This window comes from Streptomyces canus (assembly GCF_001514145.1).
Lineage (GTDB): Bacteria > Actinomycetota > Actinomycetes > Streptomycetales > Streptomycetaceae > Streptomyces > Streptomyces canus.
On the sequence record NZ_KQ948666.1, the window covers coordinates 123561 to 178971 of the forward strand.

Here is a 55411-nt window from a genome sequence, read left to right on the forward strand (position 1 = left end):
CGTCGGCCGACGCTGACGACATGAGGGGGTCGGCCCAGGCCGCTCGGTCAGGCGCGGCGGCGGGTCCACTGTGGTTCGGTGAGCGCCCAGTCCCGTTCCCACTCGGCGAGCCGGTGGCGGGTCGCCGCACCGCGGACGAGCGAGTGGCCGAGCAGGATCACGGCGATCGTGGCGCCCGCGCCACACGCTCCCATCGTCACCGTGTGCTGCCAGACGGCGGTCTCGTCCGGCGGCGGGGCCACGCTCCGGCCCCGGGAGTCGAACCACACGTCGACCTTGTCGCCCTGGTCGGTACCCGAGGGGACGCGGGCGGTGGCCGTCTTCGCGGCGCCCCCGGCCTCCGTCCAGCGCACGGTCACCCGGTAGGAGCGCTCCCGGCCGCCCTGGACCGAGGGCAGTGAGTCCGGGACCCTGCCGACGACCTCCGCGTGGACCCGGTGGCGTTCGGAGCGCTGAGCGGCCGCCACCGCACGGGCGTCGTCATGCGCCCACCAGCCCACGACCGCGCCCACCAGCGGGGCACCCAGCAACATCAGAGCTGCGACGGCCAGTGCCGTCCACGCCTCGACGACGTCCGACCGGCGCCTGAGCGGATTACGCCGCCAGCGCCAGCCGCGCACCCGGGTTCGCATGTCGACCTCCGCACCACGCCCGCCTGCGAGCGGTCACACAGATGTAGTACCCCTCCATCCGCGTCGTTCACTTGTGGCGGCGCGCACATGCGCACCACCGTCAGCCAAAACGCTCGATCCGGATACGGTCCACCGGCTGACCGGCCTGCACCAGCAGCCGCGAGGCGTGCTCGGCGAACGCGTTGGATCCACACACATAAGCCTCCCACCCACCTTCGGGCTGCGCAGCCAGGAGCGGTGCCACATGTGCGGCCGCCATACGTCCCACCGGTACCCCCTGAGGAGCGCTCCGTGTGAACACAGGCGTCGTCTCGGCGCCGAACTCCCGTGCGTAGATGAGCTCCTCGGGGCTGCGCGCCGACACCAGCAGCCGCAGTGGCACGGACAGCCCGCGCGCCCGGTGGTGCCGCACCATCGACATCAGCGGTACGACACCGGAACCGGCCCCGATCAGCAGCGCGGGCCGGTCACCGGGCCAGGCGAAGAACCCGCTGAGCGGCCCGCGCACCTCGACCTCGTCACCGGGCCTCGCGACCGAGTGGAACCACCCCGAGACCTCACCGCCCTCGACATGGTCCAAGGTCAGCTCGATGTGCCCGGAGTCCTCCGGCGGGGACGCGATCGAGTAGTGGCGCTGGGCGGTGTAGCCGTCCTCGGCGGTCAGCCTCAGCATCAGATGCTGGCCGGGCAGGTGCCCCTGCCAGGCGGGCACCGCGAAACGGAACGTGGCGGCGTACGGGGTCTCGCGGCGGACCTCGGTGAGCGTGGCGGTCTGCCACTCGGCGGCGGCGCGGCTGCTCACCGCGATACGTCCTGGCACGGCGAACCGCGTGACGGGGGCGAAGGTCTCAGTCACCGGAGTACCGCTGCTCCTCCCACGGGTTGCCCCGCGCGTGATAGCCGTTCTGTTCCCAGAAACCCGGCTCGTCGTGATCCAGCAGCGTCAGCCCCGCGACCCACTTGGCGCTCTTCCAGAAGTACAGGTGCGGCACCAGCAGCCGCGCCGGCCCGCCGTGTTCGGTGGGCAGCGGCTTCCCGTCGTACTCCCACGCGATCCACGCCCGTCCGCCGGTCAGGTCCGCGAGCGGCAGGTTCGTGGTGTATCCGGTGTGCGAGTACGCGACGGCATGGGTGGCGGACCCATGGGGCCGGACCACAGCCAGGAACGCGTCCAGCGACACACCCGCGAACCGCACCCCGAACTTCGACCAACTCGTCACACAGTGGATGTCGCCCTCGTAGGCCGAAGCGGGCAGCGTGTGCGCCTCGTCCCAGTCCCAGGTGCGCGGCTGTTCGACCAGTCCGTCCACCCGGAACGTCCAGTCGGCGGGCGAGAGGTCCGGCGTGACCTCGGCGGAGAGCACCGGCCAGTCGTCGCCTGCGTCGTACTGGCCCGGCGGGAGCCCGGTGTTCTGGACGCGGGGGCGTCCGTCGAAGCCTCGGGTGACGTTCATGCCTTAAACCGTACGCCGTCGCCGCGCGTGCTCCGTCCCAGGTCAGTGCCCCGATCATTGCGGCCGTATGAACACTGCGCCGGGCCGGGAATAGCCGTCGCGCGCCGCTCCTTGGCGCTGGAGTGCCGGGCCGGTGTCCCGGTGACAGTGCGAGGAGAGCGAGGAAGCAGATGCCCAAGGCGTACGTCTTCACGCGGTACGGCGGACCGGAGACCGAGGCGTTCGTGGACGTGGACCGGCCCAGTCCCGGACCCGGTCAGCTCCTGGTGGCCGTCCGTGCGGCGGGCGTGAACCCCGTGGACTGGAAGATCCGCTCGGGCTACCGGCGACCCGGTGACAGCGCCGGCCGCGCCTTCCCCGCGGTGCTCGGCAGCGAGGTCTCCGGAGTCGTGGCGGAGCTCGGCGAGGGGGTCGAGGGGTTCGCGGTCGGGGACGAGGTCTTCGGCAACACGCTCAGCGGGGGCTACGCCGAATACACCCTGGTGCCCGTCGACATCGCCGCGCACAAACCCGCCGGACTGTCCCATGCGGCCGCCGCCACTCTGCCCGTCGCCGCCGCGACCGCCTACGACGGCGTCCGCCAGCTCGATCTGCCCCAGGGCGCGACACTGCTGGTGACCGGCGCGGGCGGGGGAGTCGGCGCGGCCGCCGTACAGATCGCCCGTGCCTTCGGGCTCCGTGCGGTCGGCGTGGCGAGCGAGGGCAAGAAGGACTTCGTCGAGTCGCTCGGCGCCGACCACGTCTCCTCCGGGCCGGCCTGGGTCGAGCGGGCCCGGGCGGCCACACCGGACGGCATCGACGGGGTGTACGACCTCGTCGGCGGCGAAGTGCTCGCCGAGGCCGCCGAGTTGCTCACCGACCGGACGAGGCTGATCACCGCCGGCGCACCGGAGGAGGAGGTGCGGCGGCTGGGCGGTACCCGCGTGGCGCGGGCCCGCAACGCGGCCGTACTGGAGGAGCTGGCGCGGCTCGTACTCAAGGGCGACCTGGACCCGCACATCACCGGAACGTTTCCTCTTGAGCGCGCCGACGAGGCGCTGCGCGCGGTCGAGGAAGGCCACGCCCGCGGCAAGACGGTCATCGAGGTCGCCCGATGACCGCCGGCGCCCCGCACGTCCTCGACAACCCCGCCCTCGCCTCCTTGACCGGCCCGCACGCCCACTTCGCCGAGAAGCGCGGCCGGGTCCTCCGCTACCCCGTCGACGTCTCGCCGTGGCTGGCTCTGCCCGACGCGCCCGACGCCGGCGACTGGGCCGACCTCGCGGCGCTCGCGGGCCCCGGCGCAGAGGTACCGCTGACGGCTTACGCGGGACAACTCCCGGAGGGCTGGGAGATCACGTTCCACGTCGAGGGCGTGCAGCTGGTGGACGACGGTCTCACCACCGCACCCGACCCGGAGGTGGTCCGACTCGGCCCCGCCGACGTCCCCGAGATCCTCGACCTGATCGAACGGACCCGGCCGGGACCCTTCCTGCCCCGCACCATAGAGATGGGCACCTACCTGGGCATACGCCGGGACGGCGCCCTCGTGGCGATGGCGGGGGAGCGGCTGCACCCGCCGGGCTGGACCGAGATCAGCGCGGTCTGCACCGACGCCGCCGTCCGCGGCCAGGGCCTCGCGACCCGGCTGGTCCTCGCCGTCGCGCACGGCATACGCGAGCGCGGCGAGACCCCGTTCCTGCACACCGGCGCGAAGAACACCGGTGCCATCCGGCTCTACGAGTCCCTCGGATTCCGGCTCCGGCGCACCACTGCCTTCCTCGCCGCACGGGTGCCCGAGCGGTTGCCGGAGGCGGTGTCCTAGGCACCGTCAGCCGGACCGTGGCCAGGCGTTGTAACGCACCAGGTAGCCGGCGAACCGCTCCAGGTCCTCCTGCGACCAGTCCGCGAGCCGCTCGCCGACGGCCGCGCGCCGGCTCACGGTGACCTGGCCCAGGATGTGCCGGCCTGCCTCGGTCAGAAGCAGCACCTGGACACGGTGGTCCTCCGGGTCCTGGCGCCGTTCGACGAGGCCGGTCCGCTCCAGAGCGGCGACCTGGCGGCTCACCGTGGACTTGTCCAGGGCGTAATGGGCGGCCAGGTCGGTGGCGCGGCAGCCGTCGCGCTCCTCCAGATGCCCGAGGAGCGTGTACGACACCAGCGACAGTTCGGGATGCAGACGGCCCGCCGAGGCCCGGGCCCGTCGCGCGAAGACCGTCATCTCGCGCTGGATCGTCTCCACGGCCATCCCTGCTTCCACCGGACCTCCCTCGCAGTACTGGTTGCAGAGTACAACTCGCGCGGTTCTGGGGTAGGGTGGCGCTCCGGCTGAGGGCGGTCCCAGCCGTGCGGGACCAAGGAGGTGAGACCCATCGACGCTGTGTCAGATCGGGTGCTCTCTCCTGGAATCGGCGCGGATCACCGTCTGTAGGTGACCGCGGGAGCGCCCTTCGGCTCCCGAAAGGCTTTTGGCTTCCATGCCTTCACTCTCTCCCCGCTTCACCTCTCCCGACGCCGTCGTCGCCGCACTCCGCACCGCGGGCTGTGTCTTCGCCGAGGACGAGGCCCGCCTGATCCTCGCCGCCGCCCGTACCCCGGACGAACTGGCCGGCATGGTGGACCGCCGGGTCACCGGCCACCCCCTCGAACTCGTGGTCGGCTGGGCGGAGTTCCGCGGACTGCGCATCACCGTCGGCCCCGGCGTCTTCGTGCCCCGCCGTCGCACCGAGTTCCTCGTCGAAGAGGCCCTCGCCCAGGCGCCGGACGCCTCCGTCGTCGTGGACCTGTGCTGCGGCTCCGGTGCGGTCGGCGCCTCGCTCGCCGCCGCGCTGGGCCCGGTCGAGCTGCACGCCGCCGACATCGACCCGGCCGCGGTGGACTGCGCCCGCCGCAACATCGCCGACGCGGGCGGCCGGGCCCACACCGGCGACCTCTTCGAGGCCCTCCCCGCCGATCTGCGCGGCCGCGTGGACATCCTCGCGGCCAACGTCCCCTACGTCCCCACCGACGAGGTCGCCTTCCTCCCCACCGAGGCCCGCGACCACGAGCCCCTGGTCGCCCTCGACGGCGGTGCGGACGGACTGGACATCCTGCGCCGCGTCGCCACCGAGGCCCCTCATTGGCTCGCCCCCGGCGGCTGCCTCCTCGTCGAGACCAGCGAACGCCAGGCCTCCGCCGCCGTCGACGCCTTCACCCACAGCGGCCTGACACCCCGCCTCGCGGTCTCCGAGGAGCTCTACGCCCACGTCGTGATCGGCACCAACGACTAAGCCCAGCCAGGCGCCCACGTCCCCACGCCCGGCGGCTCGGGCCGGGTGGCGTGCAGGTGTGCCCGGAGGGCGGCGAGTGCCGGGTGGGGGTTGTCGGCGCGCCAGATCAGGGAGTGGGGGTAGACCGGCGTGGGCCCGTGCACCGGGATACGGCGCAGGTCCTGGTCGGCCGGCCAGACCAGCCGGGTCAGCTCGCCGACGAGGGTCGCCAGGGCCGGGGAGTCGGCGATGGTGTCGAGTCGGGGGTCGGTGCCGAAGTCGGGGCCGGTGACCTCGATGGTGAGGCCGAAGGCGGCGGCGAGGTCGTCGTAGTAGGTCCCCCACTCGGTTCCGGTGACCAGGCCGGGCATCCAGATGCGGTGCCCGGCCAGTCGGGCGGGTTCCACCGAGCGGGCTCCCGCGAGCGCGTGGTCGGGGCCGGTGAGGAGTTGGACCGGCTCGTCGTAGACCCGTACGGACTCGATACCGTCGGTCGACCGACCCGGGGAATGCGGGAGCGCGCGGAAGGTGGCGTCGATCGTGCCGGACCGGAGCGCGTCGACGGCCGCGTCGGCGTCGAAGAGGGTGACGACATCGAGCTCGATGTCGGGGTGCGTGCGGTGGAAGGCGCGCAGCAGTTCGGCCGGCGCGAGGCGGCGGCCGATCACGTCGACGCGCAGGGCCCGGCTGCCCGGCCGTACTGAAGCGGCCGCCCGTTCCGCGGCCCGGAGCAACTCGCGGGCGTGGGGCAGGAACGCCTGTCCGTCGATGCTGAGGCGGGCACCGCGCGGGGTGCGGGTGAACAGCCGCGCCCCGAGCTCCTTCTCCAGGGCGGCGACCCGCTTCGACACGGCCTGCTGGGTGACAGCCAGCCGGTCGGCGGCCTCCTGGAACCGCCCCGCGTCCGCCACGGCGACAAAGGTGCGTACGGCGTCGAGATCCATGCCAGTAGCCTAGGCCGTCATGGCACAACCTCGGGTTGTGGCCTGTCGGTGCGGTGGTTGTTTGATCGGCAGGCCCGGCACTCGGTTGGATGGCGTCGGTCAACGTGAGGTTGTCGACGAGGGGGTTTCGGGCGTGGACGGGAGGCGGTCGCTGGGGCGGCGGTTCGGGTGGTTGTGGGCGGCCTACGCGGTCAGTGCGTTCGGCACCTCGCTGTCGTTCGGCGCCTTCCCGCTGATCGCCGTTCTGGTGCTGCACGCCGGCCCTGCCGCGGTGTCCGCGCTGGCGGCCGCGGGGCTCGCGGTCGGGGCCGCGGTGGCGGTGCCGCTCGGGCCCTGGGTGGAGTTCCGCCGCAAGCGACCGGTGATGGTCGCGATGGACCTCGTCCGGTTCGCCGCCCTGCTGAGCGTGCCTGCCGCGTACGCGCTCGGTGTGCTCGGTTTCGTGCAGCTGCTGGCCGTGTCGGTGGTCGTGGCGGCGGCCGACATCACCTTCGGCGCCGCCTCGGGAGCCTTCCTCAAGTCCCTCGTCGGCGGGGACGACCTGTTGATCGCCAATGGGCGGTTCGAGGCCACGAACTGGACCAGCATCGTGATCGGGCCGCCCCTCGGCGGTGCCGCGATCGGACTCTTCGGTCCTGTGACGACGCTTCTGGCCGACGCCGTCAGCTATCTGCTCTCCGCACTGGGGATCCGGGCGATCGGTGGCGGGGAGCCACGGCCCGCACCCACCACGGAGGCGAAGGGGTCCCTCCTGGAGGGCTGGCGGTACATCCTGTCCAGTCCCGTCCTGCGCCCGCTGTTCTTCAACACGGTCCTGGTCAATGCCCTGATCATGGTGCCGGTGCCACTGCTGACCGTCCTCATGCTCGGCCCGCTGGGCTTCGCCCCCTGGCAGTACGCCCTCGCCTTCTCGGTGCCCTGTCTCGGGGGCCTGCTCGGCTCACGGATCGCGCGCCCCCTGGTCGCCCGGTTCGGACGGCACCGCGTCCTGCTCGCCTCGGGCGTCCTGCGCGCGTGCTGGCCGCTCGGCCTGGCCTTCGTCGGCCCCGGCACCGCCGGGCTGCTGCTCGTGATGGCCGTCGAGCTCGGGGTGATCACCTCCTGCGCCGTCTTCAACCCGGTGTTCTCCACCTTCCGGCTGGAGACGACGCCGACGGACCGGGTGGTCCGCACCCTCTCCGCCTGGTCGGTCACCGGCAAGCTGACCACCGCGGCCCTGACCGCCCTGTGGGGCCTGCTGGCCACCTTCACCGGAACCCGTGAGGCCATCGCGCTGGCCGGTCTGCTCCTGCTGGCCACCCCGCTCCTGCTGCCCCGACGACCCACCACCCTGCCCGAGGCGAGCCCGGACGCCCTGCCCTCTTCCGCCGGGTCCACCTGACGCCGGTCTCCCTTGCCGTGCCGGGTGGCCCGCCGAGGAGGGTCGTTCTCCCAGGTGCCGGTGAAGCCCTGGGCGGCGGCCCTGGTGTCATCGCGGTGAGCCTGCCGGTCCCACCGTGTAGCCCTTGTCGAGCGCGTCGGCCCCCGTGGTGTCGCTTTTCACGGTGACCCGGTCGCTGTCGATCTCCTCGACGGTGCCCCGCTGAACCGTGGTCCCCTGCCGTCCGGTGACTGCCGCGAGGACGCCGCCGCCGGAGTCGTCCCGTCGGGGGGCGGATGGGCCGTGCCGTCGGCGGCCAGGGCGCCTGTCGGTACCGGTGACGGAGACCCCATCAGGCCACAGGCGTCTGCACCCGTGCGATCAGCAGCGCCACGTCGTCGGAGTTGTCCGGCTGGTGCAGTGTGCGCAGCAGCAGGTCGCAGACCTCCTCCAGGGGGCCGTCGGGGCTGTCGAGCAGGTCGAGGAGTGCGTCCAGGCGCTCGTCGAGCGGGTGCTGCCGTGTCTCGACGAGACCGTCCGTGTACAGGACGAGCCGGTCCCCGGGTGCGAGGTCGACGGTGGTCGTGGAGAACGCGACACCGCCCACGCCCAGGGGCACCCCCGTGGGCAGTTCGAGCAGCTCGGGCGGGCGGCCGGGGCGCAGCCGTACCGGAGGCAGGTGCCCGGCGTTGGCGATCCGGCACTGTCCGAGCCGCGGATCGTACACGGCGTAGACACAGGTGGCGATGGAGTGGTCCAGGTCCTCGGTGATCCGGTCGAGGTGTTCGAGGAGCTTGGCCGGGTCGAGGTCGAGGGAGGCCAGGGTGTTCGTCGCGGTGCGCAGCCGGCCCATGGTCGCGGCGGCGGTGATGCCGCTGCCCATCACGTCACCCACGACGAGGGCGGTCTTGCCCTCACCCAGCGGGATCACGTCGAACCAGTCGCCGCCGACCTCGGCGGTGGCGCCCGCGGGCTGGTAGCGCGAGGCGACCTCCAGACCGCCGGTCACGGAGGGATGGCTGGGCAGCAGACTGCGCTGCAGGGTGAGAGCGGTGTTGCGGGCGTCCTGGTACCAGCGGGCGTTGTCGATCTGCACCGCCGCGCGGGCCGCCAGCTCCCGCGCGAGCAGCAGGTCGTCCTCGCCGAACGGCTCCGGATGGTGGACGCGCTTGAGGTCGAGGGCGCCCAGCACCTCGCCGCGCGCGATCAGCGGCACCGCCAGATAGGAGTGCACGCCGGACTCGGCCAGCAGCGCGGCCGCCTCCGGTGAGCGGGCGATACGGGCGAGGTCGTCGGGCCCGACCTGCGCCACCAGGACCGGACTTCCCGTGCGCACGCACTCGGTGACCAGGCGCTCGGGGGCGTAGCGGGCGACCTGCCCGGGCGGGTCGGCCGCGCTCAGGACCTCCGGGGCACCGGCCGCGTCGACGGCCAGGGGACGCATCACGGCGGGCTCGGTGGGGCCGAGGGTGCTGGGTCTGCCCTGCACCACCGCCTCCAGCAGGTCCACGGCCGCCACGTCCGCGAGCTCCGGCACGGCCACGTCGGCCAGTTCACGGGCGGTGCGGTCGAGGTCGAGGGTGGTGCCGATACGGGCGGAGGCGTCGGCGACGAGCGCGAGGCGGCGCCTGGCCGTCTCGACCTCCACGGTCGCCAGGTGCTGCTCGGTGACGTCCAGCACGGAGCCCGCCACTCCCAGGACGGTCCCCAGCGCGTCCTCGAGGCGGTACAACGAGACCGACCAGGCGTGCTCCCTGTCCGGGTCCGCGGGCGTGTAACCGACCGTGTGCTGGTCGACGAGCGGTGTGCCGGTGCGCAGCACCTCGAGGGCGGCGGCCTCGAAGGCGGCCACGTCGAGATGCGGCAGGACCTCGCCGATCTTCCGCCCGACGTGTTCCTCGGCCGGCACGCCGTTCAGCCGCTCCAGGGCCGGATTCACCGAGACGTACCGCAGCTCGGTGTCCAGCACGGCCAGCCCGATCGGGGACTGCGAGACCATGCGCGTCGAGAGCGCCACGTCCCGCTCCAGCCGGCGCACCGTCTGCTGGTCGGCGCACAGCCCCAGCGCGTAGACGTCCCCGTGGTCGTCCAGCAGCCGCATGTTGCGGAACTCGACCAGCTTGGTGCCGCCGTCCTTCTGCCGGACGGGGAAGGCGCCGGCCCAGCTCTGCCCGGTCGCCATGACGTCGGCGAACAGCTTGACGACCAGGTCGGCATGCTGTTCGTGGATCATCAGATGCGCCGCGTACTGCCCCAGCGCCTCCCGCGCGGTGTAGCCGAACAGCTCCTCGGCCTGCGGGCTCCACAGCACGATGCGCCCCTCGGCGTCCAGCACCACCGAGGCCATGCCCAACTCGTCGAGCAGCCCGCTCGGCCGTATCGCCCCGCGCGGGGGCTCTGCGCCCTCGGCCGCGGGTATTCCGGCTGCACCCATTGCACGAACCGCCTTAGACCGTCCTCGCGGCACGCCGTACCCCCGTGCCGACTCCCCTTGTTCTACCGCGCTCAACCGTCTCCGTGACCACGCGGTCGTGTTCTTCCACCATCCCTCAACACGGGGGCGCGCGTCCGGTGAAGTCCGACGGGGTGACGAAAGCCGCTCGTTCATTCGATTGGCCTGTACATGACTGCCGTGGGGGCGTCAGACTGTCCGCCGACCCACCTCACCCCCGCACCAGGAGCCTCAGGAGTCCTCCATGCCCCTGCGCGCCAGACAGCGTTGTCACGCGCTCCTCGCCGCCCTCGTCACCCTCACCGCGACGGCCCTCCTCGCCGCCGCTCCGCCGGCCTCCGCCGCCGACACCTGGACGGAGACCGGCTCCGACCGGGCCAACCCGCTCACCGAGAGCCAGGGCCTGGCCTCGGTCGAGGTCCCCGCCGGAGCCGCCAACCGGTACACCGGCATCGGCACCATCCCCATCGGCGTCTCCAGCCGCGGCTGGAACCACGTGGGCGACCCCGACGCCTCCTACGACGGCCACTACATCGAGCCCTACCAGGCCGACTCCGGCACCGCGAAGATGTTCCGGGTACAGGCGCCGGACGGCACCTGGTCCGAGTACGTCCACACCCTCAGCTCCGGGGAGGCGCTCAACAACTCCTGGGTCGCGATCTCGCCCGACGGACAGTGGATGCTCTCCGGTGAGTGGGGCACCATGACCCGCCTGCTGGTGTTCCCCACGCCCGGCGTCAACGCGAGCACCTCGCCCTCGGCGAACCTTCCGCAGGCGGCCGGCGTCACCCTCGACCACGCCGTACGCGACGTACAGGGCTGCGACTTCCTGAGCGCCACCCAGCTGCTGTGCTCCTCCGACGACCCGGCGGGCACGCTCTTCGGCTACACCAAGCCGCTCCTCCAGATCGACCTGTCCGCCGCCCCGACCGGCTCGGCGAACGTCACCGGGCATGTCACGGCGCTGCGTCAACTGCCCCTCAGGAGCTCCTGCTCGGGCGGGTTCGAGGCGGAGGGCATCGACTACGACCGCCGTACCGGAACCCTGCGTGTGATCGTCGTCTCACCGGGCTTCTGTGTGCTGACGGACAGCAAGACGTACCGCTTCACCAGGAGTTGAGCCCCTCACGGGCGGGTGCCGGCCCTTGCGGAAATGAGGGTCGGCACCGATGGCGGGGCCTCGCGGCCGGATGCGACGGTGGCACGAGCACCCCCCGGACCGACAAAGGGAGATCCCGCATCCACCCCCGTGAAGCACAGCCCGCACGTCCTTCTGCGCCCTCGCGGGAGGTGAACCATGGGACACGCTGACACCCTGCTCGCCATGGGCGGCGCCTTCCTGGCCGCCGCGTTCCTCGCCCGCCTCGGCGGCCGCATCGGCCTGCCGACCATCCCGCTGTTCATGCTCGCCGGCATTCTGCTCGGCCCGCACACCCCGGGCCTCGTCCTCGTGGAGGACGCACACGACTTCGAGATGCTCTCCGCGCTCGGTCTGGTGCTGCTGCTGTTCTACCTGGGCCTGGAGTTCCACGTCGACGACCTGCGCACCGGCGGCAGGCGCCTGCTCGCCGCGGGCGGCATCTACCTCCTGGCGAACGTCGGCGCCGGTCTCGGCTTCGGCTTCGCCCTGGGCTGGGGGACCCGGGAGGCACTGGTGCTCGCCGGCGTCCTCGGCATCTCCTCGTCCGCGATCGTCACCAAGATCCTCATCGACCTGGGGCGGATCGGCCGCCCCGAAACCCGGCTGATCCTCGGCGTGATCGTGGTGGAGGACATCTTCCTCGCGCTCTACCTGGCCGCGCTGCAGCCCGTCATCAGCGGCGCGCGCGGGCCGATGGAGGTGCTCCTGCAAGCGGGCAAGGCTTTCGGGTTCCTGCTGGTGCTGGCCGTCGCCGCCCGGTACGGGACGCGCTGGATCGGCCGGCTGATCCACGTCCGGGACAACGAACTCCTGGTCATCAGCTTCCTCGGCGCCGCGGTCCTCGTCGCCGGAGTCTCCGAGGTCCTCGGCGTCGCCGACGCCATCGGCGCCTTCATGGTGGGCCTGATCCTGGCCGGCACGCCCTCCGGACCCCGCATCCGCCGACTGGTGCACCCGCTGCGCGACGCCTTCGCCGCGATCTTCTTCTTCGCCTTCGGGCTGTCCATCGACCCCGGAGTCGTCACGTCCGTCGCCGGACCCGTCGCCGCCGCGGCGGCCGTGACCGTCGTGATGAACGTCGTCGCAGGCCTGCTCGTCGCCCGTCTCTACGGCTACGGCGCTCACCCCGCGGCCGACATCGCCACGACCCTGGTGGCCCGGGGGGAGTTCGCCCTGATCCTCGGCGCGATGGCGGCCAGTGCGGGACTCGACGCACGTCTGGCGCCGTTCATCGCCGGGTATGTCCTTGTCCTGGCCGTTCTCGGCCCGGTGGCCGCGGGGCGGGCCCATCTGCTGGCCCGGGTGCTGGGGTCACGTCGTGCCCGGAAGCAGGGGGAGGACGTCACACCGGAGCCGGTCCCGGTCGCGGTGGGAGCTGACGCCGAACGGTAGGGCCCGTCCGAAGGAGGAGTCATGCGCCAGCCCGACGACGAACACCTGGTCGAACTCGCGGCACGGCTGGAGCGTGACGACCCACGGTTCGCCCGCGCACTGGGATCGGGCCGCCCCGCCCGGCCCCGCGAGTACCGCCGCACCCGCGCGTGGGGGAGTCTGGGCGTCGCCGTGTCCCTCCTCGCCGCGGGGATGGCTCTGCCCGAGGGCATTCTCGTGGCCGCGGGCCTGGTGCTCGCAGGTATCGCCGTCCCCTTGTTCGACCCGCACCGGGATCGCCCGCCTCGCTGACCCCGCCGCCGGTAGTGCTCCGTGAAAGGTGGTGCTTTTCTGAGGGTGTGGCGCGGTTCGCGGGGAACCCGGCGGTCCGGTCATCGCCACGAGAGGAGCGATCACGATGGATCGTGAGCGAGCGCACGAGGAGTCCGTCTCCCTGGAGATCAGCGGTTGCAGCAAGGAGGACGCCCGGATCGTCTTCGACACGCTGGCCGCGTGCTTCGAGTCGGACCGGGGCACCGACGACGTGCCGCAGCAGCTTCATGAGTCACGGCCGATGGTGTGGCTGGGGACGTTCGAAGTGACGGAAGCGCGTTCATGTCCGCCGCCGGCACGGTTGTCGTCCTCGGTCGAGGCCGACGCGCAGGGAGGTTACTGGGCCATCGAGAGGCTGCGGACGACGTTGGACTCGATGTTCACGGTGCGGGACCTCGCGTCCGCGTCGGGGGATCAGGAGCGGGAGCTGCATGTGCGGCTCGAGAGTCGTTGACGGGTTGTTGAATTTCTACGGCGCCCGGTGGCCGGCCGCGCCCTCTCCGCACCCCGCGGGCGCGACCGGCCACCCTGTGATCAGCCCTGCCGCACCGGCACCACCACCATCTCGGCGACGTTGACGTTCGGCGGGGCCGCGACGGAGAACGCGATGGCCTCGGCGATGTCCGGCGCGGTCAGGGGCTCGAGGCCGGTGCGCATGCGGGACAAGGACGCGCGTGTCTCGTCGTCCCGCATGCCCGCGCCCAACTCGGTGGTGGTGACCCCGGGCTCGATGTTCTTCACGCGGACGCCGCGCGGCCCGAGTTCGGCGCGCAGATTGCGCGTGAGGTGGGCGACGGCCGCCTTGGTGGCGCAGTAGACGGACCAGTCGGGGAAGAGGAGGTGGCCGCCCACCGAGCCGACGTGGACGAGGTCCGCCGGGCCGCCGCGTGAGGCCGCTGCCAGGAGGCCGTCCGTGAAGGCACGGGAGGTGTGCAGCAGACCGCGCAGGTTGACGTCGATCATGCGATCCCACTCGTCGGTCCCGGCCCGCTCGAAGGGGGCGCCGAGCATGACGCCGGCGTTGGCCACGACCAGATCGACGGCGCCGAGCGCTCCGGTGACGGTAGCGGCCGCCTCCGTGACGGCCGCGGCGTCGGTCAGGTCCACGGCGACGGGCAGGACCGATCCGGTGGCCGTGGCGCGCAGCTCGTCGGCGAGTGCCTTGAGGCGGTCCTCGCGGCGGCCCAGCAGCGCGACGCTCGCTCCGCCGGTGGCGAGGCGCTTGGCGGTGGCCGCGCCGATCCCGCTGGTGGCCCCGGTGACGACCGCGACACGGTGGTTGAGGTTCCAGGTGTGTGTCATGCCGTCAACGGTGGGACCCGCCCCGGCCTGGGACCAGGCGGCATCACCCCGGGGAGAGCGGATCGTAGGAGTACCGCGGCCACCTTGCGGACTCCCGTCGGCCCGTGACCGGACCTAGGGTCGACGGCATGGACAGTGACAACCGGCTCGGCCTCTTCCTGCGCGCCCGCCGTGCCCTCGTCCGGCCCGAGGACGCGGGGCTGCCGGCCGGGAGCCGGCGCCGGGTGGCGGGCCTGCGCCGGGAAGAGGTCGCGGTGCCGGCCGGGGTCAGCACCGACTACTACGTCCGCCTGGAGCAGGGACGCGAGCGCAACCCCTCGGCTCAGGTGATCGAGGCGCTGGCACGCGTCCTCGGCCTGGAGGAGGACGCCGTCGACCACCTGCACCGGCTGGCGCGCCCCGTCGCCGGCCGTACCCAGGGCCGTTCGCATCCCCGGGCGGTCAGCCCCGCCCTGCTGCGGATGATGGAGGGCTGGCACCGCACTCCGGCACTGGTTCTGGACCATTGCCTGACCGTGCCGGCCCACAACGTCCTCGGCGGCGCGCTGTTCGCCGGTCACACCCACAGAGGGGACCTGCTGCGGCTGGTGTTCCTCGACCCGGACGCGCGGGAGTTCTACCCGGACTGGGAGCCCGTGGCGGTGAACACCGTGGCCGCGCTGCGGGCCGCCGCCGGAGCCGGTCACGAGGATGCGCGGCTGTTCGCCACGGTCGGTGAACTGTCGCTGCGCAGCGAGGAGTTCCGCAGGCTCTGGGCCCGCCACGACATCCGCCGCAAGACCCGCGAGAGTAAACGCTTCCAACATCCGCTGGTTGGCGAACTGACCCTGGAATACGAGTCGTTGACCGTCAACAGCGCCCCTGGCCAGCAGCTGGTCGTGTACCGGGCCGATCCGGGCAGCCCGTCCGAGCAGGCCCTCTCCCTGCTGGGGAGTCTCGCCGCCGAAGCGGCTCACTCCGTCGAGGCCGCCGGCAAGGACGCACACACCTGAGGGCACCGACGTGGTTCGTATCACCCCTCCCCCATTGTGCAACTAGTTGCACAAAGATGGCGCGGTCCTCTACAACAGAGAGGCACGAGACCGCGACGGAGGGGCCCCATGAGCCGTTACCCGCACCTGCTGAACCCGCTCGACCTGGGCTTCACCACGCTGCCCAACCGCGTCCTGATGGGCTCCATGCATGTGGGCCTGGAGGAGGCCGAACGCGGCTTCGAGCGCATGGCCGCCTTCTACGCGGAGCGAGCGCGCGGGGGAGTGGGCCTGATCGTCACCGGCGGCATCGCGCCCAACGGCGAGGGGCGGCCGTACGAGGGCGGTGCCAAGCTCACCACCGACGCGGAGGCCGAGCAGCACCGGGCCATCACCGGTGCCGTGCACCGCGAGGGCGGCCGGATCGCGATGCAGATCCTGCACTTCGGCCGGTACGCCTACCACCAGGACCTCGTCGCCCCCAGCCCCCTCCAGGCGCCGATCAGCCCCTTCCCGCCCCGCGAGCTCACCGACGCCGAGGTCGAGCGGACCATCGGAGACTACGCCCGCGCCGCCCGCCTCGCCCGACAGGCCGGCTACGACGGCGTGGAGATCATGGGCTCCGAGGGCTACCTCATCAACGAGTTCATCGCCGCGCAGACCAACCACCGCACCGACCGCTGGGGCGGGTCGTACGAGAACCGCATGCGCTTCCCCGTGGAGATCGTGCGGCGGGTGCGCGAGGCAGTGGGCGAGGACTTCATCATCGTCTACCGGCTGTCCATGCTGGACCTCGTCCCGGGCGGCTCGACGCTGGACGAGGTGATCACGCTCGCCAAGGCCGTCGAGGCCGCCGGCGCCACGATCATCAACACCGGCATCGGCTGGCACGAGGCCCGCATCCCCACCATCGCGACCTCGGTGCCGCGCGGTGCCTACACCTGGGTGACGAAGCGGCTCATGGGCGAGGTGTCGATCCCGCTCGTGACCACCAACCGCATCAACACCCCCGAACTGGCCGAGGAGTTGCTCGCCGACGGGTACGCGGACATGGTGTCGATGGCCCGCCCGATGCTCGCCGACCCGGAGTTCGTGAACAAGGCGGCCGAGGGCCGTCCCGAGGCCATCAACACCTGTATCGGCTGCAACCAGGCCTGTCTCGACCACACCTTCAGCGGGAAGATCACCTCCTGCCTGGTCAACCCGCGCGCCTGCCACGAGACCGAGCTGGTGCTGTCCCCGACCCGGCTGCGCAAACGCGTGGCGGTCGTCGGAGCCGGCCCGGCGGGACTCGCCTGCGCGGTCTCCGCCGCCGAACGCGGCCATGACGTCACGCTGTTCGACGCCGCGAGCGAGATCGGCGGCCAGCTCAACGTGGCCCGCCGGGTCCCCGGCAAGCAGGAGTTCGACGAGACGATCCGCTACTTCCGCCACCAGCTCGACGCCCACGGCGTGGACGTACGGCTGAACACACCCGTGGACGCGGGGGACTTGTCCGCCTACGACGAGGTCGTCGTCGCCACCGGCGTCACCCCGCGCACCCCCGACATCCCGGGCGTCGACCACCCCAGTGTGGTCGGCTACCTCGATGTCCTGCGCGACGGCGCCCCCGTCGGCGACCGGGTGGCGATCCTCGGCGCCGGGGGCATCGGCTTCGACGTCGCCGAGTTCCTCACCGACGGCGGCGACAAGGCGCACGAGAACCCAGAGACGTACTTCCGCCAGTGGGGCGTCGACATGGACTACACGGCACCCGGCGGACTCGCGGCCCCCGAACGCCCTGCCCCGCCGCGCACCGTGCACCTCCTCCAGCGCAAGACCAGCAAGGTCGGCGCCGGGCTCGGCAAGACCACCGGCTGGATCCACCGCACCGAGCTCAAGCACCGGGGCGTCACCATGGTCCCGGGTGTGCGCTACGACCGTATCGACGACGCCGGACTGCATGTCACCGTCGGCGAGGAGAGCACGGTCCTGGAGGTCGACACCGTCGTGCTGTGCACCGGGCAGGATCCGCGCCGGGACCTGTACGAGGAGCTCGTCGCCGCGGGCCGCAGCGCGCACCTGATCGGCGGGGCCGACGTGGCCGCCGAGCTGGACGCCAAGCGGGCGATCAAGCAGGGCACCGAGGTCGCGGCCGCCCTCTAGGGGGCGTCCCTAGGATGACTCCATGTCACTCCCGCACGCGATCCTCACCGCTCTGCTCGAAAGGCCGTCGGCGGGGCTGGACCTGACCCGTCGGTTCGACAGGTCGATCGGCTACTTCTGGTCGGCCTCGCATCAGCAGATCTATCGCGAGCTGGGAAAACTGGAGGCCGAGGGCCTGATCCGGGCCCTGCCCGCGGCCCAGCCGACCCGCGGGCAGAAGAAGAGCTACGAGGTCCTGCCCGCGGGCCGCGCCGAACTCGAACGCTGGACGGCCGCGGCGCAGGACCCCAAGCCGCACCGGGACACGCTGCTGCTGCGGCTGCGCGCGGCTGCCGTCGTCGGCACGGAGGGCCTCGAAGCCGACCTGCGACGCCATCTCGACCTGCACCGGCGCCAGTTGGCCGAGTACGAGGAGATCGAGAAGCGCGACTTCCCGCTCGGGAACGACAGCGCGCAGGCCAGGCTTCAGCACCTGGTCCTGCGCGCGGGCATCGAGCTGGAGACCTTCTGGACGCAGTGGCTCACCGAGGCACTGGAGGAGTTCGCCGGACTCCCGGACAGCTGAAGGTTTCCAGGGGCGTACGGCCCCGCTCTCAGAGGCGGTACGGCCGCGACCGGCGACGCAGGAACCAGACCGTGGCCACCCCGCCGACCGCCACCAGGCCGCCGCCGACTGCCAGCGTCAGGGTGCCGTAGTCCTTGGTGGCGCCGCCCAGACCGCCCATGACCCCGCGGGACGGGGAGGCCGTGGCCGTCGCCGAGATCGTGGGCGTCGCGGCCCCCGAGACGATGATCGACTGGGTGCCCGCGGTGCTGTTGTTGAAGGCGCACCTCACGATGACGGTGTACGTCCCGGGGCTCACGCTCGACCAGGCCGCGGACTGCAGCGAAGTGGTTCCCGACAGGGCCACCTGGCGGCCCTGGCTGAAGCTCGCCTGGCTGCTGGTGAGCAGCGAGGCGGTGCCCCAGCCGCCGGTGGGCGCGGTGCGGGAGCATGCCGTGGTCGTGACGGAGACCGTGGATCCGGAGGTGCTCACGGAGATGCCCGGCGCGGCGGCGGCCGGCCCGGCGGTCAGGGCGAGCGGCAGCGCGGCGACGGCCGCGACGGTCAGGCCGGAGCGGAGAAGTAGCTGAGTAGTGCGCATGGACTGCCCTCCGGCGGCACGGTTGGCGGTACATCCGTGGCGCCGCCGAGGTGGGGGAAGGGCCGTGCTGCCTCAGGGAGAGCCAACGTGCAGACGGGCCGGCCCGCATGCGGTGCGCCGCCGGGCAGGTGACGGGTTCCCTCGTCCGGCGCAGGCGTGAGGAGCCGTCACCGGTCCGTGGCGGTGCCCGTCGTCACCGTCCTTTCCGTCGACAGCCCGCCCCAGGTGCCGTCGGGCAGCCGCGCCCGGATCCGCACCCGGTGGCTCTCCCCGGCCTCGCGTCCCAGGTAGAAGCTGTACGTCGCCCTGCCGCGCGGCGGCGTCCCGCCGAACACGAGCGAGGTGGCCGCCCTGCCGTCGAGGTGGACCTGGTACTCCGTGACGACACCGTCGGTCTCGGGCGGCACCCAGGCCAGGTCGAGGTAGTACGCGCCGTCGGCCTCCCGCCGCGTGGTCGCACGGACGTCCGTCGGCGCGGTGCCCCGGCCGTCGTCGCTGCCCGGCGTGGTCAGACGGACGCTGTCCCCGGCCGGCGAGAGGTTGTCGGCGGCGTCCCGGGCCCGGACGGTGAAGGAGTAGCGGGTGCCTGGACGCAGCCCGGTGACCACGGCCGCCGTCTGGTTCCCGCCCACACTGTGGATCTTCGTATCGCCCTGATAGATGTCGTACGACACCACGTCCCGGTCGTCCGCCGAGGCGGCCCACGTCACCTGGACGGCACGGCTGCCCGCCGTCCGGCCCCGCAGCCCGCCCGGGCGTGTCGGGGCCGAACGGTCCGCCGCCGCGGCCGCCGGAGTCGTCGCCCGCACCTCCCGGCTGGGTGGGCCGAGCCGCCCCTCCGTGTCGCGGGCCCGCACGCTGAAGACATACGGGGTGGCGGGCCTGAGCCTGGTGACATCCACCATGTGCTGTGAACCCGGCACATCCTCGACCCTCGTGGGGCCGCGATATACCTCGTAGCCTTCGATGCCCGCCACGGAGGACACGGCGTTCCACATCACGTGCACGCTGGTCGCGCTGCCCGCGGCGGCGGTGACACCCACGGGCGCGGCGGGCAGCCGGCCGCTGTCGTTGTCGGCCCCGCCCCAGGCGCAGGAGGTGAGCAGCGCGAGCAGTGCGCAGAGCAGCGCGGAACGTCGTAGGAGAACGGGCATGTCGCTGTCTCCCCGGTGAGGGCATCACTGCAATGGTCCGGACCAATATGGCGCCGCGGTGTGTTCGTATCAAGAGGGCGGACTCTGCGGGCCGGGCTCGGCAGGGTTACGTATGCTGAGGGTCTTCACGGCCGAACTCTCCATGAGTAAAGGGGAGTTCGCGCTGGTGGCGCGGGCTGCTGTCGTCGCTGTCCCCGCGCCGGTGCGGGTGGCCGGGAGGCCCGGGTTCGTCGAGAGCTCGGGCTCCCGGTCCTGCCCCGTCCGGACCCCTACGGTGGCCGCATCGCTGAGACGGCATCAGATTGGGCGGAGTGCTCGTCGATGCCTCCAAGGAGAGGGTCCCTTATCGTGCGTGTCCAGTCGCTGACGCTGGCCGCGGCAAGTGCCGCTCTGCTCGCCCCGACGACGTCCCCCACCACGGAGTTCGCCGCCGTCCGGACGGAGCCGGCGGTGCGGCGCGAGGGTAGCGTCGAGGCCGCCGACCTGCTGGCCAGGGTGCGGGAGTGCGCCCCCGTCTCACGCGGCCGCTACCGCAGTGACGACGGCTCGGCCGCGACCATCCCGGTCTGCGGCACCCGTCAGGCCGTCTTCTGGAAGGCCGACATGGACATCGACTGCGACGGCCGGCCCGGCAGCCACTGCAACCGTCGCACCGACCCGCAGTTCTCCGACGCCACCGCCTATCAGCAGTCCGACGGCCGCTACCTGAGCGCCGAAACCCTGCCGTACATCGTGGTGCCGGCCGCGAGCGGGATCTGGGACTACCGCGAGCACGGGGTGCGCGGCGGCGCGGTCGCGGCCGTCGTGTACGGGGACCGGGTGCAGTACGCCGTCGTCGGGGACGTGGGCCCGGACCACATCATCGGCGAGGCGTCCTACGCCACCGCGAAGGCCCTCGGGATCCGTGCCGATCCGCACGGCGGCGGAGCGCCCTCCGGCGTCACCTACATCGTCTTCAAGGACGCGCAGGTGAAGCCGATCGAGGATCATGCCGCCGCCGTCGCGACGGGGGAGCGGCTGGCGAGACTGTTCGTAGGGGCGAAATGACGCGCGTCGAATCCGTCAGACCGCCGACCAGCCGTCGTCCACGGGCAGGACCACGCCGTTGATGTTGCTCGCCGCGTCCGAGGCGAGGAACACGATCGCGGCGGCCTGCTCCTCGGGCTCGGCCAAGCGGCCGGCATTGACGAAGTGCGGGCCGAGCGCCGCCGGGCCGTGGGCCTCCTGGTCGGCGTCCACGACGATGGAGGTCGCGGTACCGCCCGGTGCGATGGCGTTCGCACGGATCCCCTGCTTGCGGTACATCACCGCGAGGTTCTTCGTCAGACCCACCACGCCGTGCTTCGAGGCGGTGTAGGCGGCGCCCGCCGTGCTGCCGCGCAGGCCCGCCTCGGAGGCGGTGTTCACGATCGCGCCCCTGCCCGCCGCCAGCATGTGCGGGAGCACGGCCCGGGTGAGCAGGAAGGGCGCGGTCAGGTTGACCCGGATGACCCGCTCCCACTCCGCGTCGCTCACATCCGCGAGCGCCGACATCCGGTCCATGATCCCGGCGTTGTTCACCAGGACGTCCACGCCGCCGAACCGCTCCACGGCGGTTCGCGTCACCTGGTCCACCACGGTCTGCTCGCTGAGGTCGCCCGTGACGGCGACCGCGGTGCCGCCCGCCTCGCCGATCTCCTTGACGACCGTCTCCGCGGCCACGGCGTTGAGGTCCGCGACCAGGACCCGGGCGCCCCGTGCGGCGAAGGCCAGGGCTGTCGCGCGCCCGATGCCCGAACCCGCTCCGGTGACGATGACGCCGCGTCCCTCGAATTCCCCGCCCATGGGGTGCTCCCGTCGGTCAGTGCCCGGTCCCGCACGGGCGCTCCGCCCTGCGCTGTCGCCACCCTACGACTGGTGCACGGACGCGTGATCACGTTACTTTCCCAGCAAGGAGAGAGCGGGCGACCTGGTGCGCCTCACCAGCCAGACGACGCGCAGGCCCGGCTCGGTGCGACCCGCGCCCTGGCCGACCGCGCCCGACTCCCCGCCGACACGGGCACCGAGCGTGCGACGGCGGAGACCGAGCTGGTGGAGACCCTGCGCTCGGCCCTCGCCGTCGCGGCGGGAGGGGTCGGACAGGGGCTGTCACACCTTCCGGTAGCTGTACGCCTCCGCGGCGGCCGCCTCCACCGCCGCGAGGTCCGCTCCCGTCGCCGCCGTGACGACCGCGGCCACCGCCCCCTCGACGAACGGAGCGTCCACCAGGTGGGTGCCGTCCGGGAGCTCGTCGCCCTCCGCCAGCAGCGCCTTGACCGTGAGCACCGCGCTGCCGAGGTCGGCCAGAACGGCGATCCCGGCTCCCCGGTCCACGGCCGCGGCGGCGCCGGCGATCAGCTCCGCACTCGTACCGAGCCCGCCGCCCTCGGTGCCCCCGGCCGCGGCAACGGGCACCTCCGCGCCACCGCCCGCGAGCCCCTTCGCCAGCTCCGCGACGGACGCGGCGACCTCCGCGCTGTGCGACACCAGCACGATTCCGACCAGCTTTCCATCACTCACCTGCGGCCTCCGCGAGCGCGGCGATCAAGAGGGCGGCCGAGGTCGCGCCCGGATCCTGGTGTCCGATGCTGCGCTCGCCCAGATAACTCGCCCTCCCCTTTCGGGCCTGCAACGGCGTGGTGGCCAGGGCTCCCTGCTCGGCGGCCGTCCGGGCCGCGGCGAAGCCGGTACCGAGCGCGTCGACGGCCGGCACCAGCGTGTCGATCATGGTCTTGTCGCCCGGCGCGGCCCCGCCCAGTGTCATGACCGCCTCCACCCCCGCCCGCAGCGCCTCGGCGAGCTGTTCCTCACCGACCTCGCCGGCGTCGCCGAGTGCCTTGCCGGTCCGTCGCAGCAGGGTCCCGTACAGCGGTCCCGAAGCGCCACCGACCGTCGAGATGAGCTGCCGTCCGGCGAGGGTGAGGACCGCCCCCGGGGTGTCCGGGGCCTCCTTGTCCAGGGTCGCGGCCACCGCGGTGAACCCGCGCAGAAGGTTGCTGCCGTGGTCGGCGTCCCCGATGGGGGAGTCGAGGGCGGTGAGGTGTTCCGCCTCGCGTTCGACGGAGGTGGCGGTCACCGTCATCCAACGGCGGAAGAAGTCGGCGTCGAGCACTGGATCTCCTTGCGTGGTCGGTTTGTGATCGCTTGCTCACACTCCCCAGCGCAGCCCCGGTGTCTTGACCGGCGCGTCCCACAGCCGCAGCAGCTCCTCGTCCACCTGGCACAGGGTGACCGAGGCACCGGCCATGTCGAGCGAGGTGACGTAGTTGCCGACCAGGGTGCGGGCGACGGCGACCCCACGGTCGGCGAGCACCCGCTGCACCTCGGCGTTGAAGCCGTACAGCTCCAGGAGCGGGGTGGCTCCCATGCCGTTGACCAGGACGAGGACGGGATTGCGCGGGCTCATGTCGTCCAGGATCGCGTGCACCGAGAAGTCGGCGATCTCCCGCGAGGTCATCATCGCCCGCCGCTCCCGGCCGGGCTCGCCGTGGATGCCGACCCCCAGCTCCAGCTCGCCGGCCGGCAGATCGAAGGTGGGGCTGCCCTTGGCGGGCGTGGCGCAGGCGCTCAGCGCGACGCCGAAACTCCGGGAGTTCTCGTTGACCTGCTGGGCGATCGCCTGCACCCGCTCCAATGGCTGTCCCTCCGCTGCCGCGGCGCCCGCGATCTTCTCCACGAACAGCGTGGCGCCGGTGCCCCGCCGACCGGCCGTGTAGAGGCTGTCGGTGACCGCCACATCATCGTTGACCAGGACCTTCGCCACCTGAATGCCCTCGTCCTCGGCGAGTTCGGCCGCCATGTCGAAGTTCAGCACGTCCCCCGTGTAGTTCTTCACGATGAACAGCACACCGGCCCCGCTGTCCACGGCGGCCGCCGCCCGCACCATCTGGTCCGGGACCGGGGACGTGAACACCTCGCCCGGGCAGGCCGCGGACAGCATGCCGGGTCCGACAAAACCGCCGTGCAGCGGCTCGTGCCCCGAGCCGCCACCGGAGATCAGGGCGACCTGCCCGGCGACGGGAGCGTCCCGCCGTACGATCACACGGTTCTCGACATCCACGGTCAACTCGGGATGGGCGGCCGCCATACCGCGCAGGGCGTCCGCGACCACGGTTTCCGGGACGTTGATCAGCATCTTCATGAGTTCCTCCGGGTCAGGATGGCAGATGGGCTCGTCGTCTGCGTTCTAACAGTTCAGAACCAGTGTGGCCAGTAACCCCCGCCCAGTCGTACCCCCGGGCCCTCCCCCTCGATTCTCGCGGCACGATGCCGTCTCCGCATGCGCCCGGCCGAGCGGCACCTCACGGCGTGAGCAGTTCCCGGCCCAGCCAGTCGGTGGAGTCGCGGACACCGGGCAGGGCGAAGAAGTAGCCGCCGCCGGTCGGGGAGATGTAGTCGACGAGGGGTTCGTCGATCAGACGGGTCTGGGTGGCCTCGAACTGGCGCTGTACGTCCTGCTGGTAGGAGCAGAACACCAGGCCCATGTCCAGGTTGCCGACGTCGTCGATCCCGCGGTCGTAGTTGTAACCCCGGCGCAGGATGCGGGAGTTGTCGGTCCTGCTGGTGCGCGGGTTGGCGAGGCGGATGTGGGCGTCCAGGGGGATCGCGGTGCCGTGCGGATCGTTGGCATAGCGCGGGACGTCGGTCTCCTTGGATCCGTCGAGCGGGGCGCCGGTGTCCTTGCGGCGGCCGAACATCAGCTCCTGCTCGGACAGCGAGACCCGGTCCCAGAACTCGACGAGCATCCGGATGACACGGATGACCTGGTAGGAGCCGCCGGTCGCCCAGGCCGGCTCGCCCTGCCCGGCCCCGACCCACACGAGCCGGTTCATCTCACGGGCCGAGGTCACCTCCGGGTTGGCGATGCCGTCCTTGAAGCCGAGGAGGTTGCGCTGGGCGCCGCTGGGGCGGGGGACGTTCTGGAAGCCGTCGACGCGCCACTTGATCTGCATCGCGCCACGGGTGTGCTTGGCGATGTCGCGCAGCGCGTGCAGCACCGTGTCCTGGCGGGCGGCGCAGAGTTGCAGGGACAGGTCGCCGTGGCAGGCGGCCGGGTCCAGGTTGTCGTTGGGGAAGGTCCGCATCGGGGTGAGCCGGAGCGGCTTCGCCTTCGCGAGGCCGTAGCGGTCGTCGAAGAGCGAGGCTCCGACACCCACGGTGACGGTGAGGGCGTCGGCGGGGACGTCCGGGCCGAGGATGCCGTTGTCGGAGGGCGGGGCGCCGACGCCGAGGTCGGCGGGGGTGCCGCCGGAGGTGAGGAAGCGGGCGCGCGTCGTCAACGTCTTCAGCAGGTCGGCCAGTTGTGCGCGGTCGTCGGTGATGACGTCGAAGGAGGCGAAGCTGGCCGCGGCCGGTGCCGGGGTGAGGATGCCCGCCTGGTGGGCGCCGTGGAAGGGCACTTTCGCGGTGCCGGGGGTGTCCGCGGCCTGTGCCTCGGCCGTGCCGCCGCTCGCGCTCAGGGCGAAGCCGCCGCCGGCCAGTGCCGCGCCCGCGGCCGAGGCACCGAGGGCCGTCCTCACGAAGGAGCGGCGGCCGGCACCCGAGGGACAGCCTGATGCTTCGGTGGACGGCATGGGGTGGTTCCCTTCGGGGCGTTCGTGGTCGTGGGTCTTCACGCGGACTTCCTGATCTCCAGCAGGTCCGGCACCGGCGAGAGGTCCTCCAGGAGCTGCCCTGTGGCCCCGTTCAGCCGCGCTCGCGCGGTCGCGTCGAGACGGTCGACCGGGGTCCAACTCCCGCCGTGGCGCGCGGAGTCGAGGAGCCTCTGCAGCCGGGCGAGGTCCGCGTCGACGGTGGGGAGCAGGTGCGGAGCCCGGGTGGTCAGCAACGGCCGCAGGACGGTGAGGAGTTCGCGGGTGCCGGTGAGGTTGGCGTCGGCGGTGGCGAGTTCGGTGCCGCTGCCCTGGTCGGCGTCGCCGGTGAGTTCGAACTGGAGGGTGTTCTCCAGGATCTCGTGGGCGCGCAGGGGCAGGTCGCCGGGGTCGAAGTCCTGGGTGGGGAAGGCTTTGCGCAATCCGGCGGCGTCGACGGCGAGTTGCTGTGCGGGCGCGGTCAGCTCGCTCGCGGTCTGACCGTGCCACAGGCCGTACTCGATCCGGTGGAAGCCGGTGAAGTCCTTGTCGCGCACTCCGCCGGGAAGGCCGTCGGGCCGTCCGTCGATCTTCTGGTCGTAGTCCTGGAACGTGCCGTAGGCGGCGCCGAGCGAGGCGTAGGTGCGCTGCGCGGTCAGCCAGTCGGTGCGGGCCGCACGGAGATGGCCGGCCGCGATGTCGTAGCTGAGCCGGCGGGTTCGGGCGACCAGGGTGGCCAGGCCCCGATCGACGTATGCCTTGTACGACGTGAGCGGCGCGGCGAGGTCGTGTGCGGAGACGGGCACGACCGCGGTGGTCCCACCGCCACCCGTGACCCGGACCGCGCGGGAGGTGACCGCCTTGCCGCTACTGGGGACACAGCGCCAGGCGTACGTGCCGCCCGCGACGGTAGCCACCAGGTCACGGGTGGTGCCGGGAGCGAGGCCCTCGACCTCGCCGTAGACCGCGCCGGTGCCCGGGTCGATGAGGTACACCTCGGAGGTCTTGTCACCGGTGTTGCGCATCTGGAAGGTCCGCCGCCCGGGTTTCGGCGCGGTGAAGCCCTTGCCGCAGTCCGTCGCCGACACGGCCACGGTCTGGGCGCCGGCGGGCCGGGAGCCACCGAGGGCGACGGCTGCTCCCGCCAGTACGGCGGGTGCGGCGACGACCGCGACGGGGGCCACCCAGGCGGGGCGGCGGCGGGCGGGCGCCGGACCGGCGGGCCTCGTCTTCCGAGCCTTCGGGGTGGGCTCCGCCGTCCGGGTCGAGGCGCCGCGCAGGAAGAGCGTCATCACGACCGCGAGATAGCCGGCGTACCCGGTCACCTGCAGCCAGGTCATGGTCGGCGTCAGGTTGAAGACGCCCTGCACGAGGGTGCTGTACCAGGCCCCCGCGTCCACGCTGCCGCCGAGATCGACGGCGTACGACGTCCCGCCGGGCAGCACCTTGCCCTCCTGGAGGTCGCGCAGCCCGTATCCGAGTACGCCGGCCGCGATCACGATGAGGACGGCGCCGGTGGCGGTGAAGAACTTCGTCAGGTTGATGTGCAGGACGCGGCGGTACAGCCCCCAGCACAGGCCCGCCGCGAGGATCAGGCCGATCCCGGCACCGGTCAGCGGGCCCGCGGACTCGCCGGCCGCGCGGGCCGTCGTCCACAGGAACAGCGCGGTCTCCAGGCCCTCGCGGCCCACCGCCAGGAACGAGGTGACGATCAGCATGCCCGCGCCCATGCCCAGCGCTCCGGTGACCTTCTCCCGGATCTCGCGGGAGAAGGTGCGCGCCGAGCGGCGCATCCAGAACACCATCGCGGTGACGAATCCGACGGCCACCACGCTCAGCGCGCCGCCGAACGCCTCCTGGGCGGTCGCGGACAGGGACGCGGCGGTGAAGGTCAGCACCGCGCCGAAACTCAGCGCGAGCGAGATCGCGGCCAGGACGCCTGTCCATACCTGCGGCAGCCGGGACCGGGCACCGGACCGCACCAACGTGGCGATGAGAACGGAGACGATGAGCCCGGCCTCGAGACCCTCCCTCAGCCCGATGAGGAAGCTCGGAAACGCGTCGTCCCACATGGCTGCGGCGACCCTTCCTGACAGTTGACCTCGGCCGCCGTCGTCGCTGGTTAGCGAAGGCACGCCTTACCTACGCCGACCATCATGCGTGCGGGTATGCCGCTGTCCGGTCATGGATCAGCAGTTATCCGGTCATGTCAGAGCAATGGGGCAGCAAAGATCGCCGACAGCGCGAGTTCAAGCGGCGCGACGCCGGACTCAAGGACGCGCGCCGCCGGCCGAACCCGTGGTGACCGAGCGGGGATTCAGGCCCGCAGCGGATTGGCGCGCGCCGCGGCCAGGAGGTACCAGGCGGTGGCGCCGGTGTGCCGGTAGGGGTAGTAGCCGAACCCGAAACCGGTGTCGAGAGGGCTGCTCGCCGAGACGACCCCGGAACGGGCGGGGAGAGCCGTGCCGCCGACGGTCTGGGCGTCGCCGAGGAGGTCCTGGGCGCGCTCGATCGAGCCGAGCAGGCGGCGGGCGCGCTTCTCGTCGCCGGAGTGGCACCGGTGGCGCAGGGCGAGCGCGAGGTGGGCGGTGCCCTCGAACCAGACGCCGTTGCGGTCCGGCCTGGGCTGGCCGTCGGCGATGGGGGCACTCTCGTTCGCCAGCAGGCTCGCGGAGCTGAAGGTGACGCCCTCGTAGGACTGACCAGAGGGGACCGTGCTGTTGGCGCGGTCGGCCGTATCCAGCACGGCGAGCTCGGTCGCCGCCCAGTCGAGGGAGCGGGAGTGGGCCGGAGAGGCGAAAGCGAGGTGGGTCCAGGTCTGGGTGTCCTCCGGGATCGGGGACTTGTTGATCGTCACACCGTCGTTGCTGCCCGTGTAGAAGAAGCCCTCCGACGGCTCCCACATCTTCTCGACGAACGCTCTGGCCCGCGCACGGCGCTCCCGCCAGACCTTGTCCCCGGTCAGCCGGGCGAGCCGCCCGAACAGGCCGACCAGGTCGGTGTTGTGCTCGGTCGAGCTGAACGGCAGTTTCTGGTTCGCCCCGTCGACCCCGAACTTGTAGCCGCCCAGCGGCTCGTCGGTCCGCCCCACCCGCTCGATCCACTCACCGATCCGCACCGCGCCGGTGAGGAAGCGCCGCTCACCGGTCCGCCCGGCGAGCGCGCTGAGCGCGATACCGGCCCACGCCATGTCGCCCACGGCGGTCCCGGTGAAGCCGAACTGCGTACCGACGTTGGCCGTGCCGTCCGCTTTGACGAACCCGTCCGGCTGCGGGGAGCCGTCGTAGAAGGTGTACGGCCCGACGTTGTACGCCTGCCGCAGTCGCCCGTCGTCGTACACGGGGTCGTGGGCCTGGGCGTACAGCAGCGCGTCACCGAGCGCCACGGCCCGCGACTCGCCCGCGGGGCAGGCGAGATGGGCCAGGATCGCGAGGGCGTTGTCGTACGTGAACGCCGTGCTGAACAGTCCCGCCTGGTCGGTGTAGCTCTGGGTGAGCCGGATCGTGCCGTGGTCCGGGTAGGCGTCCATGGCGGCGGCGAGGAAGGCCTGCGCACGCCGTGGCGCGGGGGCCGCGGAGGCGGGTTGCGCGGCGCGGGCCGTGCCGGTGCCGGCCGCGGTGAGGACCGCGACACCGAGACCTGTCCCGATGAGCGTACGGCGGCTGAGGGGTGGGCGGGGGCGGCCGGTCATGGGTCTCCTCGGGAGGTGCGAGCGAGTCGTGAGAGCGCTCTCAAAGTGGCGGGCTCATTCTGCTGTTGCTCCAGGGGCGGGTCAACGCCTGCGATCCGAAGAGCAGTTGGCGCGCTGACCTTCGGCGTGTCTTCACGCCGGGCCCGGAGGGACCAGCCTGCCGTGGGCGATGACGGACGCGGCCTGTTTGAGGCGGCGGACGCGGATGCTGACGCTGTAGGCGTCGATGCCGGGGACGGCCGCCACGCGTGTCGTGAGGTAGCGGTAGAAGTCCTCCGCGTCACGGCAGTTGGCGACGACCATGATGTTGTGGTCGCCGCTCATGGCGCCGGCGAAGGCCACCTCGTCGTGTCCGGCCAACTCCTCGCCGACACGATGGAGATGGGCGGGGGCCACCCGCAACCAGAGAGTGGCGTTGAGGTGGTGGCCCAGACGCTCGGGGAGCAGGTCGACCTCGTAGGAGAGGGCACCCGAGGACTCCAGGGCGTCGAGCCGGCGGGCGACGCGCGCCTTCGACCACCCGGTGAGTTCGGCGAGCCGGGTGTGGGTGGTACGGCCGTCCTCGGCGAGGGCTTCGAGGAGCGGGGTGTCCTCGGCGGTGGGTGGCTGGAGGGTGCCGGCGGTGGGCGCGGGCGGCCGGTCGGCGGTGAGCCGGGCCACCTCGTCGGGGCTGAGATGGCCGCCGTATCCGGACCATTCGGAGGTGCCGGCCATGCCGAAGGGGTGGATCAGCAGGTCGATGCTGACGTCCAGCACAGAGGCTGCCTTGGGCAACTGCCGGAGCAGGATGTCGTCGCGAGGAGCGTCCACCGGTGAGTGGATCATGCAGATGATCTCGGAGCCACCCGAGGCGAGACCGACGTAGGCGATGTCGGGCCGGCGGGTGAGGGCGTCCGCGAGCGGGGTGACACGGTCGGGACGGCAGCGGATGCGGGTGATCCAGCGGGCCTGGCCGTGCGCCTCCGGGTTGATCAGGCCGACCACCCGCATCAAGCCCTCGCGCCGCAGGGCCTGGTAGCGGCGGGCGGCGGTCTGCTCCGAGACTCCGGCGACCTCGCCGATGAGCCGGAAGGAGGCGCGGGGGGAGTACCGCAGGGCGCGGAGGATTTTTCTGTCGATCTCGTCGGGCATGAGGGAAGTCTGGCACCACGAGGGGTGTGGGTGGATGTTTGTCTTCGCTTATGGCTGTGGCGTTGGGGATCCGGCTCGCTGTCACTGATGCTGGCGCCAGCCCATCACTGAACGACCGCGGCGCGCGTCGCCGTAGAGGAGAGTTCCCCGTGAATGTCACGACTCCGGCAAACGGGTCGGCGGACCGGCGGGCGGCCACGCTCGTCATGGCCTGCCTCGGCGCCTTCGTCGCCTATCTGCCGGTCACCACGGTCGCCGTGAGCCTGCCCGCCATCCAGTCGGCGCTCGGCGCGACGACCGCCCAACTGTCGTGGGTCCAGGACGCGTTCGTCCTGCCCATGGCCGCGTTCATCCTGACAGCAGGGGTCGTCGGTGACGTCCACGGGCGCAAGAAGGTGTTCCAGGCCGGGCTGCTGTTCTCCGCGGCCGGTGCCGCCCTGGCTCTCTGCGCCCAGTCGGTGCAGGTGTTGTGGATCGGGCAGGCCCTCGCCGGACTCGGCGCGGCCACGCTGCTGCCCACCACGCTGGCGCTGATCAGTCACGCGGTGCCCGACCACCGGGAGCGCGGAAAGTTCATCGGCCTGTGGGCCACCTCGCTCATGGCGGCGCTGGCCGTCGGACCGATCGTCGCCGGGGTGATCCTCGACCACGTCGCCTGGCGCTGGATCTACCTGCTGGCGATCCCCGTCTCGCTGCTCGCGACCGTCTTCGCGGCACGGCTGCTGACCGACTCGCGCGCGCCCTACGAGCGGCGGCTGGACTGGCCCGGCCAGATCTCCGCCACGGTGGCGGTCACCGCCCTGGTCTACGGCGTCATCGAGGGCGGCGCCGACTCCTTCACCGCCCCGCAGGTGCTGACGGCGCTCGCGGTGACCGTCGTGGCCGGTGTCGCGTTCGTGTTCGCCGAGCGGCGCAGCGACAGTCCGATGCTCGACCTCGCGCTGTTCCGCAGCCCGGCCTTCACCGCCACCACGCTCGTCGCGATGATCGCCTTTCTCGCGCTGATCGGCTTCTTCTTCCTGCTCAGCCTGTACTTCGGGATGGTGCAGCAACTCGACACCCTGCAGGCGGGCTGGCGGATGCTGGTGGTGACCGCCTGCGCCATCCTGGTCGGCGGGCCCGTCGGGCGCCTCATGCACCGGGTCTCCGCACGTGTGCTGATCACGGGCGGTCTGGTCGTCGTCTCCGCCTCGCTGTTCTCGCTGACCGGTGCCGGCGCGGACACCTCTTTCGTCTCCCTGGCCTGGCGGCTGGCGCCGCTGGGGCTGGGAATGGGTGCCGTCATGACGCCGATGACCGCGACGGCCGTGGCCTCCGTGCCGCACCACCTGGCGGGTATGGCCGCGGCGGGCAACAACGCCTTCCGCCAGCTCGGCGGCGCGCTCGGCCCCGCCGTCCTCGGGGCGCTGCTGACCACTCGGGCGCTCGACAGCTTCCCGGCCCACCTCGCCGACGCCGGGATGACCGGGGCGGCGGGGCAGCGGATCGCGACCGCGGCCGACCAAGGGGGATTGGGCGCGGTGGCCGGGCTCGACCTCGGCGCGGACACGGGGCGTGTCATGGGCGCCCTGGGGGAGGCCTTCCTGGACGGGCTGCGGCTGTGCCTGACGGTCGCGGGGTCGCTCACGCTGCTGGCCGCGCTGGTGGCCGTCGTTCTGCTGCGCCGGCCCCGGAGCGCGGGGGCAGGGCACACGCAGGTCGCCGCGTCGGGTGAGGCGGCAGGTGCGGCGTCCGTCAAGGTGGTCGAGGTGTGACAGCCGGGGTGGGTCGTGGGGGCCGGCCCCACGACCCACTCCGCCCTCCGCCACCACCGTTGACCGCCCCACCCCTTGGGTACCCGTAGCCCATGAGCACCCGCTTCCCGCCCCATGCGCTGCACGACTACGCGCTGCCGGCCGACGGAGAGCGCGGGGCGGTCATCGGGCCCGACGGCGCCATCGGGTGGCTGTGTGCGCCGACCTGGCAGGACGAGGCCGTCTTCAGCGACCTGGTCGGGGGCGGGGCGTGTACGCCGTCACTCCCACCGGCCGGTACGTTCTTCGGTGGCTACTACGAAGAGGGCACGCTCATCTGGCGCAGCCGCTGGGTCACCGACGAGGGCATCGTCGAATGCCGTGAGGCGCTGGCCTTCCCCGGCGACCCGGACCGGCTCGTCCTGCTGCGGCAGCTGCGCGCGGTCGACGGGCCGGCCCGCCTCTCCGTGGTCCTCGACCCGCACAGCGGATACGGCACAACAGCGGTCGAGTCCGCCCGCCGCAGCGGCGACGGAGTGTGGGAGCTGCGCACCGGCAGCCACCGATTGCGCTGGCAGGGCGCCCCACAGGCCGTCGCCGGGGAGCGAGGCCTCACGGCCGACCTCGAGCTGGAGCCCGGCGAGCGGCACGAACTGGTCCTGGAGTGCGCCGTATCGCCACCGCCGGCCGACCTTCCGAAGCCGGAGCAGGCCTGGGCGGCGACCGAAGCGGCCTGGCACGAGACGGTCCCCGCGCTCGACGACACCGTCGCACCCCGCGACGCGCGGCGGGCGTACGCCGTCCTGCGCGGCCTCACCACGCAGGGCGGGGGCATGGTCGCGGCGGCGACGACCAGCCTGCCGGAGCGCGCCGAGGAGGGGCGCAACTACGACTACCGGTACGTGTGGATCCGCGACGAGAGCTACGCCGGACAGGCCGCTGCCGCCGTAGGAGCCCACGACCTCCTCGACGCCGCCGTCGGCTTCGTCACCGCACGCCTGCACGCGGACGGCTCCCGCCTCGTGCCCGCCTACACCGTGCACGGCGACCCGGTCCCCGCCCAGCGCGAACTCGACCTGCCCGGCTATCCCGGCGGCTTCGACCGCGTCGGCAACCAGGTCGGTGAGCAGTTCCAGCTCGACTGCTTCGGCGAGGCCCTGCTGCTGCTCGCCGCCGCCGAACGCCACGGGCGTCTCGACGAGGGCCACTGGAAGGCCGTCGAGATCGCCGTGCGGGCCATCGCCGACCGCTGGCGCCAACCTGACGCGGGTATCTGGGAGTTGAGCGACCGGCTCTGGACCCACAGCAGGCTCATCTGCGTCGCCGGTCTACGGGCCGTGGCCGCCGCAGCGCCCCGCCGTCCCCTCGCCGCCACCTGCACCGCCCTGGCCGACACCCTCCTCGACGCCGTCGAGCGGACCTGCCTCCATCCCGACGGCCATTGGCAGCGCACCCCCGACGACCCGTCGGTGGACGCCGCCCTGCTGCTGCCCGGCGTGCGCGGTGCCCTGGCCGCCGCCGACCCGCGCACCCGGGCCACCCTCGCCGCGTGCCGCCGCGAGCTGGCCGAGGACCACTTCCTTTACCGCTTCCGCCACGACGAGCGCCCGCTGGAAGAGGCTGAGGGCGCGTTCGTGCTGTGCGGGTTCGTCATGGCGCTCGCCGAACACCAGCAGGGCCGGACCGCCGAGGCGTTCCGCTGGTTCGAACGCAACCGCGGCGCCTGCGGCGCGTCCGGCCTGTACGCCGAGGAGTTCGACATCGCCCAGCGCCAGCTGCGCGGCAACCTCCCGCAGGCCTTCGTCCACGCACTGCTGCTGGAGACGGCCGCCCGGCTCGGCGAGTGAGTGAGTGAGCCGGGCGGCCCCTTCCGGAAAGGTCGGCCGCGCGATACGGCCGTAGAGGTCAGCCGCGCCCCGGCCCGCCACTGCCGAACGAGCCGCTGCTGCCCTCGTTCCAACGAGGCCGTTCTCCTGCCGGGCCCGTCCGGGTCGGACTGTTGCCGTGGCCCGGCAGCTCGTGCGGGGTCAACCGGGTGTCGCTCCTGGGCACCTCGTCGGGCTCCCGGTTCTCCCTGACCTCACGGACCGGCCCGCCCTCCGGCATCCTCGGCTGTTCCTCCGGGGTGGGCGGCGGCGACTCGCGGCGCTTGACGCGGGCGCCCAGCCAGAAGGCGCCGATCAGCACCGCCACGACCACCACACCCGCCGCGATCACTCCGGCCGCAAGGGCGCCCCGGCCCGCAGCCATGTCCATCCATTCGGTGTTCAGGGCTTGGTTCATGCCACGCGGGTACCCCTGGCACCCCGGGCGAACCGGCTCGTCCTCCGGACGGAGGAAACCCCGGGAACACCGGGTTTGGCTGCTCGGACGGCGGCTACCCGCACCGTGTGACGACTTCGACTTCCCAGCAGGAGCTCTTCCGGTTCCTGGAGGACCGCTTCGCGTGCGCCCAGGCGTGCACCGAGTGCGCGCGGGCCTGTGCGCTGCGTGCGAGCCTGGTCGATCCGGACGGGACCGAGGAGCAGGAACTACTGCGACGCAAGGGCATCATGTGCGCCGAGGTGTGCGACGCCACCTGCCGTGTGCTGTCCGAGGACAACCATCTCGACGAGGCCGGTATCCGCGTCCAACTGGAATGGTGCCGGTCGGTCTGCCTGGAGTGCGCGCAGGTCCTCGACCGGCATGCCGGCGCCGAGGACGCCGCCAAGGCGTGCCGTGAGTGCGCCCAGGCGTGCACGGACTTCATGGCGACCCTCGTCTGAAAAAGCCTCTTCCGCGCCCGGGACGCCCGCCCGCGCCCGACGGACCCCTCCTGGCCGTTCCCAATTTCTGGAACACGTTCTACGGTGTGCGCCGTCAGGACCGGTTCAGGGGAGCCCTGGAGGCGCCGTGCATCTCGACCACACACCCGAGCAGCAGCGGCTGCGCACCGAACTGCGCACCTACTTCGCCGAGCTCGTCCCGGACAACGCGCACGCCCGTTTCACCGACCGCGACGCCCAGAAGCGCTTCTACCGTGACACCATCCGGCGCCTCGGAACGGACGGCTGGCTCGGCGTCGGCTGGCCCAAGGAATACGGCGGCCGCGGCCTGACCGCCATGGAACAGTTCATCTTCTTCGACGAGGCCGCCCAGGCCGGCGTACCGCTGCCGCTGATGGCCCTCAACACCGTCGGGCCGACGATCATGCGGTACGGCACCGAGGAGCAGAAGTCCTGGTTCCTGCCGCGCATCCTGTCCGGGGAGATCGACTTCGCGATCGGCTACAGCGAGCCAGGCGCGGGCACCGACCTGGCCGCCCTGAAGACGCGCGCGGTGCGGGACGGCGACGAGTACGTCGTCAACGGGCACAAGATCTGGACCACCAACGGCGACACCGCCGACTGGGTCTGGCTCGCCGTGCGCACCGACCCGGACGCCCCGCCGCACAAGGGCATCACCATGCTCCTGATGCCGACCACCGACCCCGGCTACTCCTGCACCGTCATCAACACCCTCGCCTCGCACGACACCACGGCCAGCTACTACGAGAACGTCCGCGTCCCCGTCTCGCACCGGGTCGGCGAGGAGAACCAGGGCTGGCGGCTGATCACCAACCAGCTCAACCACGAGCGGGTCACCCTCGCCGCCCACGGCACCATGGCGATCCGCGCCCTGCAGAACGTGCAGCGCTGGGCCATGGAGACCAAGCTCGCCGACGGCCGCCGCGTGATCGACCTGCCGTGGGTGCGCCGCCGTCTCGCCCAGACCCACACCCGCCTCGACGCGCTCAAGCTCCTGAACTGGCGGATGGTGGGCGCGGTGGAGGACGGCACGCTCACCCCGCAGGACGCCTCCGCGGTCAAGGTCTACGGCTCCGAGGCCCGCCGGGACGCCTACGCGTGGCTCATGGAGATCGTCGCGGCGGCCGGCGCGCTGAAGGAGGGCTCCGCGGGCGCGGTCCTCCACGGCGAGCTGGAGCGTGGCTACCGCTCGGCGGTGATCTTCACCTTCGGCGGGGGCAACAACGAGATCCAGCGGGAGATCATCTCGTGGATCGGTCTGGGGATGCCGCGGGTACGGCGGTAGCACGCCCACCCTCGAAACGGCGTCATCGGATGGAGGATCCGATGGAGATGCCGCCGTCCACGTCGAGGACGATGCCGGTGATGTAGCCGGCCGCCTCGCCGGCGAGGAAGGCCGCGGCTTCGGCGATGTCCTCGGGCCTGCCGGTGTGGCGCATCGGGATCTTGTTCGTGAGTTTGTCGCGTGCCGGGCCGTTCATGGAGGCGAGCATGGGGGTCTCGATCAGGCCGGGAGCGATGGCGTTGGCGGTGATGCCGTGGCGGGCGCCCTCCAGCGCGAGGGTGCGGGTCATACCGACGATGCCGGCCTTGGCCGCCACGTAGTTGGTCTGGCCGAAGTTCCCGCGCCATGACATGGACGAGAAGCTGACGATGCGTCCGTAGCCCTGGCGTTTCATGGGGCCGAACGCCGCGCGCGCACAGTGGAAGCCGCCGGTGAGGCTGACGTCGATGACCGCGTGCCAGTCGTCGTCGGTGATGTCCTCGACGCGGTTGTCGCGGATGATGCCGGCGTTGTTGACCAGCACGTCGAGGCGGCCGAGATCGGCGGTGACGCCAGTGATCCAGTCGTTGACCTGGGCGGAGTCGGTCACGTCCACCACGTCGGTACGGTGTTGTGCGTCGTGGGCGTCGGCGATGGTCCGGGCGGCACCGGTGAGCGCCTGTTCGTTGACGTCGGCCAGCGCGACGGTGGCGCCCTCGGCGGCGAACCGGGTCGCCATGGCGAGGCCGAGACCTTGTGCGGCCCCCGTGATGGCGACGACGCGTCCGTGGTAGCGGTTCACTTGGTGTCTGCTTTCGTGGTCCGGAGGGCGAGGAAGGCACGCAGGGCGTCGGCCACCGAGCTCGCCGACCAGTTGTCGGCGAAGGTGGCCAGTTCCTCGCGCAGGGCGTGCTCAGGGGCGGTGCCGTCGATCAGGTGCAGCAGCGTCTTGAGCCGTTGCTGGGCCGGGCTGCTTCGGTCGGCCAGTTGCCGGCAGATGCGGGTGGCGGTGGCGTCTAGGTCGGCTGCGGGCACGATCGCCCGGATCCAGCCGGTGTGCGCGAAGGCGGTCGCGGGCAGCAGTTCGCCGGTGAGCAGGAGCCAGCGCGACAGTCCGCGTCCGACCGCACCGGGAAGCCGGACGCTCGACCCGCTGGCCGGTACCAGCCGCCGCATGACGTGGCCGTCGCCGATGAGCGTCGTGTCGGCGGCGACGACGACATCGCAGGCCAGCGCGAGTTCGAGGCCCCCGGCGACGGCGTGACCGTGGAGCACGGCGACCCAGGGCTTCGGGCTGGCCGCGATGCGGCTGAAGCAGGCCGACACGTCGGCGAGGAAGCCGACCGGGTTCTCGCCCCGCTCGTGCAGCTGAAGGAACTGGTGGAAGTCCCCGCCGGCACAGAAGCTCGGCCCGTTGCCCGCCACGGCGATGACCGCTGTGCCGGGGTCGGCCTCGGCGCTGGTGATCTGCTTGTCCAGGGCTTCCACGAGGGTGACGTCGAGGGCGTTGCGCCGCTCGGGGCGGTTGAGCAACAGCCACCGGACGGGGCCGCGTTGTTCGACGAGGAGAGGTGCGGTGTCGGTCAACGGGACTCCGGGGTGGCCAGTTCGGTGCGTCGGCGGCTGCGCAGCAGGTAGCGCTGGGTCTTGCCGCTGGGGGTTTTGGGCAGGGCGTCGATGAAGTGGATGGTGCGCGGGTAGGCGTGGGCGGCGTAGCGGGTCTTGACCAGCAGCTGGAGTTCGGTGGCCAGTTCCGGCGAGGCGTCGCTTCCGTCACGCGGGACGACGTAGGCCTCGATGACCTCGCCGCGGACGTCGTCGGGTGCGCCGATGACGCTGCACTCGGCGACGGCGGGGTGCTGGGCGAGGACGCTCTCGATCTCGAACGGGCCGATCCGGTAGCCGGCCATGATGATGACGTCGTCGTCGCGGGAGGAGAAGAAGAAGTCGCCGTCCGCGTCGATGCGCCCGGCGTCGCCCGTGAGGTACCAGCGGCCGTCGGCGGTGAATTTCGCGCCGGCCTGCCCGGGGACCTGGTAGCCGCTGAAGGTCATCAGGGGGCTTTCGGCGACGTCGATCGCGACCCGCCCGAGCACGCCCGGTCCGGCGGGCTCGTCCTTCTCGTCGGCCAGGACGGTGAGGCTCCAGCCGGGCAGCGGCCGGCCCATCGAGCCGGTCTTGAGGGGGCGGGCGAGTTCGGGATGGTGGTGGTTGGCCAGGGGCATGCCGACTTCGGTCTGGCCGAAGTGGTCGTGCACGGCCAGGCCGAGCGCGGAGGCGGCCCACTCGTTGACCTCGGGGGTCAGTGGCTCGCCCGCGCTGGACGCCCGTTCCAGCCGCAGCTTCTGCGGCACGGGCACCGGCGAGGAGCGCAGTCCCCGGTACACGGTCGGGGCGGCGGTGAAGTCGGTGACCTGGTGGTCGACGAGGGTGCGCCAGGTCGTCTCCGGGGAGAACCCGCCGGACAGCAGCAGGCTGGTGATTCCGGCGGCCATCGGGGCGACGATGGCCGCGTACAGGCCGTAGGCCCAGCCGGGGTCGGCGGCGCACCAGTAGCTGCTGTCCTGGGTGACACCGAGGCCGTACTCCAGGTAGATCTGCCATCCGGTGATGTAGGAGACGGGGTGGATGACGCCCTTGGGCTTGCCGGTGGTGCCGGAGGTGAACATGTGCACCAGCGGTCCGTCCCCGCCGGCGGTGACGGCGGGCACCGGTTCCGGGGACGCGGCCGCCATGAGGTCGGCCAGCGACGCGTCGCCGTGCTGTGCGCCGCTTCCGGTGACGACGAGGCGGCGCTGGGGGTCGTCCGGCATGTCGGGGCCCGGGTCGAGTTTGTGGCGCTGGTCCGGGTCGACGACCACCACTCGCGCACCGGAGCCTTCCAGGCGCAGGGCGATGGCCTGGGGTGCGAACGCGGTGAACAGCGGGACGTAGACCGCGCCGAGCCGCCAGATCGCGAGGATGACGGTAACCAGGTCGGTGCCCTTGCCCATCAAGGTCGCCACCCTGTCACCCGGACCGACGCCAAGCCCGTGTAGCGCCCGCGCACAGCGGTGGGAGTCCGCGGCGAGCTCTCCGTAGGACAGTGCGGAAGTCTCACCGGCGGCGTCGACGACGGTGAACGCGACGCGGTCGGCGGGATGCCGGTCGCACAGCAGCCCGGCCACATTGAGGGAGGGTGCCGCGAAGGTCGCGGTCAGTTCGGTGACCCGGTCGGCGGCGCTCACTGCTGGCCCTTGCGGTCGATGATGGGCAACCGTACGTCTATGTCGTATATGTGCTGCATCGGTGCTCCTCGTCGAGCCGACGGCGTGCTGTGATGTGGGTACGTTAAGAGGTACGTACGTACCCTGTCAATTACCAATCGGGAGGCTGACCTCGCGTTGTACGACGGGAGCTGCTCGGCGGCGCGAGTCGCGTTTCCGGCCGCTGCGGAGACCCGGGCCCTGCACGCCTACCTCTGCGGGCACAACGCCAACGCTCGCGGGAGGACGTCCACTTCGCCGCATCTTGAGGGCTTCGTTCGAGCGGGCAACCAGACTCAGCGTCGCCGCCCTGGGAACAGGGCGCTGATCGTCGCGCACACGATCGCCCCGAACAGCAACCCGCCCCACGGCATCCCGCCCGGACGATGGGTCGTCGCCACGTAGCGGAGGGAGCCGAGCCCACCGGCCACGACGAAGACAGCGAAGCCTCGAAGCGCGTACCACCATCTCGGGCGGGCCATCTCTGAAGTCACGGGAGGCATTGTCCCCACGCGGCAGCAGGTGACCGGGCCCTGACGACTGACCACCCGGCATGCCGGTGAACCATGCGGTACGGCGTTAGTGGCGTCCGGTGCGCGGTGTCGGCGTGCCGCGCTCCGACTCCGGGAAGCGATGCAGCATCGCGCGCAGTTCATCGGCGTCGACGTTGGCACCGAAAGCTTCGGTGCCCGGCTCCAGCCGTACCCCCGAGGCCAGCGGGCCCGCGACGACAGGGGCGAAGCCGAGGTCGTCGACGAGGCGTGAGACGGTGATGAGGTCCTCGGGGGTCGTCACCTGCGATGGCGATGGCTTTGCGGCCACGGATTCCGGCGGGCCGGGCCCCGTTCTCGAGGTCGTGGTAGCCCATATGGTTGAAGGCCTTGACCACGCGGGCGCCGGACAGGAATTCCTGCACGAACTCGCTCGACGAGGTGCGCGGGTCGGTGAGGTCCGGGCGGATGCCGTCGACCTCCCACCAGTAGTTCATCGCGTCGATGGCGAGTTTGCCCTGGTTCGTGACCGTCTCGTCGTCAGCGGGCTCGCCGAGGCCCGGCAGCCTGTCGACCCACACACCTACGGCCGCCGCGCCTGACCCTCGGCCAGGGCGCAGTCAGCCGCTCACGGGGTGTGACGGGCGCGGCGGAGGACCGGGCGCAGGGTTTCGATGACGCCGGGGTCGTCCACCGTGGACGGGATGGGTTCGTCGCGGCCGTCGGCGATGCCGCGCATGGTCTTGCGCAGGATCTTGCCCGACCGGGTCTTGGGCAGGGCGGCCACGACCGTGACGTCCTTGAGGGAGGCCACGGCTCCGATGCGCTCGCGTACGAGCTGGACGAGTTCGGCCTCGACCTCGCCCGGTTCGCGGCCGGTGCCTGCCTTGAGGACGACCAAGCCGCGCGGTACCTGTCCCTTGAGTTCGTCGGCGACGCCGATGACGGCGCATTCGGCGACGTCGGGGTGGGCGGCCAGGGCCTCTTCCATGCTGCCGGTGGACAGCCGGTGTCCGGCGACGTTGATGACGTCGTCGGTGCGGCCCATGACGAAGACATAGCCGTCGTCGTCGAGGTGGCCGCTGTCACCGGTGAGGTAGTAGCCGTCGTAGCCGGACAGGTAGGAGGCGATGTAGCGGTTGTCGTCGTTCCAGAGGGTGGGCAGTGCGCCGGGCGGCAGGGGGAGTTTGACGACGATCGCGCCGTCGACGCCCGCGGGTACGGGCTCGCCCGAGGCGTCGAGGACGCGGACGTCCCAGCCAGGCAGGGGGCGGCTGGGGGAGCCGGGCTTGATGGGGGCGGCTTCGATGCCCACCGGGTTGGCGACGATGGGCCAGCCGGTCTCGGTCTGCCACCAGTGGTCGACCACCGGGACGCCCAGGAGCGCGCTCGCCCAGTGATAGGTCTCGGGGTCGAGACGCTCGCCGGCGAGGAAGAGGTAGCGCAGGTGGGAGAGGTCGTGGCCGGCGGTGAGCGCTCCCTTCGGGTCCTCCTTCCTGATCGCCCGGAAGGCGGTGGGTGCCGTGAACATGGTCTTGACCCGGTACTCGGCGGCCACCCGCCAGAACTGGCTCGCGTCCGGAGTGCCGACCGGCTTGCCCTCGTACAGGACCGTCGTCGCGCCGGCCAGCAGGGGCCCGTAGACGATGTAGGAGTGGCCGACGACCCAGCCGACGTCGGAGCCGGTGAACATCGTCTCGCCCGCGCCCACGTCGTAGACGGCGCCCATCGACCAGTGCAGGGCGACCGCGTAGCCGCCGCAATCACGGACGACTCCCTTGGGTTTTCCGGTCGTTCCTGACGTGTAAAGGATGTACAGGGGGTCAGTGGCGGCGACGGGAACGCAGTCGGCCTGCGGCGCGGCGGCGACCAGGTCGGCCCAGTCGAGATCGTCGGACCCCAACTCGGCCCGTTCCTGCGGACGTTGCAGGATCACACTCTTCTCCGGTTTGTGGGCCGCGAGGTCGATCGCCTGGTCGAGCAGCGGCTTGTACGCGATGACGCGCTTGCCCTCGATGCCGCAGGAGGCGGAGACGACCACCTTGGGGGCCGCGTCGTCGATACGGAGGGCGAGTTCGCGCGGGGCGAACCCGCCGAAGACGACCGAGTGGACCGCGCCGATCCGTGCGCAGGCCAGCATCGCGATGGCGGCCTCGGGGACCATCGGCATGTAGATCACCACGCGGTCGCCGTGCCCCACGCCGAGCTGCGCGAGCGCTCCCGCGAAGGCCGCCACCTCGCCCCTCAGCTGCGCGTAGGTGTAGGTGCGGCGGGTGTCGGTCACGGGGGAGTCGTAGACGAGCGCGGGTTGTTCGCCACGGCCGGCTTCGACGTGCCGGTCGAGCGCGTTGAAACAGACGTTGAGCCGCCCGTCGGGAAACCAGCGGTAGAACGGTGCGCCCGAGGAATCCAGGGCACGTTGCGGGGTGACATCCCAGTCGATGCCCTCGGCCGCCTTCAGCCAGAAGCTCTCCGGGTCCTCGGTACTGGCGCGGAAGACATCCTCGTACGTTCCCATCGCGCACTCCTTTGTGGCATCGAGGGACGGTGGTGGGACCGCGTGCGAAACGGTGTCGGACACACGTACCGCATGCCGGCCGGTACGGTCGAGCCGTCAGCGCGGCTGCTGCTCACGCGCCGAGGTGCTCACGCAGCCACTGGCCCATCTGCTGGATGGCCTGGTCCACCTCGGGTACCCGCCCCGCGCCCAGGACGAACGAGTGCTGTCCCTCGGGCATCGGGTGGACCTCGGAGGTGACCTTGAAGTCCGCGAGCCGGCGGCCGAGCTCGGCGCCGTCGTCGGCGAGGGTCTCGTACTCGCCGTAGTGGACGGTCGTGGGCGGCAGACCGGTGAGGTCGGCGTTCGCGATGCTGATCCCGGGTGAGGTGAAGTCCACGGCGGGGTCCTGCAGCCATGCTCCGCGGAAGAGTTCCAGCGTGCCCCGGCTGAGCATCTTGTCGTTGTCCTCGTTCTCGTCCACCGACGCGTTCTGGAGGGTGAGGTCGGTCCACGGCGAGACGCTGACGATCGCGCCCGGCGTCGCCTCGCCCTTCGCGAGCAGACGCAGCGGCAGCATCACCGCGAGGGTACCGCCGATCGAGTGACCGGTGCTGCCGATGTTCCGCGGCTCGTAGCCCCGCGAGAGCAGCCAGCGGTAGGCCGTCTCGGCGTCGTCGAGCTGGGCGGGATAGGGGTGCTCGGGCGCCAGGCGGAAGTCCACGACGAGGGAGCGGGCTCCGGCCGCCTTCGCGATGTGGCCGGCCGCCTTGCGGTCCGAGTGCATCGAAGCGGTGACGGATCCGCCGAAGTGGAAGTGGAGCAGCGCCCGGTCGGGGTCGGCTCCTTCGGGGATGGCCCACAGGGCGGGGACGCCGCCCGCGTCCACCTCGGCGTAGGTGACGCCTTCCGGCTCGGTCGACGCCTTGTGGTTCGAGTCGACGATGTCGCGGATGACGGCCAGGTCGAGGCCGGGTGTGGCCGACTTGGCGCTCACGCCCGCCAGGAACTCCGCGAACTCGTGTGCCTCGGGGCTTACTCCCATGGTGGTGCTCCTACTCAGACGGGTGCCGGGTGGGGGTTACCCGCAGCCGGGTCGGTGTGGTGGCCATGACGCTACTCGCTGAGTATAGGAAAGTAAACTCAGAGGAACCTCGGAATCACCCGTGCGGCGCGATGATGTGGCGCCAGGGTGGCGTGGATCTGGTCGTGGATGTCGGCGAGGACGACTTCGTCGCTGCGGTCCAGGTAGCCGGTGGCGGTGGTGCTGACGTGGATGATCGCGGTGATCACCCGCGCCAGCACTGCCGCGTCGGCGGCACTGATGTCCTCGTCGCGGGTGAGCAGGCCGGTGATGCCGTCCTCAAGGCGGCCGGCAAGGGCCAGGCCCGCTTGCCGGTAGGGCTCGGCCGGGTCGCCGAAGACGAGTTCGTGCAGGTAGGTGCGGCCGTTCTCGATGTGTTCCCTCAGGCACTCCACCACGGGACGGATGAGAGCGACGACCGGCTCCAGTACGCCCTGCCCGGCGGTGGCTTTCGCGGCGGCGAGGCCGACGTCGACGGCGGCGGCGAACTTCTCGTTCTGCACCATGATCAGCAACTCGGCCTTGGTGGACGCATACAGGTAGAGGGTGCCGATCGCGACGTCGGCCCGGTGGGCGATCTGCTGCGTCGTGACCCCGCTGACGCCGTGTTCGGCGAACAGCTCGCGGGCTGCGGTCATGATGCGCTCGCGCTTGGCCTGTTTGGCCCGCTCGCGGCGCCCGATCGGCATCTGACCGCGTCCCATGGGGACCTCCCTTGACAATAATTCTGAGTAGACTCATAGTTGAGTGTACTCGGGTTGATGGAGTGAGGCGAGACCCCGGACGTCGCGCCGAATTGGCCGATATGGCACCAGACCTGAATAAATAGGATGAAAACAAGGAGTGGCGCCCCATGAGAGCGTTCGTCGTCACCAAGTACAAGGAGCCGTTGCAGGAGGCGGATGTCCCCGAGCCCACCGTGGGGGAGCACGACGTGCTGGTCCGCGTGGAGGCCGCCGGGCTGAACCCGCTGGATGAGAAGATCCGCGCCGGTGAGTTCAAGCAGGTCCTGCCCTACAAGCTGCCACTGATCCTGGGCAACGACGTCGCGGGCACCGTCATCGGTGTCGGGACGGCGGTGCGCGGCTTCAAGCCCGGAGACGAGGTCTACGCCCGGCCCGCCCAGGACCGCATCGGCACGTTCGCCGAGCGCATCGCCGTCGCGGAGGGCGACGTGGCGCTCAAGCCCGCTTCGATCAGCATGGAAGAGGCCGGCTCGCTGCCACTGGTGGCGCTCACCGCGTGGCAGGCGCTGGTGGAGCGCGGCAGGGTGCGGCCCGGGCAGAAGGTTCTCATCCACGCCGGCGCCGGCGGGGTCGGTTCGATCGCGATCCAACTCGCCGCGCACCTGGGTGCGAGTGTCGCCACGACCGCCAGCGGTTCGAACGCGCACTTCGTGCGCGCGCTCGGCGCGGACACGGTGATCGATTACCGCAGCGAGGACTTCGAGCAGCTCCTGACCGGCTACGACCTGGTGTTGGACAGCCTCGGTGGGGAGACTCTCGAGAAGTCCCTGCGGGTGCTCAAGCCCGGCGGCAAGGCCATCGGGATCGCCGGTCCCCCGGACCCCGCGTTCGCCCGCGAGGCCGGCCTGAACCCGCTGCTGCGCCTGGCGGTCGCGGGCCTGAGCCGCAAGATCCGCAAGCAGGCGAAGCAGCTCGGGGTGACGTATGAGTTCCTGCTCATGCGCGCCAGCGGCGACCAGCTCCGCCAGATCACCACCCTCATCGACCAGGGCGTGGTGCGCCCGGTCGTGGGCAAGGTGGTCGGCTTCGACCAGACCCCGCAGGCGCTGCAGTCCCTGTCCCAGGGCGGCATCCGCGGCAAGGCCGTCATCGGCAACGGCTGACCCGCCGCAACCGCGACGGGCGACACGAAACAGACCAGGAGAATCAGTCATGAGCAGCAACGACACCCCGAACGAAGCCGTCATCACGGCCTATGCGAAGGCCCCGGCCCGCACCGTCAGCGCCGGCGGCGTCACCTACGCCTACCGCGAGCTGGGACCGAAGGGCGGCATCCCCGTCGTCTTCTTCGTCCACCTCGCCGCGACCCTGGACAACTGGGACCCCCGCATCATCGATCCCATCGCGAAGGGCCGTCACGTCATCGCCTTCGACAACCGCGGTGTAGGGGCGTCCACAGGCCAGGTGCCGGACAGTGTGGAGGCGATGGCCGAGGACGCCTACACCTTCGTCAAGGCGCTCGGGTACGACAAGATCGACGTCTTCTCCTTCTCCCTCGGCGGCATGGTCGCCCAGGCCCTGGTGGTGAAGCACCCCGAGCTCGTCCGCAAGCTCGTCCTCACCGGCACCGGGCCCAAGGGCGGCAAGGACATGGACAAGGTCGCCAGAATCACCTACTGGGACATCCTGCGCGCCACCTTGACCCGCTCGGACCCCAAGGAGTTCCTGTTCTTCAACCGCAACGCCACCGGCAAGCCCGCCGCACGCGCGTTCGTCAACCGGCTCAAGGAGCGCACCGCCGACCGCGACGCGGACATCAAGACCAAGGCGTTCCAGACACAGCTGAAGGCCATCAAGAAGTGGGGGCGCTCCACCCCCGACGACCTGTCGTCGATCACGCAGCCCACCCTGATCGCCAACGGCGACAACGACCGCATGGTCCCCTCGGTCCTCTCCGATGACCTGCACCGGCGCATCAAGGACAGCGAGCTGATCATCTACCCCGACTCCGGGCACGGCGGGATCTTCCAGTACTACGAGGAGTTCGCCCCGGTCGCGGTCGAGTTCCTCGCCCGATGACCACCGCCTGGCAGGAAGAGCCGGCCAGGGAGAGGATCATCTCCGCCGCCCCGGGCGCGGAGGAGTACCGCCAGATCCACCTCGCCGAACACAACCCGGACGAGATCAATGTGTTCGCCGCACCCTGCTCCACGCCGGCCCACCGAACTCGGCTCGCTGGTAGGACGGAGCAGGCCGGACAAAGAGTGCCCGCGTCCCGGTCAATCTGCGCCGCGGAGACGGGCCGGCGCGGGTGAGTTCCGGACAGACGTTCCTGCCTTGGATTCAAAGGCTCTGGGACACCCCGACGTCGTCCACGACCAACGCTTCCACGCCCCCCGACGTCGCCGCCACCCTCGCCTGCGTCAGGAACGAGACCAGAACCGCCGGAATGCAATCCATCCCCCCAGGTCTTCCCCTCCCATCTCCCGGGCGTCCCGCCCACTGACACCCCGTCGCCGACCGACATCCGTCACACATCTGGAGCCAGACCATGAGCGAGCAGAGCACCATCCACTACGAGCGCACCTCACCCCAGGTCGCGAAGATCACCTTCGCCAACCCGCCCGTCAATCTCATCGTCGGCGAGACTGTCCTGCGCCTCACCGAGATCGTCGAGACACTGGCCACTGACCCTGACATCCAGGTCGTGGTGTTCGACAGCGCCACCCCCGACTTCTTCTACAACCACTTCGACCTGGCCGCCGCCGCCGACTTCCCCGCCCCTGAGGACGAGAACGCAGTGCCGGTCTGGACGAGCCTGGTCCTGGCACTCTCCAAAGCGCCCTACATCACCATCGCGGCCATCCGCGGACGCACCCGCGGGGGCGGGAACGAACTCGCCCTCGCCCTCGATCTGCGGTACGCCAGCCGGGAGAAGGCGATCTTCGGGCAGCCGGAGGTCGGCAGCGGACTGCTCCCCGGCGGTGGCGGCACCGAACGCCTTCCCCGCGCCATCGGACGCGACCGCGCCCTGGAAGTCATCCTCACCAGCGACGACTACGACGCCGACACCGCCGAACGCTGGGGCTGGACCACCCGTGCCCTCCCCGACAGCGAACTCGACGCATTCGTCGACACGATCGTCGGCCGGCTCGCCTCCTTCGACCGCACCTCACTCGCCTCGGCCAAAGCCCAGATCAACCGGGCATCCCTGCCCCCGGACGCGGATCTGGTCGCCGCCTACGGTGAGTTCGCCCACTCCCTCACCCTCCCCGGGTTCCTCGTCCGCGCCGCCGGCGCGCAGGCCGTCGTCGAGCAGGCCGGCATCGACTTCGAGTACCGCCTGGGGCAGTACATCGGCATCGCCAACCAGCAGCTCTGACAGCCCATCATGAAACGAACACCGACGCGGCAGATGCTGCGGCGGTGCTCGTTTGCCGTGGGGGTCACCTGGTTCGTCGTCTCGTCCGTGCCGATCAGGAGCCGGTGTCCGATGGACGGACTGCACCGGATGATGCTCGCCGACATGCTCACCGAACACGGCCTGACCGGGTTCACCGACACCGACCGGGCCGAACTCGTCAGTGCCTGGCCGTGCTGCTCATCCACCTTGCCCACGCCGGCGGATTGCCGTTCGACGCCATCCGGTCCGCCGAACTGATCCGCAGCTGCAAGCCCGACCCAAAGGTGTGCCTGAGGGCCGCCGACCTAATCGAAGTCCCACCGCCCCGGCTGCTGATGACCGCCTGCCATCCCGAAGACCTGCGTGCCGCCGCCGCCCGACGCCGACTTGCGCACCGCGTACATTCCACGCCCGCTGGAATGGGGCCCCGGCCCTCCGGCCCCACCGGCGCCGGACCGGGTCGACCTCACCGCCACCTTAAATCCCCGACCTGGCCTGACAAGTCGCCCCATAGCGTTCGATCCGACGCCGCCGGCCAATGCTCACCGACGACCGCGGCGGAGTACGCCTCCTCGACGCCGGCCGACTGTCCAACCGCCGTGGATCGCGGAACCCCGACCTGAAAAGACCACGTCGGGGCCTCGCGCCCACGAAGGCAGGACGAGCTCAGGCGTTCGTGCTGTGCAGGTCCGGGTAGAGCGCCTCGACCGGGCCGCTCAGAGCCGACTTGACCTGTACGGTCAACTCGTCGGCCAGGACCTCGTGTTCGCCGGCCTCGACGGCGTCGTAGACCGCCGTCACCAGCTCCGTCGGCAGCAACTTCGGTCCGTCGGCGTGCGCGGCCATGGGGGTGTCGACGTAGCCCATGTGCACCCCCGTCACGTGGACGCCCTTGGGTGCGAGCTCGATGCGCAGAGAGTTGGTGGCCGACCACAGTGCGGCCTTGGACGCGCTGTAGACGCCGCCGAAGGCGTACCAGCTGGCAACGGAGTGCACGTCGACAAGGACCGACTGCGACTTGGCGGCGAGGATCGGTGCGAACGCGCGGGCGAGGAGGACGGGACCGAAGAAGTTCGTCTCCATGTTCGCCCGGATGTCTGCCTCGGTGACGTCGAGCAGGCTCGCGTTCGGCGGGGTCGCGCCCGCGTTGTTGATGAGCACGGTGACATCCGGCGCGGCGGCGACGGCCGCGTCGATCGACGCGGGGTCGGTGACATCGAGCGTGAGGGGGACGATGCGCTCATCGTCCCAGGCGCGGGGGGAGCGGGCGGTGGCGTAGACCTTGGCCGCTCCGCGTGCCAGGGCGTCGTGGACGAAGTGGGTCCCGAGGCCGCCGTTCGCTCCGGTGACCAGGACGACTGCTCCATCGAGAGAGGGCATGGGGGTTCCTTCTTTCCAAGGGGAGGTGAGGTGCGTGGCTTTGCACGGATGGAGCAATGGCTCCTCGGTCGGCCGTGGGAGAATGAGCGGAACCACATTCGAGCCCACGCGGTAATGACTGGCATCATAACTGATTGCAGTCAGAATCTATTCCTGGAGGACACCGCCATGTCTGTCGCCCCCCGATCGGTCGGACGGCGCGAGCGGAACAAGCAGGACAAGCTCGACCGCATCGTCGCTGCCGCCAGTGAGCTGTTCGCCGAACACGGCGTCGACGAGGTCACGACCCAGCAGATCGCGGACAAGGCCGACATCGGCACCGGGACCCTGTTCCTGTATGCCAAGACCAAGGGCGAACTCCTCCTGCTGGTGCAGAACGCCAAGTACGCCGTAGCGCTCGAGCAGGGCCTGGCGGACGCCGAGACCATCCCTGGCGTGCTGGACGCTGTGCTGGCGATTGTCCGGCCGATCGTTGAGTGCAACCGCACCCAGATCGACAACGGACGTACCTACCTGCGAGAGATGGTCTTCGGCGACCCCGAGGAGCCCCGGCACAGCGCAGCACTCGCCATCGTCGCGCAGGCCGAGGAGGCCATCGCCGCGGTGCTCCGCCGAGACGAGCGGGTCACAGCGGGCGACGCCGCGACGCTGGCACACATCGTGTCCGCAGTGATGTTCCTCAGCCTGGCGACGAGCGTGAACATCGCCTTGAGCGTCGAGGAGCTCGTGCAGGACATCCGGAGGCAGGTCGACGTCCTGCTGCCTCGCTGAAGTACGACTCGAACCCCTGGGCGTTGCGGACCGGCGGCCGCGGGTTCGATCGGCGGGACTTCATCCCATCGGAGTCTCCTTGGCGTTCATTCCGGGAGCAGTTCGTCGGCCCGTTCGGCGACCTCTTGCCGTAGGGCGGTCCACAGGGCGCCTACGGCGGGGTGCGTCACTGCTTCGCGGCGGACGGCCAGGGTGATGGGGAGCCGGATGTCGATCTCGTCGGCGAGCAGTCGGCGCAGTCGCGTCCGCTGGGCCAGGAACGCCGGCAGGACGCCGATACCGGCCCCCTGCCGGGTGGCTTCGAGCTGGGCGAAGACGTTCGTCGAGGAGAATGCCGGGGTCATGCCGGGAAGGTGCCGTTCGATGTCGAGGTCGCCGACCTGCAGCATCGACTCGATGTAGAAGATGAGCGGGTGTTCGCGCAGCTCGGCCACCGTCTCAGGGGGGCCGTACCGAGTGAGGTAGTCGTCACTGGCGTAGAGCCCCAGCGTGTAGTCGGTGAGGTGTTCGGTCACCAGGTGGCTGCTGGCGGGGACGCCGATGACGAGAGCGAGGTCGAAGCCGGACGGGCGCAGGGCGAGCTGCCGTGTCGCGGTGATGAGTTCGACCTGGAGGCGGGGGTGTCGGCGGCGCACCCGTACGAGGGCGGGCGTGGCGAAGACGGTGCCGAAGCCGTCCGGCGCGCTGACGCGCACCGTGCCGTGCAGGGACGGCGAGTCCTGGCCCGCCACGGTGTCGACGACGCGGTCGATGGCCTCCTCGATCACGCGCGCGTTCTCCGAGACGGCTCGTCCGATGTCCGTCAGCGTCCATCCCTCCGCGCCCCGCTCGATGAGACGCAGACCGAGGCTCTTCTCCAGTGCGGCGATACGGCGGGACACGGTGGTGTGATCCACACCGAGTGCGTCGGCGGCTGTCACCAGACGGCCGGTACGGGACACCGCGAGCAGGTAGCGCAGATCGTCCGCGCGGAGTTTGCGCGGATCGACGGAGCGAGAGCCGGTCTGCCGCGGAGCGGGGTTCTCGTCCGGGGAATGGGGGTGCACGGCCCGACCGTATCTGCATTTCTGCACATCGGCTGTGCGCTATTGGCCGTTGTTCGCACTCGGCGCGGGGCCACACAGTCAGGGCGGTGGGCGTCACCTGCCCCGCCGTTCCTGCCGAAAGGGCCGCCATGATCGCCAGCCTTTCCCTGCCGAGGATCCTGCGTGTCGGCGGCGGTGCCGTGGGCGAGCTGGGTGACGTCGTCGCAGAGCTGGGCCTGCGCCGTCCGCTGCTGGTGACGGACGCGTTCCTCGTCGGCACCGGTGCGGCGGAACGACTGATGGCGACGCTCAGGGATGCCGGACTGCGGCCGCGTCTGTTCGCCGGCACCGTCCCGGATCCGACGACCGACTCGCTGGACGCGGGCCTGACCGTGCTGCGGGAGCACAGGGCGGACTCGGTGATCGGGTTCGGTGGCGGTAGCCCGATGGACACCGCCAAGGCACTCGGCCTGCTGGGCGTCCAGGGCGGGGAGATGCGGGACTACCGGGCCCCGCACACCAATCTCGGCCCGGCGCTGCCGGTGATCGCGGTCCCGACGACCGCGGGCAGTGGCTCGGAGGCCACTCAGTTCACCATCATCACCGACAGTTCCACGGACGAGAAGATGCTCTGTCCGGGGCCCGCGTTCCTGCCGGTCGCCGCCGTCGTCGACTTCGAACTGACTTTGTCGATGCCGGCCCGGCTGACCGCGGACACCGGCGTCGACGCGCTCACCCATGCCGTAGAGGCGTATGTGAGCCGCAAGGCCAATCCGTTCTCCGACGGCCTCGCCCTGAACGCGATCCGGACCATCGGCCGCCACCTCCGCCGCGTCTACGTCGACGGGCGGGACCTCGAGGCTCGCGAGGCGATGATGCTCGCCGCGACCCAGGCCGGCATCGCCTTCTCCAACTCCAGCGTGGCGTTGGTGCACGGCATGAGCCGCCCGATCGGCGCTCACTTCCACGTCGCCCACGGTCTGTCGAACGCGATGCTCTTCCCCGCGGTGACCGCGTTCTCCGCGCCGGCCGCCGAGAGCCGGTACGCCGACTGCGCTCGCGCCCTCGGAGCCGCCGCCGACGGCGACAGTGACGCCTTGGCCGCCGACAGGCTCGTGGAGGCGCTGCGATCACTGTGTCAGGATCTCGACGTGCCCACGCCTCAGGCCCACGGCATCGACAAGGACGAGTGGTTCCGCCTGTCGCCCCTCATGGCCGAGCAGGCGCTCGCGTCCGGGTCGCCCGCCAACAACCCCGTCGTACCCACCGTGGACGAGATCCAGGATCTCTACGCGCAGATCTACGCCTGACACCCGGCGAACGAGGAAGAGGAACATGACGGCCACGACAGCCAGGTCCGCGCGGACCACGAGGTGCTGACCCATGACTGACACCGCTGCCACCGAGATTCTCGCCGACGTCCACCGGGGCGTCGGCCGCATCCTGCTGAACCGGCCCAAGGCGCTCAACGCCCTGACCACGGACATGGTCGCCGCCATCGACCGTGAGCTCGCCGAGTGGGCGGACACACCACTGTCCGCCGTGGTGCTCGCGAGCACCAGCCCGAAGGCGTTCTGCGCCGGTGGAGACATCCGCACGATTCGCGAACACAGCCTCGCCGGGGACGCCGAGGCCAGTGAGCGGTTCTTCGCCTCCGAGTACCGGCTCAACGCCCGCATCGCCGAATACCCCGTGCCGGTCGTGTCGCTCATCGACGGAGTCTGCATGGGCGGCGGCCTCGGTCTGTCCGTCCACGGCGCCTTCCGCGTCGTCACCGAGCGCGCGGTGCTGGCGATGCCCGAGACCGGGATCGGGTTCTTCCCGGACGTCGGGGCCAGCTACTTTCTGCCGCGGCTGCCCGGCGCGATCGGCATGTACCTCGGACTGACGGGGCACCGGCTCGACGCGGCCGACACCCTGTACACGGGGCTGGCCACGCACTTCGTGCCCGCGGACCGGCTCGACGCGGTCGGCGACGCGCTGGCCGACAACCCCGGCGACGCGGTGGACGTGGTCCTGAACCGTCTCGGCGGCCGTTCCCCGGTGGCGGAGAGCAGGCTGGCGAAGGTACGCGGGGAGGTGGACTGGGCGTTCGGCGCGGCGACCCTCGGCGAGATCGAGAAACGCCTGCGTCATCTCGACACCCCCTGGGCGGCGGGCGCACGGGTCGCCTTGGAGTCCGCCTCGCCGGAGAGCCTGGAGATCACTCACGCCCTGCTGTCCCAGGGCCGGCAGCGCACGTTGCGCCAGTGCCTCGCCGCTGAACTCGCCCTCGCGCGTACGACCATCCGCACGCCGGACTTCCTGGAGGGCGTCCGGGCGGCCCTGGTCGACAAGGATCGCGCTCCCGACTGGCAGCGTGTGGCACTCGGTGAGCGGACATTGCCGACCTGATCATGCTCGCGGTGAGGAGGGCATGGCCTGCCTCGCGCCGGGCCGGCCGCGCGGGAAGGGCGGGTCGCGGTGACCGTGCCGGACTCAGGGTCCGGGGCCGGCACGGTGTCAGTCGTTGTCGGGCACCATCGACACCACGACCTTGCCCGCCTTGGTGCGGCCCTGCTCGATGTACGCCATCGCCTCGAGCGTCCGGTCGAACGGGAAGGTGCTGTCGATGACCGGGTGGAGCTTCCCGCTGTCGTAGAGGGCGCCGAGCTTGCGCAGCTGGGAGCCGTCGGCCTGCATGAAGAAGAACTGGTAGCGCACGCCCAGCGCCTTCGCCTGCTTGCGGACCTTGCGGCTGAGCATGCTCATCACCAGGCCGAGGAAGGAGGGGGCGCCCAGCTGCTTGGCGAAGCCGGGGTCCGGCGGGCCGACGACACTGATGGCCAGACCGCCGGGCTTCAGCACGGTCAGCGACTTCTCGAGGTTCGCTCCGCCTACGGAGTCCAGCACCAGGTCGTAGCCGGACAGCATCTTCGAGAAGTCTTCCTTGGTGTAGTCGACGACGATGTCGGCCCCGAGGCTGCTGACCAGCTTCTCCGTGGCAGTGCTCACGGTCGTGGCGACCGTGGCGCCGAGGTACTTGGCGAGCTGGATGGCCGTCGAGCCGAGGCCACCGGCACCTGCGTGGATGAGCACCTTCTGCCCCGGCTGCACGCGGGCCCGGTCGACGAGGATCTGCCAGGCGGCCAGGGCCACCAGCGGCACGGCGGCTGCCTCCTGAAGAGTGAGGGAGTCCGGCTTGGGGGCGACATCGTCCATGTCGATCGCGATGAACTCCGCGAAGCCGCCGATCCGCAGGTCGCGCGGACGGGCGTAGACCTCGTCGCCGACTTCGAGGCCGTGTACGGCGGAGCCGACCCGCGTCACGACGCCGGCCACGTCGTGGCCGAGCACGAACGGGGGCTTGTACTTCAGGAGCTGCTTGAACTCCCCGTTGCGGACCATCTTGTCCAGCGGATTGATACTGGCGGCGCTCACTCTGACCAGGACGTCGCGGTGTCCGACCGTGGGCTCGGGCACGTCTGCGGCGCGCACGCCGTCCTTGCCGTACTTCTCGACGACGAATGCCTTCACGCCGGCCGCCCTTCTGTGGGGTTTTTCAGTGCTCGATGCGATTCTTCGCGCAAGTCGCCCTGCGCGCCTGTTCCACGTGCGGTCGGGTTGGGGTGACGGCCACGACGCTACTTCCTGAGTATTGAAAAGTGAACTCAGGGGGTCGGGGACACGGCCATGGATGCGTTGAGGGCATGGGTCTGGTGCCGGCCGTGAGGGGGCTGCTGCAGTGCGGTGCGCACGTCGATGTTCGGATCCGCCGCGAACAGGGCCATCCGGTGCAGGCGAAGGGCATCGAGAGCGTCCCCGGCCGGCCCTTCCGGGTGGGGCGCCGCGTGGGCTGAGGACTCCGCCGCAGCGGGGTGTGGGATATGGGTGCGGCGGTGCGGGGTGCCAGTGGTGGCGGTTACGGGCAGGGGAGCGGGCCGGAAGGCGCCGGGCGCAGCATGTGCGGGATGGCGCTTCCGTTGCCCAACGGCCGCTCAATCGCGTGGTGTCGGCCCCGGACGCTCAGCCCACGTCCAGGGTTCCGGGTCACGGACCGTCTGGTCCGGTAAGGGCTTCGTGGGTGGACTCCAGGACCTTCTCCGACAGTTCCGTGCCCGCCGTGGCCCGGGCGAGCAGGATCGCGCCGACCAGCGTGGCCACCATGGGAAGGCCGTCGTCGGCGTCGGTGGACAGCCAGGCGGCGAACTTCTCGACACCGGCCGCGTATGTTTCGCGCACCTCTTCGGCTGTGGGCTCGCGAGCCATGTCCCCGGCGAATCCTGCGGTGGGGCAGCCGGTGCCGGGCTGGTCGCGGTGCTCGGCCGACAGGTAGAAGTCTATGAGGGCGCCGCGGGCGGTGTCGTGGTCGCCCTGGGCTGTGTCGAACGACTCCAGGAGCAGGTCGAGGTCCCTGAACGCGGCTTGGGCGGCCTCGGCGATCAGGGCCTCCTTGGAGGGGAACTGCTTGTAGAAGCCGCCCGTGGTCAGCCCGATGGACTTCATCAGGTCGGCGACGCTGATGCCGTTCACGCCGCGCTCCCGGAAGAGCTGGGAGGCCGCGGCGACCGCGCGCCTGCGGTTCTCGAGCGCTTGTGCTTGCGAAACGCGACTCATCACTCACCTGCCACGTTAGATACCAAAGTACATCTATCGTATGCGACGTGCCGGGCGGTCGCCCGCAGCGCCGAGCCGTGCGGACAGGGCGGCGGGCAGATCTCCGAACGGGAGTCGTCGGCCGCACTCCTGCGCTCACCTTGATCAGCGCGCGGATGTTGACTCGATCTGTTTAGATACCTATCGTAATCTAAAGTGAGATCGGGGCCGAAGTTCCGGTCCTGCACATCCCCCCGCCCAGAAATGAGATCCCACCCATGACCACGCAGAACAAGACCGCTGTCGTCACCGGCGCGTCCGTCGGCCTGGGCGCCGCCTACGCGCAGCGGCTTGCCGACCGGGGTTACGACCTGATCCTGGTGGCCCGCAACGCTGCGCGGCTGGAGACGCTGGCGTCGGACATCCGCAG

At 71.2% G+C, this 55411-nt stretch carries 56 protein-coding genes (1 of these 56 running past the window's edge); 26 read left to right on the forward strand and 30 right to left on the reverse strand.

Annotated features, from left to right (window positions below; translation table 11 throughout):
* Nucleotides 1-47: 47 nt before the first annotated feature.
* The 3 genes from AQJ46_RS31235 to AQJ46_RS31245 form a co-directional block, all read right to left on the reverse strand.
* The gene (locus AQJ46_RS31235) at nucleotides 48-632 is read right to left on the reverse strand and encodes an Rv1733c family protein (RefSeq protein WP_059208736.1); all 585 of its coding nucleotides are present in this window, start codon (nucleotides 630-632) and stop codon (nucleotides 48-50) included.
* A 100-nt stretch (nucleotides 633-732) separates the two neighbouring features.
* A complete protein-coding gene (locus AQJ46_RS31240) occupies nucleotides 733-1488 on the reverse strand; it encodes a ferredoxin reductase (protein WP_059208737.1) in 756 nt (251 codons plus the stop codon).
* Nucleotides 1481-2086, reverse strand: a complete 606-nt coding sequence (locus AQJ46_RS31245; protein ID WP_059208738.1) for a sulfite oxidase-like oxidoreductase — start codon at nucleotides 2084-2086, stop codon at nucleotides 1481-1483. The genes AQJ46_RS31240 and AQJ46_RS31245 overlap by 8 nt, the downstream gene beginning before the upstream one ends.
* A gap of 170 nt (nucleotides 2087-2256) precedes the next feature.
* On the opposite strand from AQJ46_RS31245, the gene AQJ46_RS31250 reads away from it, so the two are divergent.
* Both AQJ46_RS31250 and AQJ46_RS31255 read left to right on the forward strand, forming a co-directional pair.
* A complete protein-coding gene (locus tag AQJ46_RS31250) occupies nucleotides 2257-3183 on the forward strand; it encodes an NADP-dependent oxidoreductase (RefSeq protein WP_059208739.1) in 927 nt (308 codons plus the stop codon).
* Entirely contained in the window at nucleotides 3180-3890 is a 711-nt protein-coding gene (locus AQJ46_RS31255; protein WP_059208740.1) for a GNAT family N-acetyltransferase, read from the forward strand. Before AQJ46_RS31250 ends, AQJ46_RS31255 begins: the two co-directional genes overlap by 4 nt.
* Before the next feature lie 6 nt (nucleotides 3891-3896).
* On the opposite strand, the gene AQJ46_RS31260 is transcribed toward AQJ46_RS31255, so the two are convergent.
* Entirely contained in the window at nucleotides 3897-4313 is a 417-nt protein-coding gene (locus AQJ46_RS31260; protein WP_059208741.1) for a MarR family winged helix-turn-helix transcriptional regulator, read from the reverse strand.
* A gap of 229 nt (nucleotides 4314-4542) precedes the next feature.
* On the opposite strand from AQJ46_RS31260, the gene AQJ46_RS31265 reads away from it, so the two are divergent.
* Entirely contained in the window at nucleotides 4543-5334 is a 792-nt protein-coding gene (locus AQJ46_RS31265; RefSeq protein ID WP_059208742.1) for a putative protein N(5)-glutamine methyltransferase, read from the forward strand.
* Here the strand turns inward: AQJ46_RS31265 and AQJ46_RS31270 are convergent.
* Nucleotides 5331-6257: a LysR family transcriptional regulator gene (locus AQJ46_RS31270; RefSeq protein ID WP_059208743.1), complete on the reverse strand. Its 927-nt coding sequence runs from the start codon at nucleotides 6255-6257 to the stop codon at nucleotides 5331-5333. The genes AQJ46_RS31265 and AQJ46_RS31270 overlap by 4 nt on opposite strands.
* Nucleotides 6258-6390: 133 nt before the next feature.
* Between AQJ46_RS31270 and AQJ46_RS31275 the strand changes: the two genes are divergently transcribed.
* Entirely contained in the window at nucleotides 6391-7638 is a 1248-nt protein-coding gene (locus tag AQJ46_RS31275; protein ID WP_059208744.1) for an MFS transporter, read from the forward strand.
* A 331-nt stretch (nucleotides 7639-7969) separates the two neighbouring features.
* On the opposite strand, the gene AQJ46_RS31280 is transcribed toward AQJ46_RS31275, so the two are convergent.
* Complete coding sequence (locus tag AQJ46_RS31280) at nucleotides 7970-10051, reverse strand: SpoIIE family protein phosphatase (RefSeq protein WP_059208745.1); 2082 nt, start codon at nucleotides 10049-10051, stop codon at nucleotides 7970-7972.
* 262 nt (nucleotides 10052-10313) lie between these two features.
* Between AQJ46_RS31280 and AQJ46_RS31285 the strand changes: the two genes are divergently transcribed.
* From AQJ46_RS31285 to AQJ46_RS31300, 4 genes are all read left to right on the forward strand, one after another.
* Nucleotides 10314-11189, forward strand: coding sequence for a hypothetical protein (locus tag AQJ46_RS31285; protein ID WP_059208746.1), 876 nt, complete (start codon nucleotides 10314-10316; stop codon nucleotides 11187-11189).
* 177 nt (nucleotides 11190-11366) lie between these two features.
* Nucleotides 11367-12602 carry a cation:proton antiporter gene (locus AQJ46_RS31290; RefSeq protein ID WP_059208747.1) on the forward strand — a complete coding sequence of 412 codons (1236 nt, stop codon included), beginning with the start codon at nucleotides 11367-11369 and terminating at the stop codon, nucleotides 12600-12602.
* A 21-nt stretch (nucleotides 12603-12623) separates the two neighbouring features.
* Complete coding sequence (locus tag AQJ46_RS31295) at nucleotides 12624-12893, forward strand: DUF3040 domain-containing protein (protein WP_059208748.1); 270 nt, start codon at nucleotides 12624-12626, stop codon at nucleotides 12891-12893.
* 106 nt (nucleotides 12894-12999) lie between these two features.
* Nucleotides 13000-13368 carry a hypothetical protein gene (locus AQJ46_RS31300; protein WP_059208749.1) on the forward strand — a complete coding sequence of 123 codons (369 nt, stop codon included), beginning with the start codon at nucleotides 13000-13002 and terminating at the stop codon, nucleotides 13366-13368.
* An 80-nt stretch (nucleotides 13369-13448) separates the two neighbouring features.
* Here the strand turns inward: AQJ46_RS31300 and AQJ46_RS31305 are convergent, their stop codons facing one another.
* Nucleotides 13449-14216, reverse strand: a complete 768-nt coding sequence (locus AQJ46_RS31305) for an SDR family oxidoreductase (protein ID WP_059208750.1) — start codon at nucleotides 14214-14216, stop codon at nucleotides 13449-13451.
* Between the two features lie 128 nt (nucleotides 14217-14344).
* Here AQJ46_RS31305 and AQJ46_RS31310 point away from each other — a divergent pair, with 128 nt between their 5' ends.
* The 3 genes from AQJ46_RS31310 (at nucleotide 14345) to AQJ46_RS31320 (ending at nucleotide 17897) form a co-directional block, all read left to right on the forward strand.
* Nucleotides 14345-15208, forward strand: a complete 864-nt coding sequence (locus AQJ46_RS31310; RefSeq protein ID WP_059208751.1) for a helix-turn-helix transcriptional regulator — start codon at nucleotides 14345-14347, stop codon at nucleotides 15206-15208.
* 108 nt (nucleotides 15209-15316) lie between these two features.
* Entirely contained in the window at nucleotides 15317-17332 is a 2016-nt protein-coding gene (locus AQJ46_RS31315; protein WP_059208752.1) for an NADPH-dependent 2,4-dienoyl-CoA reductase, read from the forward strand.
* 22 nt (nucleotides 17333-17354) lie between these two features.
* Nucleotides 17355-17897, forward strand: a complete 543-nt coding sequence (locus AQJ46_RS31320; protein ID WP_059208753.1) for a PadR family transcriptional regulator — start codon at nucleotides 17355-17357, stop codon at nucleotides 17895-17897.
* Nucleotides 17898-17925: 28 nt separating this feature from the next.
* Here the strand turns inward: AQJ46_RS31320 and AQJ46_RS31325 are convergent, their stop codons facing one another.
* On the reverse strand, nucleotides 17926-18477 hold the full coding sequence (locus AQJ46_RS31325; protein ID WP_059208754.1) for a hypothetical protein: 552 nt from the start codon (nucleotides 18475-18477) through the stop codon (nucleotides 17926-17928).
* Nucleotides 18478-18644: 167 nt separating this feature from the next.
* Nucleotides 18645-19631, reverse strand: a complete 987-nt coding sequence (locus tag AQJ46_RS31330; RefSeq protein ID WP_059208755.1) for a fibronectin type III domain-containing protein — start codon at nucleotides 19629-19631, stop codon at nucleotides 18645-18647.
* Between the two features lie 348 nt (nucleotides 19632-19979).
* Between AQJ46_RS31330 and AQJ46_RS31335 the strand changes: the two genes are divergently transcribed.
* Nucleotides 19980-20678: a glycoside hydrolase family 75 protein gene (locus AQJ46_RS31335; RefSeq protein ID WP_059208756.1), complete on the forward strand. Its 699-nt coding sequence runs from the start codon at nucleotides 19980-19982 to the stop codon at nucleotides 20676-20678.
* Between the two features lie 15 nt (nucleotides 20679-20693).
* Here the strand turns inward: AQJ46_RS31335 and AQJ46_RS31340 are convergent, their stop codons facing one another.
* The 8 genes from AQJ46_RS31340 to AQJ46_RS31375 all read right to left on the reverse strand — a co-directional run bounded on the left by AQJ46_RS31340 (nucleotide 20694) and on the right by AQJ46_RS31375 (nucleotide 30041).
* Nucleotides 20694-21455, reverse strand: coding sequence for an SDR family NAD(P)-dependent oxidoreductase (locus tag AQJ46_RS31340; protein ID WP_059208757.1), 762 nt, complete (start codon nucleotides 21453-21455; stop codon nucleotides 20694-20696).
* 303 nt (nucleotides 21456-21758) lie between these two features.
* Entirely contained in the window at nucleotides 21759-22169 is a 411-nt protein-coding gene (locus AQJ46_RS31345; protein ID WP_059208758.1) for a PTS-dependent dihydroxyacetone kinase phosphotransferase subunit DhaM, read from the reverse strand.
* Entirely contained in the window at nucleotides 22162-22761 is a 600-nt protein-coding gene (gene dhaL / locus AQJ46_RS31350; RefSeq protein WP_059208759.1) for a dihydroxyacetone kinase subunit DhaL, read from the reverse strand. The genes AQJ46_RS31345 and dhaL overlap by 8 nt, the downstream gene beginning before the upstream one ends.
* A gap of 36 nt (nucleotides 22762-22797) precedes the next feature.
* Nucleotides 22798-23790: a dihydroxyacetone kinase subunit DhaK gene (gene dhaK, locus AQJ46_RS31355; protein WP_059208760.1), complete on the reverse strand. Its 993-nt coding sequence runs from the start codon at nucleotides 23788-23790 to the stop codon at nucleotides 22798-22800.
* 160 nt (nucleotides 23791-23950) lie between these two features.
* Nucleotides 23951-25222, reverse strand: a complete 1272-nt coding sequence (gene efeB, locus AQJ46_RS31360; RefSeq protein ID WP_059208952.1) for an iron uptake transporter deferrochelatase/peroxidase subunit — start codon at nucleotides 25220-25222, stop codon at nucleotides 23951-23953.
* Nucleotides 25223-25260: 38 nt separating this feature from the next.
* Nucleotides 25261-27291, reverse strand: a complete 2031-nt coding sequence (gene efeU, locus AQJ46_RS31365) for an iron uptake transporter permease EfeU (protein WP_059208761.1) — start codon at nucleotides 27289-27291, stop codon at nucleotides 25261-25263.
* Between the two features lie 245 nt (nucleotides 27292-27536).
* Nucleotides 27537-28910 carry a hypothetical protein gene (locus AQJ46_RS31370; RefSeq protein WP_059208762.1) on the reverse strand — a complete coding sequence of 458 codons (1374 nt, stop codon included), beginning with the start codon at nucleotides 28908-28910 and terminating at the stop codon, nucleotides 27537-27539.
* A 132-nt stretch (nucleotides 28911-29042) separates the two neighbouring features.
* Nucleotides 29043-30041: an Lrp/AsnC family transcriptional regulator gene (locus tag AQJ46_RS31375; RefSeq protein WP_059208763.1), complete on the reverse strand. Its 999-nt coding sequence runs from the start codon at nucleotides 30039-30041 to the stop codon at nucleotides 29043-29045.
* Nucleotides 30042-30190: 149 nt separating this feature from the next.
* Here AQJ46_RS31375 and AQJ46_RS31380 point away from each other — a divergent pair, with 149 nt between their 5' ends.
* Together AQJ46_RS31380 and AQJ46_RS31385 are read left to right on the forward strand one after the other, a co-directional pair.
* Nucleotides 30191-31795 (forward strand): DHA2 family efflux MFS transporter permease subunit, encoded by a 1605-nt coding sequence (locus AQJ46_RS31380; RefSeq protein WP_059208764.1) that lies wholly within the window; start codon nucleotides 30191-30193, stop codon nucleotides 31793-31795.
* A gap of 92 nt (nucleotides 31796-31887) precedes the next feature.
* Complete coding sequence (locus AQJ46_RS31385; protein ID WP_059208765.1) at nucleotides 31888-33621, forward strand: glycoside hydrolase family 15 protein; 1734 nt, start codon at nucleotides 31888-31890, stop codon at nucleotides 33619-33621.
* Between the two features lie 58 nt (nucleotides 33622-33679).
* On the opposite strand, the gene AQJ46_RS31390 is transcribed toward AQJ46_RS31385, so the two are convergent.
* A complete protein-coding gene (locus AQJ46_RS31390) occupies nucleotides 33680-34057 on the reverse strand; it encodes a DUF6479 family protein (protein ID WP_059208766.1) in 378 nt (125 codons plus the stop codon).
* Between the two features lie 107 nt (nucleotides 34058-34164).
* On the opposite strand from AQJ46_RS31390, the gene AQJ46_RS31395 reads away from it, so the two are divergent.
* Both AQJ46_RS31395 and AQJ46_RS31400 read left to right on the forward strand, forming a co-directional pair.
* Nucleotides 34165-34539 carry a ferredoxin gene (locus tag AQJ46_RS31395; RefSeq protein WP_059208767.1) on the forward strand — a complete coding sequence of 125 codons (375 nt, stop codon included), beginning with the start codon at nucleotides 34165-34167 and terminating at the stop codon, nucleotides 34537-34539.
* A gap of 127 nt (nucleotides 34540-34666) precedes the next feature.
* Entirely contained in the window at nucleotides 34667-35845 is a 1179-nt protein-coding gene (locus AQJ46_RS31400) for an acyl-CoA dehydrogenase family protein (protein WP_057617646.1), read from the forward strand.
* Nucleotides 35846-35867: 22 nt separating this feature from the next.
* On the opposite strand, the gene AQJ46_RS31405 is transcribed toward AQJ46_RS31400, so the two are convergent.
* The 8 genes from AQJ46_RS31405 to AQJ46_RS31440 all read right to left on the reverse strand — a co-directional run bounded on the left by AQJ46_RS31405 (nucleotide 35868) and on the right by AQJ46_RS31440 (nucleotide 43845).
* Nucleotides 35868-36626, reverse strand: a complete 759-nt coding sequence (locus tag AQJ46_RS31405; protein WP_059208768.1) for an SDR family oxidoreductase — start codon at nucleotides 36624-36626, stop codon at nucleotides 35868-35870.
* A complete protein-coding gene (locus AQJ46_RS31410) occupies nucleotides 36623-37411 on the reverse strand; it encodes an enoyl-CoA hydratase/isomerase family protein (protein WP_059208769.1) in 789 nt (262 codons plus the stop codon). Before AQJ46_RS31410 ends, AQJ46_RS31405 begins: the two co-directional genes overlap by 4 nt.
* Nucleotides 37408-39051, reverse strand: coding sequence for an AMP-binding protein (locus AQJ46_RS31415; protein ID WP_059208770.1), 1644 nt, complete (start codon nucleotides 39049-39051; stop codon nucleotides 37408-37410). Before AQJ46_RS31415 ends, AQJ46_RS31410 begins: the two co-directional genes overlap by 4 nt.
* A 314-nt stretch (nucleotides 39052-39365) precedes the next feature.
* Entirely contained in the window at nucleotides 39366-39563 is a 198-nt protein-coding gene (locus AQJ46_RS31420) for a hypothetical protein (protein ID WP_159064077.1), read from the reverse strand.
* 85 nt (nucleotides 39564-39648) lie between these two features.
* Complete coding sequence (locus tag AQJ46_RS57405) at nucleotides 39649-39864, reverse strand: hypothetical protein (protein WP_225887431.1); 216 nt, start codon at nucleotides 39862-39864, stop codon at nucleotides 39649-39651.
* A gap of 324 nt (nucleotides 39865-40188) precedes the next feature.
* The gene (locus AQJ46_RS31430; RefSeq protein ID WP_059208772.1) at nucleotides 40189-42078 is read right to left on the reverse strand and encodes a propionyl-CoA synthetase; all 1890 of its coding nucleotides are present in this window, start codon (nucleotides 42076-42078) and stop codon (nucleotides 40189-40191) included.
* A gap of 112 nt (nucleotides 42079-42190) precedes the next feature.
* Nucleotides 42191-43102, reverse strand: a complete 912-nt coding sequence (locus tag AQJ46_RS31435; protein WP_059208773.1) for an alpha/beta hydrolase — start codon at nucleotides 43100-43102, stop codon at nucleotides 42191-42193.
* A gap of 98 nt (nucleotides 43103-43200) precedes the next feature.
* The gene (locus AQJ46_RS31440) at nucleotides 43201-43845 is read right to left on the reverse strand and encodes a TetR/AcrR family transcriptional regulator (protein WP_059208774.1); all 645 of its coding nucleotides are present in this window, start codon (nucleotides 43843-43845) and stop codon (nucleotides 43201-43203) included.
* Between the two features lie 149 nt (nucleotides 43846-43994).
* Between AQJ46_RS31440 and AQJ46_RS31445 the strand changes: the two genes are divergently transcribed.
* From AQJ46_RS31445 to AQJ46_RS55600, 5 genes are all read left to right on the forward strand, one after another.
* The gene (locus AQJ46_RS31445) at nucleotides 43995-44990 is read left to right on the forward strand and encodes an NADP-dependent oxidoreductase (protein ID WP_059208775.1); all 996 of its coding nucleotides are present in this window, start codon (nucleotides 43995-43997) and stop codon (nucleotides 44988-44990) included.
* A 49-nt stretch (nucleotides 44991-45039) separates the two neighbouring features.
* Nucleotides 45040-45906, forward strand: coding sequence for an alpha/beta fold hydrolase (locus AQJ46_RS31450; RefSeq protein ID WP_059208776.1), 867 nt, complete (start codon nucleotides 45040-45042; stop codon nucleotides 45904-45906).
* Nucleotides 45903-46142, forward strand: coding sequence for a hypothetical protein (locus AQJ46_RS31455; protein WP_059208777.1), 240 nt, complete (start codon nucleotides 45903-45905; stop codon nucleotides 46140-46142). Before AQJ46_RS31450 ends, AQJ46_RS31455 begins: the two co-directional genes overlap by 4 nt.
* A gap of 236 nt (nucleotides 46143-46378) precedes the next feature.
* A complete protein-coding gene (locus AQJ46_RS31460) occupies nucleotides 46379-47209 on the forward strand; it encodes an enoyl-CoA hydratase/isomerase family protein (protein ID WP_059208778.1) in 831 nt (276 codons plus the stop codon).
* A gap of 111 nt (nucleotides 47210-47320) precedes the next feature.
* The gene (locus AQJ46_RS55600; protein WP_159064078.1) at nucleotides 47321-47488 is read left to right on the forward strand and encodes a hypothetical protein; all 168 of its coding nucleotides are present in this window, start codon (nucleotides 47321-47323) and stop codon (nucleotides 47486-47488) included.
* A 408-nt stretch (nucleotides 47489-47896) separates the two neighbouring features.
* Here AQJ46_RS55600 and AQJ46_RS31465 read toward each other — a convergent pair whose 3' ends face one another.
* Entirely contained in the window at nucleotides 47897-48610 is a 714-nt protein-coding gene (locus AQJ46_RS31465) for an SDR family oxidoreductase (RefSeq protein ID WP_059208779.1), read from the reverse strand.
* Between the two features lie 168 nt (nucleotides 48611-48778).
* Between AQJ46_RS31465 and AQJ46_RS31470 the strand changes: the two genes are divergently transcribed.
* Nucleotides 48779-49381 carry a TetR/AcrR family transcriptional regulator gene (locus tag AQJ46_RS31470; protein WP_059208780.1) on the forward strand — a complete coding sequence of 201 codons (603 nt, stop codon included), beginning with the start codon at nucleotides 48779-48781 and terminating at the stop codon, nucleotides 49379-49381.
* Between the two features lie 86 nt (nucleotides 49382-49467).
* On the opposite strand, the gene AQJ46_RS31475 is transcribed toward AQJ46_RS31470, so the two are convergent.
* On the reverse strand, nucleotides 49468-50427 hold the full coding sequence (locus AQJ46_RS31475; protein WP_059208781.1) for a LysR family transcriptional regulator: 960 nt from the start codon (nucleotides 50425-50427) through the stop codon (nucleotides 49468-49470).
* A gap of 128 nt (nucleotides 50428-50555) precedes the next feature.
* Between AQJ46_RS31475 and AQJ46_RS31480 the strand changes: the two genes are divergently transcribed.
* Both AQJ46_RS31480 and AQJ46_RS31485 read left to right on the forward strand, forming a co-directional pair.
* Nucleotides 50556-51716: an iron-containing alcohol dehydrogenase gene (locus AQJ46_RS31480; protein WP_059208782.1), complete on the forward strand. Its 1161-nt coding sequence runs from the start codon at nucleotides 50556-50558 to the stop codon at nucleotides 51714-51716.
* 73 nt (nucleotides 51717-51789) lie between these two features.
* Complete coding sequence (locus AQJ46_RS31485) at nucleotides 51790-52800, forward strand: enoyl-CoA hydratase/isomerase family protein (RefSeq protein ID WP_059208783.1); 1011 nt, start codon at nucleotides 51790-51792, stop codon at nucleotides 52798-52800.
* 108 nt (nucleotides 52801-52908) lie between these two features.
* Here the strand turns inward: AQJ46_RS31485 and AQJ46_RS31490 are convergent, their stop codons facing one another.
* Nucleotides 52909-53922 carry an NADP-dependent oxidoreductase gene (locus AQJ46_RS31490; protein ID WP_059208784.1) on the reverse strand — a complete coding sequence of 338 codons (1014 nt, stop codon included), beginning with the start codon at nucleotides 53920-53922 and terminating at the stop codon, nucleotides 52909-52911.
* 173 nt (nucleotides 53923-54095) lie between these two features.
* On the opposite strand from AQJ46_RS31490, the gene AQJ46_RS54465 reads away from it, so the two are divergent.
* Complete coding sequence (locus AQJ46_RS54465) at nucleotides 54096-54245, forward strand: hypothetical protein (RefSeq protein WP_208617010.1); 150 nt, start codon at nucleotides 54096-54098, stop codon at nucleotides 54243-54245.
* A gap of 190 nt (nucleotides 54246-54435) precedes the next feature.
* Here the strand turns inward: AQJ46_RS54465 and AQJ46_RS31495 are convergent, their stop codons facing one another.
* Nucleotides 54436-55002: a TetR/AcrR family transcriptional regulator gene (locus AQJ46_RS31495; RefSeq protein ID WP_059208785.1), complete on the reverse strand. Its 567-nt coding sequence runs from the start codon at nucleotides 55000-55002 to the stop codon at nucleotides 54436-54438.
* Nucleotides 55003-55259: 257 nt separating this feature from the next.
* On the opposite strand from AQJ46_RS31495, the gene AQJ46_RS31500 reads away from it, so the two are divergent.
* Nucleotides 55260-55411: the 5' end (the start) of an SDR family NAD(P)-dependent oxidoreductase gene (locus AQJ46_RS31500; RefSeq protein WP_059208786.1), read on the forward strand. The gene runs 640 nt beyond the window's last position; the window shows 152 of its 792 coding nt (coding positions 1-152); its start codon is at nucleotides 55260-55262; its stop codon lies beyond the right edge, outside the window.

Coding starts and splice junctions, on each gene's coding strand:
- AQJ46_RS31310 (WP_059208751.1), top strand. CDS start 14,345: ATGGACAGTGACAACCGGCTCGGCCTCTTCCTGCGCGCCCGCCGTGCC.
- AQJ46_RS31320 (WP_059208753.1), top strand. CDS start 17,355: ATGTCACTCCCGCACGCGATCCTCACCGCTCTGCTCGAAAGGCCGTCG.
- AQJ46_RS31235 (WP_059208736.1), bottom strand. CDS start 632: ATGCGAACCCGGGTGCGCGGCTGGCGCTGGCGGCGTAATCCGCTCAGG.
- AQJ46_RS31385 (WP_059208765.1), top strand. CDS start 31,888: ATGAGCACCCGCTTCCCGCCCCATGCGCTGCACGACTACGCGCTGCCG.
- dhaK (WP_059208760.1), bottom strand. CDS start 23,790: ATGAAGATGCTGATCAACGTCCCGGAAACCGTGGTCGCGGACGCCCTG.
- AQJ46_RS55600 (WP_159064078.1), top strand. CDS start 47,321: ATGGACGGACTGCACCGGATGATGCTCGCCGACATGCTCACCGAACAC.
- AQJ46_RS31255 (WP_059208740.1), top strand. CDS start 3,180: ATGACCGCCGGCGCCCCGCACGTCCTCGACAACCCCGCCCTCGCCTCC.
- AQJ46_RS31465 (WP_059208779.1), bottom strand. CDS start 48,610: ATGCCCTCTCTCGATGGAGCAGTCGTCCTGGTCACCGGAGCGAACGGC.
- AQJ46_RS31375 (WP_059208763.1), bottom strand. CDS start 30,041: ATGCCCGACGAGATCGACAGAAAAATCCTCCGCGCCCTGCGGTACTCC.
- AQJ46_RS31270 (WP_059208743.1), bottom strand. CDS start 6,257: ATGGATCTCGACGCCGTACGCACCTTTGTCGCCGTGGCGGACGCGGGG.
- AQJ46_RS31250 (WP_059208739.1), top strand. CDS start 2,257: ATGCCCAAGGCGTACGTCTTCACGCGGTACGGCGGACCGGAGACCGAG.
- AQJ46_RS31260 (WP_059208741.1), bottom strand. CDS start 4,313: ATGGCCGTGGAGACGATCCAGCGCGAGATGACGGTCTTCGCGCGACGG.
- AQJ46_RS31315 (WP_059208752.1), top strand. CDS start 15,317: ATGAGCCGTTACCCGCACCTGCTGAACCCGCTCGACCTGGGCTTCACC.
- AQJ46_RS31265 (WP_059208742.1), top strand. CDS start 4,543: ATGCCTTCACTCTCTCCCCGCTTCACCTCTCCCGACGCCGTCGTCGCC.
- AQJ46_RS31450 (WP_059208776.1), top strand. CDS start 45,040: ATGAGCAGCAACGACACCCCGAACGAAGCCGTCATCACGGCCTATGCG.
- AQJ46_RS31280 (WP_059208745.1), bottom strand. CDS start 10,051: ATGGGTGCAGCCGGAATACCCGCGGCCGAGGGCGCAGAGCCCCCGCGC.
- efeB (WP_059208952.1), bottom strand. CDS start 25,222: ATGCCGTCCACCGAAGCATCAGGCTGTCCCTCGGGTGCCGGCCGCCGC.
- AQJ46_RS31245 (WP_059208738.1), bottom strand. CDS start 2,086: ATGAACGTCACCCGAGGCTTCGACGGACGCCCCCGCGTCCAGAACACC.
- AQJ46_RS54465 (WP_208617010.1), top strand. CDS start 54,096: ATGGGTCTGGTGCCGGCCGTGAGGGGGCTGCTGCAGTGCGGTGCGCAC.
- AQJ46_RS31290 (WP_059208747.1), top strand. CDS start 11,367: ATGGGACACGCTGACACCCTGCTCGCCATGGGCGGCGCCTTCCTGGCC.
- AQJ46_RS31495 (WP_059208785.1), bottom strand. CDS start 55,002: ATGAGTCGCGTTTCGCAAGCACAAGCGCTCGAGAACCGCAGGCGCGCG.
- AQJ46_RS31340 (WP_059208757.1), bottom strand. CDS start 21,455: ATGGGCGGGGAATTCGAGGGACGCGGCGTCATCGTCACCGGAGCGGGT.
- AQJ46_RS31455 (WP_059208777.1), top strand. CDS start 45,903: ATGACCACCGCCTGGCAGGAAGAGCCGGCCAGGGAGAGGATCATCTCC.
- AQJ46_RS31285 (WP_059208746.1), top strand. CDS start 10,314: ATGCCCCTGCGCGCCAGACAGCGTTGTCACGCGCTCCTCGCCGCCCTC.
- AQJ46_RS31430 (WP_059208772.1), bottom strand. CDS start 42,078: ATGGGAACGTACGAGGATGTCTTCCGCGCCAGTACCGAGGACCCGGAG.
- AQJ46_RS31305 (WP_059208750.1), bottom strand. CDS start 14,216: ATGACACACACCTGGAACCTCAACCACCGTGTCGCGGTCGTCACCGGG.
- AQJ46_RS31370 (WP_059208762.1), bottom strand. CDS start 28,910: ATGACCGGCCGCCCCCGCCCACCCCTCAGCCGCCGTACGCTCATCGGG.
- AQJ46_RS31435 (WP_059208773.1), bottom strand. CDS start 43,102: ATGGGAGTAAGCCCCGAGGCACACGAGTTCGCGGAGTTCCTGGCGGGC.
- AQJ46_RS31295 (WP_059208748.1), top strand. CDS start 12,624: ATGCGCCAGCCCGACGACGAACACCTGGTCGAACTCGCGGCACGGCTG.
- AQJ46_RS31470 (WP_059208780.1), top strand. CDS start 48,779: ATGTCTGTCGCCCCCCGATCGGTCGGACGGCGCGAGCGGAACAAGCAG.
- AQJ46_RS31480 (WP_059208782.1), top strand. CDS start 50,556: ATGATCGCCAGCCTTTCCCTGCCGAGGATCCTGCGTGTCGGCGGCGGT.
- AQJ46_RS31485 (WP_059208783.1), top strand. CDS start 51,790: ATGACTGACACCGCTGCCACCGAGATTCTCGCCGACGTCCACCGGGGC.
- AQJ46_RS31330 (WP_059208755.1), bottom strand. CDS start 19,631: ATGCCCGTTCTCCTACGACGTTCCGCGCTGCTCTGCGCACTGCTCGCG.
- AQJ46_RS31440 (WP_059208774.1), bottom strand. CDS start 43,845: ATGGGACGCGGTCAGATGCCGATCGGGCGCCGCGAGCGGGCCAAACAG.
- AQJ46_RS31300 (WP_059208749.1), top strand. CDS start 13,000: ATGGATCGTGAGCGAGCGCACGAGGAGTCCGTCTCCCTGGAGATCAGC.
- AQJ46_RS31325 (WP_059208754.1), bottom strand. CDS start 18,477: ATGCGCACTACTCAGCTACTTCTCCGCTCCGGCCTGACCGTCGCGGCC.
- AQJ46_RS31460 (WP_059208778.1), top strand. CDS start 46,379: ATGAGCGAGCAGAGCACCATCCACTACGAGCGCACCTCACCCCAGGTC.
- AQJ46_RS31390 (WP_059208766.1), bottom strand. CDS start 34,057: ATGAACCAAGCCCTGAACACCGAATGGATGGACATGGCTGCGGGCCGG.
- AQJ46_RS31445 (WP_059208775.1), top strand. CDS start 43,995: ATGAGAGCGTTCGTCGTCACCAAGTACAAGGAGCCGTTGCAGGAGGCG.
- efeU (WP_059208761.1), bottom strand. CDS start 27,291: ATGTGGGACGACGCGTTTCCGAGCTTCCTCATCGGGCTGAGGGAGGGT.